Source organism: Modestobacter sp. VKM Ac-2978, from assembly GCF_026968025.1.
Classification (GTDB): Bacteria; Actinomycetota; Actinomycetes; order Mycobacteriales; family Geodermatophilaceae; genus Modestobacter.
The window spans coordinates 513392-570208 of the sequence record NZ_JAPVBP010000001.1 but is presented as its reverse complement, the minus strand read 5'-3'; the positions used below and the strand labels follow the sequence as shown (position 1 = coordinate 570208).

Sequence of the window (56817 nt, the reverse complement as noted above, 5' to 3'; positions counted from 1 at the left end):
CCGCACGCCGGTGCCGCAGGCGCTGGAGTTCCTGATCGACGACGTGGCCCGCCAGCACGGGCGGCTGCGGGTGGGCGCGATCGAGTGCTACGTCCGCTCCGACGACCACGGCCTGGTCTCCCAGGTGCTCAGCGACCGGCGGACCGCCGGCGCAGAGCTCCGCCGACTGGCCCCGGGGGTGCTGGTCAGCGGGCTGGGCGCCGACGAGGTGCTCACCGTGCTGCGGGCCGCCGGGTACGCGCCGGCCGGGGAGTCCTCCGGTGGCGCGGTGCTGACCCGGCCGAAGGCGCCCCCGCGGGCGGCCGGTCGTCGTCCTGGCACGGTGGCTGCAGTCGGCCCCCGCCCGCTCGCGCCGGACGACGTCGCTGCGACGGTGCGCGAGATCCGGGCCGGGGACGCCGCCCTCGCCGCCCGGCGCACCGAGCCGGTCCGCCAGGTGCCCGGGGTGACCACCGCGAGCACGCTGGAGCTGCTGAGCCGGGCCGTGCGCGAGGGCCTGGCCGTCTGGCTGGGCTACGTCGACGCGCAGGGCAGCGGCAGCCAGCGGGTCGTCCAGCCGGTCTCGCTGGCCGGCGGGTTCCTGCAGGGGTTCGACGAGGGGCGCGGGGAGAGCCGCACCTTCGCCGTCCACCGGATCACCTCGGTCGCCCTGGTCGGCGCGGAGGACGCGGCCACGCCGTCCTGATCTCTGTTCCCTTGATCGGGTGAGTCCGGGATGATCAACCACCCGCCCGGCGTTGCGCGGATCAGTTGGCATGTGCAACCAGACTGCCGGGCTGCAGGTCCCCGGAGGCCCGCTGGTTGCCGCCACGGCTGAGGAGCGTGGAGATGACGAGGCAGCGAACGGTCGCCGATCGGCTGGCAGCGGCACTGGGTGCGGTGCTGGGGACGGCGGAGCCACCCCTGCGACTGCGCGGCTGGGACGGTTCCCTGGCCGGTCCGCCCGGCGCACCGGTGCTGGCGATCCGCTCCCGGCGGGCGCTGAGGCGGCTGGTGTGGTCACCCGGCCAGCTCGGTCTGGCCCGGGCCTACGTCGCCGGGGACATCGACATCGAGGGTGACGTCTTCGCCACCTTCGCCGCACTGCGCTCCGCCGGCCGGCTGGGCGAGACCGGCCCGATGGCCCCGCCCACCTGGCGCGAGCGGCTCGGCCTGCTCGGCACAGCGGTGGCCCTGGGGGCCATCGGCCCCGAACCGGCACCCCCGGCCGAGGAGGTCGACCTGGGGCGGGCCGGACGACGGCACTCCCGGTCCCGCGATGCTGCAGCGGTCGCCCACCACTACGACGTCGGCAACGACTTCTACGAGCTGGTCCTCGGCCCCTCGATGGTCTACTCCTGCGCCGTCTGGGCCACCCCGGAGACCGGGCTGGACGCCGCCCAGGAGGCCAAGCTCGACCTGGTCTGCCGCAAGCTGGGCCTCACCGAGGGCGCGCGACTGCTGGACGTCGGCTGCGGCTGGGGCTCGATGGCCATCCACGCAGCCCAGCGGTACGGCGCCGAGGTCGTGGGGATCACGCTGTCGGAGGAGCAGGCCCGGATGGCCCGCAAGCGGGTCGCCGAGGCCGGGCTGACCGACCGGATCGACATCCGGGTGCAGGACTACCGGTCCGTCGACGACGAGCCCTTCGACGCGATCAGCTCGATCGGCATGGCCGAGCACGTCGGCCGGGCCCAGATGCCCGAGTACGTCGCCCAGCTGCGCGCCCTGCTGCGCCCCGGCGGCCGGCTGCTCAACCACGCGATCAACTGGAACGCCGGTACGACCACCCCCGACCCCGACACCTTCATCGCGCGCTACGTCTTCCCTGACGGGGAGCTGCTCGGGCTGGGCGAGACGGTCGGTCTGCTGGAGTCCGCCGACCTCGAGGTGCTCGACGTCGAGGCGCTGCGCCAGCACTACGCGCTCACCCTGCGCGCTTGGGTACGACTGCTGGAGCAGAACTGGTCCGCTGCCGTCGCCGCCTCCAGCGAGGGCCGCGCGCGGGTCTGGCGGCTGTACATGGCCGCCTGCGCGCTGGCCTTCGAGGCCGGGGACATGGGCGTCAACCAGGTGCTGCTGCAGAAGACCGGCGGCGGCCAGCCGCCGCTGCGCCGCACCGCCTGGGTCTGACCGGGGCGGATCGCACGCTCTCCGTGCGCTCTGCACGTGCTGCACCGCGTGCGAAGGACTCGGAGAGCGTGCAATGCGGCCCACATCCCGGCGCGGAAGGGGACCTCGTCCTCCGGCGTTACCGTGGACAGTCCGGCGCGCACGTCTGCGCCGGAGCCCCCGAACAGAGGATGCGCACGCGTGAGTGACGGCCCCCTGATCGTCCAGTCGGACAAGACGCTGCTGCTCGAGGTCGACCACCCGTCGTCCAAGGAGTGCCGGGCGGCGATCGCCCCGTTCGCCGAGCTGGAGCGCTCCCCCGAGCACGTGCACACCTACCGGGTCACCCCGCTGGCGCTGTGGAACGCCCGCGCCGCCGGCCACGACGCCGAGCAGGTTGTCGACGCGCTGGTCCGGTACTCGCGCTACCCGGTGCCGCACGCCCTGCTGGTCGACATCGCCGACACGATGGACCGCTACGGCCGGCTGACCCTGGCCAACCACCCGGTGCACGGGCTGACGCTGACCACCACCGACAAGGCCGTGCTGGAGGAGGTCGTCCGCAGCAAGCGGGTGGCCCCGATGCTGGGCGCGCGCATCGACGCCGACTCGGTCGTCGTCCACCCCTCCGAGCGGGGCCGGCTCAAGCAGGCGCTGCTGAAGATCGGCTGGCCGGCCGAGGACCTCGCCGGCTACGTCGACGGGCAGGCCCACCCGATCGAGCTCGACCAGTCCGACTGGCACCTGCGCGACTACCAGCAGCAGGCCGTCGACGGCTTCTGGGCCGGCGGCTCGGGCGTCGTCGTGCTGCCCTGTGGCGCCGGGAAGACCCTGGTCGGCGCCGCGGCGATGGCCGAGGCCAAGGCGACCACGCTGATCCTGGTCACCAACACCGTCTCCGGCCGGCAGTGGAAGCGCGAGCTCATCGCCCGCACCACGCTGACCGAGGAGGAGATCGGCGAGTACTCCGGGGAGCGCAAGGAGATCCGGCCGGTCACCATCGCCACCTACCAGGTGATCACCACCCGGCGGAAGGGCGAGTACCGGCACCTGGACCTCTTCGACGCCCAGGACTGGGGCCTGATCGTCTACGACGAGGTGCACCTGCTCCCCGCGCCGATCTTCCGGCTCACCGCCGACCTGCAGTCCCGCCGCCGGCTGGGCCTGACCGCGACGCTGGTGCGCGAGGACGGGCGCGAGGACGACGTCTTCTCCCTGATCGGGCCCAAGCGCTACGACGCCCCGTGGCGGGACATCGAGGCGCAGGGGCACATCGCGCCGGCCGAGTGCGTCGAGGTGCGGGTCAGCCTGGACGACGAGGAGCGGATGACCTACGCGGTCGCCGAGCCCGAGGAGCGCTACCGGATCGCGGCGACCGCGCAGTCGAAGCTGCCGGTGATCCGCCGGGTGCTGGAGCGCCACCCCGACGAGCCGTCGCTGGTGATCGGCGCCTACCTGGACCAGCTGGAGGAGCTGGGCGCTGCCCTCGACGCCCCGGTGATCCAGGGGTCGACGACGAACAAGGAGCGGGAGCGACTGTTCCAGGCCTTCCGCACCGGTGAGATCCGCACCCTCGTCGTCTCCAAGGTCGCGAACTTCTCCATCGACCTGCCCGAGGCCGCGGTCGCCGTGCAGGTGTCGGGCACGTTCGGCTCCCGGCAGGAGGAGGCCCAGCGGCTCGGCCGGGTGCTGCGCCCCAAGGCCGACGGCCGGCAGGCGCACTTCTACACCGTGGTCAGCCGGGACACGCTGGACAGCGAGTACGCCGCGCACCGGCAGCGGTTCCTGGCCGAGCAGGGCTACGCGTACACGATCGTGGACGCCGCCGACCTGGCCGGACCGGGCGAGGTCAACGGCCCCGACTGGGTCGACGAGCCCGCCGACTGAACGAGGACCCCCTCGCCCCCCAGCCCTCGCTCCGCTCGGGCCGGACCCCTGCGAGGGGGCCGCATCGAGGAACGCCCCGTTGCCGGGACCCCGTCAGGGGACCCAGCAACGGGGCGTTCCTCGTCGGCCGCGAGCCTCAGCAGCCGCGCAGGACGGTGCCCAGCCGGGTCATGCCCTCGGCGATCCGCTCCGGCGTGTGCGTGGTGAACGACAGCCGCAGCGTGGCTCGGTCCGGGACGCCGGCGTAGAACGCGGCCCCCGGCACGAACGCGACGTCGGCGGCGAGGGCCCGGGGCAGCAGCTCGGCGGTGTCCACGCCGCGGGGCAGCCGGACCCAGACGAACATGCCGCCGTCCGGCTCGGTCCAGGTGCTGCCCGCCGGCAGGGCCGCCGGCAGCGCGTCCACCATCGCGTCCCGGCGCCGCCGGTAGGCGCTCCGCAGCCGGGCGAGGTGGGTCTCCACGTCGGCCGTGCCGAACCAGGCCGCCGCGGCCGCCTGGTCGATGGTCGAGGTGTGCAGGTCGGCCGCCTGCTTGGCGACGGTCAGCGCCGGCAGCAGCCGGGACGGCGCCCGCAGCCAGCCCAGCCGCAGCCCGGGAGCGGCGATCTTGGAGAAGCTGCCCACGTGGACGACGTGGCCGTCGGCGCCCGGCTGCGCGGCGAGCGGTGCGACGTCGGAACCCCGGTAGCGCAGCTCGCCGTAGGGGTCGTCCTCGACCAGCCAGACCCCGTGCCGCGCGGTGAGTGCGACGACCTCCGCGCGACGCTCGACGGGCATGGTCCGGCCGGTCGGGTTGGCGAACGTCGGGACCAGGTAGACCAGCGCCGGCCGCTCCCGCCGGATCGCCTCCTCCAGCGCCTCCGGGTCCATGCCGTCCCCGTCGGTGGCCACCGGCACGACCCGGGCGCCGGCCAGCTGGAAGCACTGCAGCGCGGCCAGGTACGTCGGGTCCTCGACCAGCACGACCGCCCCCGGGTCGACCAGCGCGGTCGCCAGCAGGGTGAGGGCCTGCTGCGAGCCCGAGGTGACCAGCAGGTCGTCGACGGAGCTGAACATGCCGCGCGCGGTCATCCGGCCGGCCACCCGGGCCCGCAGGCCGCGGTCGCCCTCGGTCGGGGCGTACTGCAGGGCGCGACGGGCGTTCGGGCCCCAGAGCACGGCGTCGTAGGCGGCGCGGACGCCGTCCAGGTCGAACAGCTCGGGAGCGGGCAGGCCACCGGCGAAGGAGATGACCTGCGGCCGGTCGAGCAGGGCCAGCAGCTCGCGGACCGGGGAACTGGCGACCCCGGTCAGCCGCTGGGCGAGCGCGGGGACGGGCGGGGCGAGGACGGGCGGGGCGAGGACGGCAGCAGACACGAGGGCTCCAGGAGGCGCGGCGCAGCGAGGGGAAGGCGGCGCTGGGGGGCGGGGGGTGTCCCGCCCGGGTCCGCGCCGAGGGGCCTCCTGGTCAAGGGGCCGCCCCCACCTTACGACGCGCCGGGCGCCTCCGTCAGCGTCAGGAACATGAGCAGCTCGTCACGCCGGTCGTCCGGGATGACAGCCAGGGCGCCGGGCCAGCGGCCGGCCCGCACCTGGTCCGTCACCGCCTGCGGAGAGGTCGACCAGGACAGGGACGGGCCGGTCCGATCGGTCACCGCGGTGTCTCCCCAGGGCCGCCGGGTCACCTGGGGACGACGGGGCGGGCGGGGCGTGACGGGCCGGTCCGGCCCGATCATGACGAGCACCACAGTCAGCCGGGCGGACCGGCGAACGTGCAGCTCAGCGGCCCGGCGGCCGAGCCCCATACGCCCTGCCGGAGGGGGCGCGCCGGAGGCACCCGGTTGGGCGTGTTGTTCCCCCGCCGACCAGAATGGGCCGCGACATGGCGACTGCGACAGAGGCGGCGGCCCGGGCCCCGCAGACGAACAGCCGACCGCTCCGGGCCTGGCAGCAGGCGGCCCTCGGCAAGTACGAGGAGGAGTCCCCGAAGGACTTCCTGGTCACCGCGACCCCGGGTGCCGGGAAGACCACGTTCGCGCTGACCCTGGCCGCCCGACTGCTCGCCAAGCGCGAGGTCGCCCGGGTGATCGTGGTCTGCCCGACCGACCACCTGCGCATGCAGTGGGCCGACGCCGCCGATGCGATGGGCATCGCGCTCGACCCGAACCTGACCAACGCCGTCGGCCCGGTGCGCGCCGGCACGCAGGGCTACGTGACCACCTACGCCCAGGTGGCCGGCAAGCCGATGCTGCACTCGGCGCGGGCGACCACGGTCAAGACGCTGGTGATCCTGGACGAGGTGCACCACGCCGGCGACGGCCTGTCCTGGGGTGAGGCGGTCGAGGAGGCCTACGGCCGCGCGGCCCGCCGGCTCTGCCTGACCGGGACGCCGTTCCGCACCAAGGCCGACGAGCGCATCCCGTTCGTGAAGTACGTGGAGGACGGGTTCGAGGGCCAGGGCGGCCTCATGTCGACGGCCGACTTCACCTACGGCTACAAGGAGGCGCTGGCCGACAGCGTCGTCCGCCCCGTCGTCTTCGCCGCCTACACCGGCACCTCCCGGTGGCGGAACTCCGCCGGCGAGGTGGTCGCCGCGTCGCTGAGCGAGGCCGGCACCCGGTCGGTGGAGATGCAGGCGTGGCGTACCGCGCTGGACCCCAAGGGCCAGTGGGTGCCGCACGTGATCGCCGCGATGGACGACCGGATCACCCACCTCCGCGAGGAGGGCGGCATGCCCGACGCCGCCGGCCTGGTGCTGGCCAGCGACCAGGACGACGCCCGCGAGTACGCGAAGATCGTGCGTCGGGTGACCGGCAAGGCGCCGGAGCTGATCCTCTCCGACGACCCCAAGGCGTCGAAGAAGATCGAGAAGTTCAACAAGGGCGGCGCCCGGATCGCGGTCTGCGTGCGGATGGTCTCCGAGGGCGTCGACGTCCCGCGCGCCGCCGTCCTGGCCTGGATGACCTCGTACCGGACGCCGCTGTTCTTCGCCCAGGCCGTCGGCCGCGTCGTGCGTGCCCGCGCGCCGCACGAGTCGGCGACCGTCTTCCTGCCCGCGGTGCGCCCGCTGCTGTCGCTGGCCGCGTCCATGGAGGAGCAGCGCAACCACGTCATGCCGCCGCCAAAGAGCCAGCCCGACGAGGAGCTGGAGGCGCTCGACCTGCCGCCGCGGGAGCCGCGCGAGGGCGAGATGAAGCAGTGGGAGGCGCTGGAGGCCGACGCCCGGTTCGCGCACGTGCTGCACAGCGGGACGGCGCACACCGGCGAGGGCACCGGCGCCGTCACGCCGCTGGAGGCCGACGCGGAGGACTACCTGGGCATCCCTGGGCTGCTGACCCCGGCGCAGACCGCCGAGCTGCTGTCCAAGCGGGACGACGAACTGCGCATCCGGATCGCCGCCTCGCACGCCCGCGGGGACGACGACTTCATGGTCATCGAGGACCACCCCGAGGAAGAGGAGGCCGGCCGCTCCTGGCGCGACGCGGCCGAGCTGCGCAGGGAGATCAACCGGCTGGTCAACCGGGTCGCGGCGAAGACCTCGCAGCCGCAGGCCGTGGTGCACACCCAGCTCCGCCAGTCCGTGCCCGGGCCCCCGTCGGCCTCGGCGTCGGTCGACGTCCTCCGCGCCCGCCGCGAACGCCTCCGCACCATGCTCTGAGGTCGCGTCCTCCGCAGTCCGGGCTCCAGTCCCCGCTGCCGCCACCGAGTGACAGCTGAGCGGGGATCCCGGAGCCGGGAAGCCCGCTCAGCTGTCACTCGACGCTGCTCGGCGGAGCGACGGGGCGGATCGAGCAGCGGCAGACGGGAGGACGCCGGCACGGCCGGGTCGCCCCGCACCTCGCGACCCTGAGCTGCAGGACCAGGGGCGGATCCGGGGGTTCCCCGATGCCGGCGGGACGCCGCCGGGCGCAGGCTCGTGTCATGACCGAGTCGCTGCACACCGAGACCCCGCACACCGAGATCCCCCAGTCCGAGACCGCGCACGCCGGGACCCCGCAGGGCCAGTCCGTGCGCCCGCCGTTGCGACGGAGCCGCAGCGACCTCTGGCTCGGCGGCGTCAGTGGCGGGCTGGCCCGGCACACCGGGATCGACGTGCTGCTCTGGCGGGCCGGCTTCGCCGCGCTGGTGCTGGCCGGCGGGTCGGGGGTGGCCCTCTACCTGGTGCTCTGGCTGCTGATGCCGGCCGCGCCCGCCGGCCCCGCCGACCGAACGAACCTGCTCGACGAGTGGGTCGAGCGGCTCCGCGCCCGCTTCACCCGGCCGAACACGGACATCGCGCGTTGATCATCGGCGAATGGCTGGGTGACACGCCGCCGGGCGCAGCCGTTCGCCGATGATCAACTGTGGGAGGGAAGCAGGCCGCGGGCGGCGGCGAGGGCGACCGCCTCGGTGCGACTGGAGGCACCGAGCTTGGCCAGGATGTTGCTGACGTGCACGCTGGCGGTCTTCTCGCTGATGAAGAGCTCCGCACCGACCTGCCGGTTGGTGCGGCCTCGCGCGACCAGCGCCAGCACCTCCGTCTCGCGCGGGGTGAACACGGTGGTCGCCACGGTCAGCACGCCGGGGAGCTCCAGCCGCCCCCGGCGGGCCAGCGCCTCGATCGCCGTCCGCAACGGCACCGCCCCCAGCTGCAGGGCCACCTCGTGCGCGGCCGCCAGCTCAGCGGCGGCGCCGGGGCGGTCGTCGAGGGCGAGCAGCGCCTCGGCCAGCCGGAACCGGGAGCGCGCCTGCTCGTACACGTGCCCGTAGCCGAACTCCGCGACCGCCTGCCGCCAGAGCTCCACCGCGGTCTCGCCGCGCACCCGGGCCAGCTCGGCCGCCAGCCGCGTGCCCCAGGCGCGCGCTTCGATCCCGAACGGGTACTGCACCTCGGCCGCCGACCGGCCGATCTCGGCCAGCTCCGCGGCCTCCGCGACCCAGCGGGCCACGGCCGTCTCGTCCCCGGACCGGCGGGCGGAGGTGGCCGCGTCGGCGACCGCCGCCAGCGCGATGGCCACCAGCCGCACCGAGGCGAGCCGCTCCTCCCCCCACAGCTCCCGCAGCCGGCCATCGGCCCAGCGGGCCCGCTCCCCGGCCGTCGCCGCGTCCCCGGCCTGGCCGGCCAGCTCGATCTCTGCCGCCACCGTGGCCAGCATCAGCAGCACGTGGTTGTCCCAGCGGGCGGCCGGCCCCTGGGCCCAGCCCAGCCGCTCGGCGGCACGCGGGTCGCCCCGCCCGACCAGCACCAGGAGCCCGTCGGCGCGCACGTGCGCGGCCATGTCGGGCACCCGGGCCAACGCGTCGGCGGCGGCCAGGCTGCCGTCCCAGTCGCCGAGGACGTACCGGGTCAGCACCTCCAGGTGCCGGAGTTCGGCGCCGTAGAACGACCACTCGACGCCCAGCGCCCGGGCCCGGGCCAGCCCTGCCGTGGCGTGCTCCAGCGCCTCGGCCACCTCGCCGGCGTCGTGCGCGGTGACCGCCTGGCTGAACCACACCCGCATCTCGACGTCGGCGTCACCGGACCGCTGCGCCCGCGCCCGGGCCTCCGCAAAGCGCGCCCGGACGGCGACCCGGTCACCGGTGCCCGAGCCACGGACCAGCGAGACGGCGGTGTCGGCCCACGCGCTGTCCAGCCCCAGGGCGTCCGCGGCAGCCAGTGCCTCCTCCGCCGCTGCGTCCGCCTCGGCGACCAGCCCCATGCTGTAGCTGGTGCGGGCATGGGTCGCCGCCGCCCAGGTGCGCACCACCGAGGGCGGCTGGGCCGGGACCAGCTGCATCGCCGCGCTGCTCTCCCGATGGGCCTCGGCCGCCTCCTCGATCCGGCCCAGCACCTGCGCCGCCGTGTAGTGCACCCGCGCCCGCGCCTCCGGGTCACCGTCGGCGCCCAGCAGCTCCTGGGCCGAGCGGAGCAGCGCCACGGCCCGGTGCAGGTCACCGACCGCGCGGGCCGCCGCCGCGGTGTCCAGCAGCACCGCCCACTGCGAGCGGCCGGCCCGCTCGGGTGCATCGGGCACCGCCGTCCACAGCGCGAGCACCGCCTCCAGGTGCTGCAGCTGCTCGGCCGGTGCGCCCACCCGGCGGGCGGCGTCCGCGGCCTCGAGCGACGCGCTCAGCGCACCGGGCAGGTCGTTGCTCTCCCGCAGGTGGTGGGCCCGTTCGGCCGCCGTGCCCGCCTCCGGCCGGGTGGCCAGGTGCGCGGCGACGGCGGCGTGCAGCCGGACCCGCTCCCCGGGCAGCAGGTCGGCCAGCACGGCCTCCCGCAGCAGCGCGTGCCGGAACCGGTAGCGGCCGTCGTCGGAGACGACCAGCAGGTGGTGGTGCACCGCCTCGGCCAGCGCCTGCTCGGTCTCCTCCGGGCTCTTCCAGGAGACGGCGGCCACCAGCTCGTGCCGCACCTGGCGACCGGCGACGGCCGCCACCCGCAGCACCTGCTGAGCAGCCGGGCTCACCTGCTCGACCCGGGCCAGCAGGACGTCGGACAGCCCACCCGGGAGGACCTCACCCGCCCGCCCCGCGGCGACCAGCTCCTCGGCGTAGAAGGCGTTGCCCTCGGCTCGGGCGACGACGTCCTCGACGGACGCCCCACCTGCGTCGGCGGCCAGCCGGCGGACCAGCTCCTCCACCTCGGCGTCGGGCAACGGGTCGAGCTGCAGCCGCTCGACACCGGGCAGCCGGACCAGCTCGGCCAGCAGCGGGCGCAGCGGGTGCCGGCGGTGCAGGTCGTCGGCGCGGTAAGAGGCGACGACGGCGACCGGTTCGTCGACCTGCCGGTCGACCAGCCGGGCCAGCAGGTAGCGCAGCAGGTCCCGGCTGGACCGGTCGGCCCAGTGCAGGTCCTCCAGCACCACCACGAGCGGCTGCTGGGCGGCCAGGTCGCCCAGCAGGGCGGCCACCGACTCGAACAGCTGCAGGCGTCCGTCGTCGTCCGGCGGGCGCAGCGCCGATCGCGGCAGCGAGCGGCCGAGGTCGGCAGCAGCGCTGTCGGACACCTCGGCGCCGGGCCGACCGGTGAGCGGGCCGGCCAGCACCGGGTGGCGGGCGAGCACCGGCGCCAGCTCCGGGTCGGCGACCACCGGCCGCAGCAGGTCGACGAAGGGCAGGTACGGCAGCCCGACGTCGCCGAGGTCGACGCAGTGCCCGGTGAGCACCCGGGCACCGCGCGCGGTGGCCTGGCGGCCCAGCTCGTCGAGCAGCCGGGTCTTGCCGACCCCGGCGTCACCGGCGACCAGGACGGCGGACGGGCGCCCCTCGACCGCCCGGTCGACGTGCGTCATCAGCCGGGCCAGTTCGTCGGCCCGGCCGATGAGCGGGGGTTCCTCCCAGCGCGGCACGGCGCCGATCGTGGCAGAGACCACCGACAGCGACGCCGGGCCGTTCAGCGGGGCCGCCGCCGGGTGCCGAACCAGGAGCCGCGGCGGCTCCCGTCGCGCCGGGCCGCCGCCCGGACCAGCTCCTGCCGGTAGGCGAGCTCTGCTTCCAGTGCCGGGTTCGGGTAGTGCATCGCCATGACCGTCTCCTCGTGTCGTCCGGGTCGAACGAGGAGAACGGTCGTCCTGAGGGGTGGCCCGGCACATCGGTCGATCACGCAGTCCCGGGCCGCCCCGGGACCGGCCGGCGCCTGAGGGGCCTCAGGTGGACGGTCAGCCCACCGTGTACTCGGCGTCCTCCTCGACGACGTCGTCGACGTCGGCGATGTCGTCGTCGGTGGCGTCCACCGGTGCGGGCACCGGCTCGTCGACGTCGGGGTCGAACTCCCCATCGGCGTCGGTGTCCGCGTAGAGGGTGACGGTCAGGTCGGTGTCCGCGGTCAGCGCCGGGTCCAGGTCGACCTCGACGTCGGAGGTCGTGCCCACCTGCACCTGCGTGGAGCCGAGCACCTCGTCCCCGGCGCTGACGACGACGAACCCGCCGCCGGGTGCGTTGACCGTGCCGACGACCACGCGGTCACCGTCGCCGGTCTGGTCCTCGAACTCCAGGTCGGCCATGGTGCCGCTGCCGGACTCCCCGCCCGGCGCCATCGTCGTCTCCCCCGCAGTGGCCGGCGACGACGCCGGTGCGTCACCGGCCGGCGCACCCTCGCCGTCCCCGCAGGCAGACAGCAGGAGGGCGGCGACGGGGAGGGCCCAGCGGGCCCGGCGGGACATGGTCATGCCCGGCTGGTGCCCCGGGCCGCGCCGGGTCACACGCCGCGAGCGCCAGATCACGGCGCGGCGTCGCCGGTGGCCGTCGGGCTCGTCGTCTGCTCGGCTTCGGTGCTGCCCGGTGTCTCGGCGAAGGTCGTGGTGACCGCGGGGACGGGCTCGACCTCGTCGTCCTGGCCACAGCCGGTCAGCAACAGGGCGGTCGCACCCGCGGAACAAAGCAGCGCTGCGCGTGGTCTCATGCAGAGCAGATGCCCACGGCGCGGGTGCGCCTACACGCGCCGTGGGCACACGACCAGGACACCGTGCACCGGCGCACGGGCCGACGAGGACCGAGCGACCGCCCCGCGGAGCTCGGCCCGTGCCCGAGAGGAGCCCCGTGCCTGACACCGGGACGACGAACGACCTGACCCCGACCGTCTTCGTGCTCTACGGCGCGACCGGCGACCTGGCCCGCCGGATGGTGCTGCCGGCCTTCTTCGAGCTCGCCCAGCACGGGCTGCTGCCCGACGACTGGCGGCTCATCGGCAGCGGCCGCGGCGAGCGCACCGACGAGGAGTTCGTCGAGCACGTGCGCGGCGCCCTCGAGGAGTTCGGCCCGGACCCGGAGCAGGGCCCGTGGGAGGAGTTCCGCGGCCGGCTGCAGTTCGCCGGTGGCGGCTTCACCGCCGACGACCCCGGGCAGCTCGTCGACGCCGTGGCCGACGCCCGCAAGGAGCTCGGCGAGGACGCCCAGCTGGTGCACTACCTCTCCCTGCCGCCCAAGGCCTTCACCGACTACACCCACGCCCTGGGCGCGCACGGGCTGGCCGAGGGCTCCCGGGTCGTCTACGAGAAGCCCTTCGGCGATTCCCCGGAGGGCTTCCGCGAGCTCGACGGCGTCGTGCACTCGGTGTTCGACGAGGAGCAGGTCTTCCGGATCGACCACTTCCTGGGCAAGGAGGGCACCCAGGACCTGCACGTGGCGCGGTTCGCCAACGGGCTGTTCGAGCACATCTGGAGCCGCGAGCACGTCGCCCAGGTGCAGATCGACGTCCCCGAGGACCTCGACGTCGCCGACCGCGCCGACTTCTACGACGCCACCGGCGCGACGCTGGACATGCTGGTCACCCACCTGTTCCAGGTGGCCGCCGAGGTGGCCATGGAGCCGCCGGTCAGCTTCTCCGCCGACGACATCCTCTCCGCGCGTGAGTCGGTGCTGAAGCACTTCCGCCCGCTCGCGCCGGAGGACGTGGTCCTGGGGCAGTTCGAGGGCTACCGGGAGCTGGACGGCGTGCCCGATGACAGCCAGACCGACACCTTCGTGGCGGCCAAGCTGTTCATCGACTCCGGCCGGTGGCGCGGCGTGCCGTTCCTGCTGCGCACAGGCAAGCGGCTGGCGGACAAGCAGCAGCGGGTCAGCCTGGTGCTGCACCGCCCGAAGGGCCCGGTCCACGAGGTGCCGCCGAACGGGAACGTGATCTCGCTGTCCCTGGCCGGTGCCGGTCAGCTCGACGTGGACATCATGGCCAAGCGCCCCGGCCCGGACCTGGCGATGGCCCCGGCGCGGGTCTCCCTGGACCTGTCGAAGGTGCCCGGTGGCCGGCCGCTGGCGCCCTACGTCTCCCTCATCCACGACGTGCTGGTCGGCGACCGCTCGCTGTTCACCACCAGCGAGGGCCTGGCCCAGACCTGGCGGGCCCTGCAGCCGGTGCTGGACCACCGCCCCGAGGTGCACTCCTACGCCCCGGGTTCGTGGGGTCCGGTGGCGGCGAACGCGCTGGCCGGCGAGCACGGCTGGCTGCTGGGCGAGACCGAGTAGGAGAACGCAGAACGGCCCCTCTCCGTCGAAGGAGAGGGGCCGTTCTCGCGTGGTGGGTCCGGACCGGGCGCTGGTCGCCTCGCGGCGGTTTGCACATCCGCGGCTCCAGCCCCCGACCGGAGTCGGAGCGGTATTCCACGGCGGCAGTTATCTAGTGGAGCCCGGGGACACAGGTCGCCCGGCCCGGACGTCGTCCACCGTACCCGCGCCCTCCGGCCCGACACACGTGGCGAGGCCCTCAGTCCGGACGACTGGCCAGGCCGGCCCGACGGCGTGCCAGACTCCGGCGCATGAGCGGGGTGGACTTCGACGCGTGGACGGCGCTGGTCGACGACTCCCCCACCTCGCGCACCGAGTGGGCCGCCGTCATCGGCGCCTGGTCCGAGCCGCACCGCAGCTACCACGACCTCGCGCACCTGGCGGCGGTGCTCGGCATCGTCGACGAGCTGGCCGGGCACGCCGCCGACCCGGTCGCCGTCCGGCTGGCCGCCTGGTACCACGACATCGCCTACGACCCGCAGCGCAGCGACAACGAGGAGGTCAGCGCCGCGCGGGCGCGGATCGGGCTGCTCGGGCTGGTGGACGACGCCACGGTCGCCGAGGTCGAGCGGCTGGTGCTGCTGACCGCCGGGCACGACCCCGAGCCGGACGACGCCGACGGCGCGGTGCTCTGCGACGCCGACCTCGCCGTGCTGGCCAGCCCCCCGGCGGCCTACGCCGGCTACGCCTCCGCGGTGCGCGCCGAGTACGGCCACCTCTCCGACGACGAGTTCACCACCGGCCGGATCGCCGTGCTGGAGCAGCTGCTGGCCCTGCCGGAGCTCTTCCGGGTGCCCGTGGCGGCCGAGCGGTGGACCGAGCCCGCCCGGGCCAACCTGACCGCCGAGCTCACCCTGCTGCGCGCGCGCTCGGCCTGACCCGATCGGGTGACGAGGGAGTCGCGCGTACCCGTCCGGTGACCCAGAGTTGCCCGGCGACCCGTCATCGTCCCGATGACCCCCGCAGGGGACCGGTCGCCAGACAGAGGAGCTCCTCATGCGTCTCGGAACCGGCATCTTCCTGCTCGCCATCGGCGCCGTCCTCACCTTCGCGGTGAGTGCGCAGGTCAGCGGCATCGACCTCGACGTCGTCGGCTGGATCCTGATGGCCGCCGGTGCCCTGGCCATCGTCGTCGAGCTGGCCGTGTGGGCTCCGCGCCGTCGGCGCGTGGTGCGCACCGAGGGCCACGAGGGCGGGCCGGTCCGCCGGTCCACCACGGAGGAGACCTACTAGGACGAGGCGGCCCGGGTCTTCCTGACCCGCAGGCCGGCGGCGAGCAGCCGCTGCAGCAGCTCCCGGCAGTCCACCGGCTCCGCACCGGCGGCGACCGCCTGCGCGTAGAGCTCCTCCGGGACGTCGTAGTGGTCACCCTGGAACGCCCGGCGCGGGATCTCCAGGTGCTGCTGGACGAAGGCGTGCAGCTCGTCGTAGTCGGTGTCGCTCACCAGGTGCGACCACCGCCGCCCCCGCCACGGCCACACGGGGGTGTCGATCAGCAGTGCCACCCGGACAGTGTGCCCCGGCTACGGTCTGGGCGTGACTGAGGAGATCCGCTGGGGAGTCGTCGGGCCGGGCCGCATCGCCGAGCAGGTGGTGAAGGACTTCGCGCACGTCGACGGCGCGCGGGCGGTCGCCGTCGCCTCCCGCTCGCTGGACCGCGCGCAGGCCTTCGCCGGTCGGCACGGGATCGAGCGGTCGCACGGCTCCTACGCGGAGATCCTGGCCGACCCGGACGTCGACGTCCTGTACATCGCCACCCCGCACCCGCAGCACCACGCCGTCTCGCTCGGGGCGATCCGGGCCGGCAAGGCACTGCTGGTGGAGAAGTCGTTCACCGCGACCGTCGCCGGGGCCACGGAGGTGGTCGACGCAGCACGCGAGTCCGGCGTCTTCGCGATGGAGGCGATGTGGACGCGGTTCCAGCCGGCCGTCGTCCGGGCGCGGGAGCTGATCGCCGAGGGCGCCATCGGTGAGGTGCGCTCCGTGCAGGCCGACCTGGGCGTGTCCCGCGAGTTCGACCCCACCGACCGGCTGTTCGCCAAGGAGCTCGGCGGCGGCGCCCTCCTCGACCTCGGCGTCTACGTCGTCTCCTTCGCCCAGATGCTGCTCGGTGACCCGGACACCGTGACCGCCACCGGTTCGCTGTTCGAGACGGGCGTCGACGCCGAGGCCTCGCTGCTGCTCGGCTACGCCGACGGCCGCTCGGCCACCCTGATGACCTCGCTGCGCAACGCGCTGCCCGGGCAGGCCCGGGTGTTCGGGACGGCGGGCTGGATCGACGTCCTCCCCCGCTTCCACCACCCGCAGACGATCGTGCTGCACCGGGCCGGGGCGGACGCGGAGGAGATCACCCTCCCGCAGCTCGGTGGCGGCTACTCCCACGAGCTGATCGAGGTCACCGAGTGCCTGCGGGCCGGGCGGACCGAGAGCACCGTCATGCCGCTGGCGGACACCCTGGCCGTGCAGTCGGTGCTCGAGCAGGCCGCCGGTCAGCTGGGCGTGACCTTCGCCGAGGACCCGGCCGCGCTCTGACGGCTCGGCGTCCTCGGCGCCTTGGGCGGCGGCTTCGGCGGCCAGGCCGCGCCGCTGGCCTGGGCCGTCGTCGGCACCCGGGTGTGCGTGCCCCCGGTGGCCCGGACGGCGTCGGCGAAGGTGACCGCGTCGACGGTGGCCGCACCGCCGGGGTCGTTGTTGAAGTAGACGAGCACGTCGTCGTCGCCGTAGGTCTCCGCCAGCCGCTGCGCCCACAGCTGCAGCGTCTCCGGCCGGTAGCCCCAGCCGTCGGCTCCGGTGTGCAGCCGCAGGTAGCCCCACTCGGCGGTGCGCCACAGCGGCGCGATCGGCTGCTCGGCGCGGTCCGCCCAGCACAGCGCAGCCTGGTACCGCTCGAGCAGGCCGCGGACCTCGTCGGTCCACCAGCTCTCGTGCCGGGGCTCCACCGCGACCCGGGTGCCCGCCGGGAACTGGCCGAGGCACTCGCTGAGCAGTTCGACGTCGGCCTTCAGCGTGGGCGGCAGCTGCAGCAGGACGACGTCCAGCCGGTCGCCCAGGCCGGCCACACGGTCCATCAGCCGGGCCACCGGCTCGGCCGGCTCGCGCAGCCGCTTGAGGTGGGTGAGGAAGCGGGAGGCCTTCACCGCCCACCGGTAGTCCGGCGGGGTGCGGTCCCGCCACCGCTCGAACGTGGCCTTCTCGGGCAGCCGGTAGAAGGCGTTGTTGCTCTCGACGGTGGCGAAGTGCTCGGCGTGGTGCTCCAGCCAGAGTCGTTGCGGCAGCACCGGCGGGTAGAAGCGGCCGCGCCAGTCGCGGTACTGCCAGCCCGAGGTCCCGATCACCACCGTCACCGCAGCCGCCTACCCTCCTCGGCCATGAGCGACTCCCCCGCGCGTTTCAAGGACCTGTGCCTCGACGCCGTGGACCACCAGGCGCTGGCCGACTGGTGGTGCACGGCGATGGGCTACGTCCGCCGTGACGACGTCGAGCCCGACGAGGAGGGCTGGGTCCGGCCGACGGACTGGCCGGTGCCGATCGTCGACCGGTCCGGCGCTGGTCCGCTGATCTGGGTCGTGCCGGTGCCCGAGGGCAAGACGGTGAAGAACCGCATGCACCACGACGTCGTCGGCGACACCGCGGCGCTCCTGGCCCACGGGGCCACCCTGGTCCGCCACCGGGACGCCGGACCGGACGACGAGCCCGACGCCGGGACCATCGACTGGGACGTGCTGGCCGACCCGGAGGGCAACGAGTTCTGCTGCTTCGCCCCGAACCGGACGTGAGCGACCAGCTGCCCGACCTGGCCGCCACCCGGCTGGCGGCGCTGTGCCTGAACCGGCGCGGCCGTCCCCGGGGTCTCACGTTCGACGACCACGTGGTGCGCGGCGGGCTGATCCTCGACCTGGCGGTCTGCGGAGCCCTGACCCTGACCGACGACGCGGTGGAGATGGACCACGAGCGGGCGGCCGAGATCGGCCTGGCCGACGTCGCCGCGCAGGCCGACGAGGGCGACGGCTCGCTGCAGGACTGGCTGGACTGGGGTGCGCTGGGCTTCGACGAGTGGGTCGGCCGGCTGGTGCAGGCCGGGGTCTGGCGGCTGCTCCCGTGGTCGCCGCTACGGCCGTTCCGCAGCTACGACGACGGTGACCCGGCGCGCACGGAGGCCGACCGGGCCCGGGGCCGGGCCGGCGGGCCCGACGCGGATGCGAGTCAGCAGACGCTCGCCGTCCTGGCGGTGGGCAAGGTCAGCGCGCTGAGCGGGAAGCTCGGCCAGCCGCCGTCCTGGGTGCTGGCCGGCCTCGGTGAAGCGCAGTGGGCCGGCGAGCTGGTCGTGGAGCGGCTCACCGAGCTGCGGACCCGGATGCGCACCAACGGCCATGACCTCGACGGCCCCGCGATCGGCGACCCGGGCTAGCTGCGGGCGAGCACCCAGGACGGCGGCGGGTCGATCGGCCGAGCCGGCCCCACGACGACCACGGGCTGAGGGCTGCCTCCGCTGGCGGGAGGCAGCCCTCAGCCCGTGGTGATCACCGGCCGGCAGCCGTCGCCGGGCCGGGGAACGCCGACAGGGGCGGCCCGCCGAAGCGGACCGCCCCTGCCGGACAGTGCTGGTGGTGCAGTGCTCAGCGGGACGCCGAGCGGTGTGGACTCAGAAGTCCATGCCGCCCATGCCGCCGTCGCCGCCACCGGCCATGGCCGGGGCGTTCTTCTCCGGCTTGTCGGCGATGACGGCCTCGGTGGTGAGGAAGAGCGCCGCGATGGAGGCGGCGTTCTGCAGCGCCGAGCGGGTGACCTTGGCCGGGTCGATGATGCCGGCCGCGATCAGGTCCACGTACTCGCCGGTGGCGGCGTTGAGGCCCCAGCCGGTCTCGGAGTTGCGGACCTTCTCCGCCACGACGCCGCCCTCGAGGCCGGCGTTGATGGCGATCTGCTTCAGCGGGGCCTCGAGCGCGACGCGCACGATGTTGGCACCGGTCGCCTCGTCACCCTCGAGCTCGAGCTTGTCGAACGCGACGGCCGTGGCCTGCGCGAGAGCGACGCCACCACCGGCGACGATGCCCTCCTCGACGGCGGCCTTGGCGTTGCGCACCGCGTCCTCGATGCGGTGCTTGCGCTCCTTGAGCTCGACCTCGGTCGCGGCGCCGGCCTTGATGACGGCGACGCCACCGGCCAGCTTGGCCAGGCGCTCCTGCAGCTTCTCGCGGTCGTAGTCGGAGTCCGACTTCTCGATCTCGGCGCGGATCTGGTTGACGCGACCCTGGATCTGGTCGGCGTCACCCGAGCCCTCGATGATGGTCGTCTCGTCCTTGGTGGTGACGAACTTGCGCGCCCGGCCCAGCAGCGACAGGTCGGCGGTGTCCAGCTTGAGGCCGACCTCCTCGCTGATGACCTGACCACCGGTGAGGATCGCGATGTCGCCCAGCATGGCCTTGCGACGGTCGCCGAAGCCGGGGGCCTTGACGGCGACCGACTTGAAGGTGCCGCGGATCTTGTTGACCACCAGGGTCGCGAGGGCCTCGCCCTCGACGTCCTCGGCGATGATCGCCAGCGGCTTGCCGGACTGCATGACCTTCTCCAGCAGCGGGAGCAGGTCCTTGACCGTCGAGATCTTGCTGTTGACGACCAGGATGTACGGGTCGTCGAGCACGGTCTCCATGCGGTCGGTGTCGGTCACGAAGTAGGCCGACAGGTGACCCTTGTCGAAGCGCATGCCCTCGGTGAGCTCGAGCTCGAGGCCGAAGGTGTTGCTCTCCTCGACGGTGATGACACCTTCCTTGCCGACCTTGTCCATCGCCTCGGCGATGAGCTCGCCGATGGCGGGGTCAGCAGCGGAGATCGAGGCGGTGGCCGCGATCTGCTCCTTGGTCTCGACGTCCTTGGCGGTCGAGAGGAGGTACTCCGAGACCGAGGCGACGGCCTTCTCGATGCCCTTCTTCAGGGCCATCGGGTTGGCGCCGGCGGCGACGTTGCGCAGCCCCTCGCGGACGAGGGCCTGGGCGAGCACGGTGGCGGTGGTGGTGCCGTCACCTGCGACGTCGTCGGTCTTCTTGGCGACCTCCTTGACCAGCTCGGCCCCGATCTTCTCGTACGGGTCCTCGAGCTCGATCTCCTTGGCGATGCTCACACCATCGTTGGTGATGGTGGGGGCGCCCCACTTCTTCTCCAGGACGACGTTGCGGCCCTTGGGGCCAAGCGTCACCTTGACGGCGTCGGCGAGGGTGTTCATGCCCCGCTCGAGTCCGCGGCGCGCCTCTTCGTCGAACGCGATCATCTTGGCCATGTGGTGATGTCCTCCATGCGTGGATCGCTGGCTGGTCAGGTCCGGCGCCCGCGACGGACGACACCGGTTCTGCGAACGCTCCTGCGGTCCGCGTCCCGGTGCCTCACCGTTCCGACCTGGCTGGCACTCGGGTAGCCCGAGTGCCAGCCCAAAGTCTGGCACTCGACCCAGGCGAGTGCAAGAAGGGGGTCGGCGCCCCCCGGCCCAGGACGCAGCGAGGCCCGGCCCCCGACCGGGGACCGGGCCTCGTGGTGCTGACCGGTTCAGGCGCTCTGGACGGCGTCCGCCTGCGGGCCCTTGTCGCCCTGGACGACCTCGAAGCTGACCCGCTGGCCCTCTTCGAGGCTCTTGTACCCGTCCATCTGGATGGCCGAGTAGTGGACGAAGACGTCCTGGCCGCCGTCGACGGCGATGAAGCCGAAGCCCTTCTCGGCGTTGAACCACTTCACAGTGCCCTGTGCCACGTGTGCTCCCACGTTCAGTGCGGCGGACGACCCCTTGAGACTCGAGGGGCCGGGTCTCGCTCTTCCGCCCGCCGAACACGAACGTGGAACTCGAACCGCGCGGAACGGTACAGCAGGGGGTGTCCCAGGTCACGGTCCTGACCACGCCATACACCCGTCCGGGTGCTGCCGCGGCGGCGTCCCGTGCCCCGGCAGGGGCCCTCCCTCAGGCGATGAGGCCGGCCTCGCGCAGCGACTTCAGCGACGGCTGCACGTGGTGCGAGGGGCCGACCACCGGCAGCAGGGGGTCGAGGGTCTTCAGCCCCTCGCCGGTGTTGAGGACGACGACCTCCTGCGTGGGGTCGATCAGCCCCTTCTCCACCAGCTGCCGCAGCACCGCGGTGGTCACCCCGCCGGCGGTCTCGGCGAACACACCGGTCGTGCGGGCCAGGTCCCGGATGCCCTGCACGATCTCGTCGTCCCCGACCCGGCCGACCGAGCCGCCGGTGCGCCGGATGGCGTCCAGCGCGTACGGGCCGTCCGCCGGGTTGCCGATGTTCAGCGACTTGGCGATGCCGGTGGGCTTGACCGGCTTGACGACGTCCCAGCCGTTGTCGAACGCGGTGGCGATCGGGTCGCAGCCGGCGGACTGGGCGCCGAAGACCTTCCACTCGGTGTCGGCGACGATGCCGGCCGCGACCAGCTCCCGCCAGGCCTTGTCGACCTTGGTGAGCAGCGAGCCGGACGCCATCGGGATGACCACCTGGGCCGGGATCCGCCAGCCCAGCTGCTCGGCGATCTCGTAGCCCATCGTCTTGGAACCCTCGGCGTAGTACGGCCGGACGTTCTGGTTGACGAAGGCGGTGTCCTCGAACTCGTCGGTCTCGGCGAGCTCGCTGGTCAGCCGGTTGACGTCGTCGTAGGACCCCTCGACGGCCACCAGGGCCTGGCCGTACACCGCCGACTGGGTGATCTTGCCGGGCTCGAGGTCGCTGGGGACGAACACGAAGGAGGGCAGCCCCATCCGCGCGGCGTGCGCGGCGACGGAGTTGGCCAGGTTGCCGGTGGAGGCGCAGGCGATCTTCGTGTAGCCGAAGCTCTTGGCCGCGGTGGCGGCCAGGCTCACCACCCGGTCCTTGAAGGAGTGGGTCGGGTTGGCCGAGTCGTCCTTCACCCAGAGCCCACCGGTGAGACCGAGCTCGGCGGCCAGTCGGTCGGCGCGCACCAGCGGGGTCATGCCCGGGTCGAGGCTGACCCGGGAGGCCGGGTCGTGCCCCACCGGGAGCAGGGCGACGTACCGCCAGATGTTCTGCGGCCCGGCCTCGATCTCCTCGCGGGTCACCGCGCGCATGAGCTCGGGGTCGTAGTCGACCTCGAGCGGGCCGAAGCACTCCGCGCAGGCGTGCTCGGCGATGAGCCCGAAGGTGGCGCCGCAGTTGCGACAGACCAGGCCACGGGCCGGGTTGGGGGTGATCTGTCCACCGGCGGTGGAGTCTGCCTGGGCGGAACCGGGAGCGGTCAGGGTCATTCGACGACTACCTCCTCATCTTCCCCGCGCCGGGCCGTCGAGCCGCGCGGGACGGAATTGGCACCTCACGCTGCGCATACGCGCAGACCGCGGTTGCCGGGGCTTCAACGGGCCGTGTCCCTCTGCCCCTCTGGATGAGTGGAACGCACGTCACTCTACCCGGGGGCCGCCCGCCCGCGACGCACCGCCAGGATGGGCCGGTGGCCACCCGCATCGTCTACACCGACCTGGACGGCACCATGGTGGGGCCGCGCGGCTCCTTCTGGCACACCGCCGACCGCGAGCTGACCGCCTCCCCCGCCGCTGCGCTGCTCGAACTGCACCGGGCCGGTGTCGCGTTGGTGCTGGTCAGCGGCCGCACCCACGCCCAGCTGCTGGAGGCCGGGCGGATCTTCGCCGTCGACGGCGCGATCGCCGAGCTGGGCTCGCTGGTCAGCTGGCACGGCGGCCGGGAGACCCACCTGCTCACCGGCGACCTGCCCGAGCAGTTCGCCGGCCGGACGCCGATGGACGTGCTCGCCGAGCTCGGCATCGTCGACGCGCTGGTCGCCGCGCACCGCGGCCGGCTGGAGTGGCACGAGCCCTGGCACGCGACCCACTCCGCCGACGCCCTGCTGCGCGGCCGGGTGGACGCTGCGGCGGTCGACGTCTGGCTGGCCGAGCGCGGGTGGGGCTGGCTGACGCTGAACGACAACGGTGCGGTCCCGGCCACCGCCCGGATGACGCTGGACGCCGAGGCCCTGCCGCCGCACGTCTACCACCTGATGCCGCGCGGGATCTCCAAGGGCGCCGCGATCACCTGGGACCTCGCGCGCCGCGGCCTGACCGCCTCCGATGCCGTGGCCGTCGGCGACAGCGTGAGCGACCTGGAGATGGCCCCGGCCGTCGGCCGACTGTGGGTGACCGCGAACGGGGCGGCCGTGGACGGCATGGCGGCCCGGCTCGACGCCGTCCCCAACGCCGTCGTCACCGACGCCCCGATGGGCGAGGGCTGGGCCCAGGCGGTGCTGGCCTCTCTCGGCTAGCGCGCCGCGTCGCTCAGGAGGTGACGTCCTTGCGGGCGAAGTGCCGGAAGGCCAGCGCGGTGAAGACGGCCGAGTAGACCAGCCCCTGGACCACGCCGCGGAACAGGTCGCCGGAGTCGACCGGGGTCTGCAGCAGGTCGGTCCAGGCGTAGTTGAACGCGGTCGGGAACCAGTCGCGGATCCCGCCCAGCTGCTCGACCTGCTCCAGCACGGCGAACACGACCGTGCTGAACACCGCCCCGCCGACCGCGGCCAGCGGCGCGTCGGTGACCGTGGAGAGCCAGAACGCCAGCGTGCCCACCACGAGCAGGTGCACGGCGAGGTACCCGACCATCCCGGCCAGCCGGAGCAGCGCCGTCCCCTGGTCCAGCGCGACCCCGATCGGGGTCTGCACGTCGCCGAAGCCGAAGGCGATCCCGCCGGCGACCACCGCGACCACCACGAGCAGCACCATCGCGCCGACCGACAGGACGAGGGCGGCCAGCCACTTCTGCCGCAGCAGCCGGGCCCGCGGCACGGGTGTGGCGAGGGCGTAGCGGAGCGATCCCCAGGAGGCCTCGCTGGCCACGGTGTCGCCGAAGAACAGCGCGAAGACGACGACCAGGAAGAAGCCGGTGGTGGCGAAGAGGGTGAACAGGGTGAGGTTCAGCCCGCTCGCCGAGGCGACGTCCACCAGGTTGATCCGGCTGTTCTCCTCCGCTTCCTCGGTGCCGCCCAGCTGCAGGGCCCCGATGAGGATCAGCGGCAGCGCGGCCATCAGCGCGAAGACGCCGAGAGTGCGGCGGCGCTTGAACTGACGGCGCAGCTCGACGCCCAGCCGCAGCGTCCGCTCCGGCCGGTACCCGGCCGCCGCCCCCGTGGCCTGAGGGGCGGGCGCGGTGGCCCCGACCCTGGTCGTGTCCGTGCTCATGACTCCCCCACCAGTGACAGGAACGCGTCCTCCAGCCGGCGGCGCGGGGTGAGCTGGTCGACCCCGATGCCGGCCTCGACCAGCGCGGTCAGCGCGGTCGCGCGGGTCGTCGGGCCGAGGTCGACGACCAGGCCCTCCGAGCTCCGCTCCACCTCGCCGACCCCGGGCAGCCCGGCCAGGACGGCGACCGCCCGGTCGGTGTCGGCCGGGTCGGCGAGCCCGACCAGCACCGCTCCCCCGGTGCCGACGATCTCCTCGACCGTGCCCTGGACGATCTTCTGTCCCTTGGCCATGACCACGACGTGGCTGCAGGTCTGCTCGATCTCCGACAGCAGGTGGCTGGAGATGATCACGGTGCGACCGGTCTCCGCGTAGGACCGGAGCACGTCGCGCATCGCGTGGATCTGCGGCGGGTCCAGCCCGTTGGTGGGCTCGTCGAGCACCAGCAGGTCGGGGAGGCCGAGCATCGCCTGGGCGATCGCCACCCGCTGCCGCATGCCCTGGCTGTAGCTGCGCACCCGCTTGTCCAGGGCCGTGCCCAGCCCGGCGATCTCGATCGCCTCCTCCATGTGCGCGTCGGCCGGCGGACGGCCGGTGGCGGCCCAGTAGAGGGTGAGGTTGTCCCGCCCGCTCAGGTGCGGCTGCAGGCCGGTGCCCTCCACGAACGACCCCAGCCGGGAGAGCACGGGTGCGCCCGGCCCGGCGGCGTGGCCGAACACCTCGATCCGGCCCTCGGTCGGGCGGATCAGGCCCATGAGCATCCGCAGCGACGTCGTCTTCCCCGCCCCGTTGGGGCCGAGCAGGCCGAGCACCTGGCCGCGGCGCACCTCGAAGGAGAGGTCGCGGACGGCGACGAACCCGTCCCCGTAGGCCTTGGTCACCCCTTCGAAGCGCAGCGGCACGTCCTCCCCGTCGGGTGCGGAGACCGACACCCGCCGGCGCCGGCGGCGGCCGAGCAGGACGGCGGCCAGCCAGCCCAGCAGCCCGAGGACGGCGAGGACGGCGAGGAGCACCCACCAGCGGGCCGAGCCGGCGGTGGCCTGCACCTCGCCGGGCACCACCGGCGCGGCCAAGGCCGCCCCCTCGGCCAGCCCGACCGTCGACACCTCCGAGGACGCGGGCAGCGCGTACGCCTGGTCGGTGGAGGAGACGACCACGCGCATGGTGTGGCCGGCCTCGAACCGGTGGACGATCGCCGGCAGCGTCACCGGCACCTCGGTCGGGGCGGCCGGGTCCGTGGAGATCCCGGTGAGCTCCAAGGGCGCGACCAGTCCGCTGGGCAGGGTCGTCGTGCCGTCGGGCGCGACGTCGTAGAGCTTGGCGAACATCGTCGCCGTCCCGTCCGGCGCCGACACGGCGAGGGTGGTGGTCGGCGCCCCGACCACCTCGAGAGCCTCGGTGAGCTCCGGGCTCGCGAAGGCGGCGAACTGCCCCGGGATCTCCAGCGTGGTCCCGGCGAGCGCGGCGCCGACAGAGCCGAGGCCGGGGATGGTGGTGAGCGCGGCCGGGCTGCCGCCGGCCGGCGTGACCACCGGCTGGGTGGGGCCGGCCAGCTCGACCGCCCGGCTCTCGACGGGCTCGCCGTCGGCCAGGCCCGGGTACTCGTCGACGGAGACCGTCTGCGAGCCGCCCTGGACCCGCCCGACCCCGCTGCCGAGGCCGGTGGGGGCCGGGTAGCGGAAACCGCCGGTGTCGCCGTCGGCGCCGGTGAGGTGGACCTCGAACCAGTCGGCGACCTCGTCCCGCAGCTCCGCGGTGACCCGGCTGGAGGGCGAGGCGTCGTGGCCGCCGGCGAACCAGACCATCCGCACGTCGGTGCCGTTGGCGGTGATCCCCCGGGCGTTGGCGTCGGCCTCGCCCAGCCCGAACAGCGAGTCCTGGGTGCCCTGCAGGAGCAGCGTGGGCGCGGTGATCCGGTCGAGCACGCCCGCCGGGCTGCTCCGCTCCAGGACGGCGGCGACCTCGGGGGTGAGCTCGCCGGTCGAGGCGGCCGTCTCGTAGGCCGCGCAGATGTCGGCCCGGAAGCGCCCGCAGGTCAGCGCCTGCACGGCGGCCGGGTCGAGGTCGTCGGCCAGGGACGCGGCACCGTCGCCGCCGGCCCCGGGGCGGCCGTCACCGGTGGGCAGCGATCCGCTGCCGAAGAACAACCCGGCCCAGGTCCGCTTGAACACCCCGGCGTCGTCGGTGCGCGGCACGGCGGCGGGGGTGCCGGCGGCGGCGACGGCGGCCTGGTCGGGGAAGAACGCCGTGGTCAGCGAGTTCCAGGTGATCTGCGGCGCGATCGCGTCGATGCGCGGGTCGTAGGCGGCCGCCAGCAGGGAGACCGCGCCACCGTAAGAGGCGCCGGCGACGCCCACCCGCGGGTCACCGGGGCCGTCGAGGACGACGTCGTCCCGCGTCGCGAGCAGGTCGATCAGGGTGCTGACGTCGGCCACCTCGTAGCGCGGGTCGTTGAGGCCGATCTGCCCGCTGCTGGCGCCGAAGCCCCGCGCGGACCAGGTGAGCACCACGAACCCGCGGCGGGCCAGCACGCGCGCGTCGGCCGCGACCGACTGCTTGCTGCCGCCGAAGCCGTGGGCCAGGAGCACGGCCGGCGCGGGGCCGGCGGTGTCGGGCAGGTACAGCGTGGTGTCCAGCTCCACGGCGTCGGCGCCCGCACCGGAGGGGACGCGCGCCTCCTCGGTGGTCACGGCCTCGGCGGCCCGGGCAGGCTGGTCGGTGCCGGCGAGGACGACGGTGAGGACGGGCAGGGCGAGCAGGGCGAGCAGGAGGACGATCAGGGCGGCGAGCACCGGCTGGGCGCCGAGGCGCGAGCCGATCCGCGCCGGCCCGGGAGCGGTGCGCACGTGGGCGGCAACGGACGGCGCCGTCTCCTGGTTCCGCGAGCCGGCCAGGGACCGGCGGGTCAGGGCCGCCAGTTGCCGGTGGCGACCACGACGAGGCCGGGCTCGGCCACGCCGGGCACCTCGAAGTAGCGCGCGACGGGGCCGCTGACGTCGGGGAACTGCTCGACCAGCTGGGCCGCGGCCTGCTGCTGCACCGTGTCGCCCTCGCTGTAGTACACGGTGGTGGTCGCCACGTCGCTGACCGGTGAGCCCGCGGTGCCGATCACCTCCCAGCCGTTCGCGCTGAACTGCTCGCCCACGTCGGCCGCCAGCCCGGTGATGGTGGTGCTGTTCAGCACCGTGACCGGTGCGAACACCGGCCCCACCGGCGTCTCGGCCGCCACCTCCGCCGGCGGCGCGCTCTCCTGCACCGGGGCGACGGCGGGCGCCGGCTCGCTGGCGGTGGGCAGCGGGGTCTGTGCGGAGGTCTCCGCGGTACCGGGTCCGGTGAACGACCAGACGCCCAGCACGACGAGCGCGAGGACGACGACGGCGAGCAGGCCCTGCACGCCCCGGCGCGGTCCCCGCGGGACCTCGTCGGGGTGCACCTCCACCCGGCCGGGACCGGACCGGGCTGGCGCGGCCTCCGGACCGGCCGGCGGAGCACTGCGCCGGCCGTCCTTCTTCCGCGCCGCCTCGGCCGCCTGCCGCTCCAGCCGGGCCGCGGCCCGACCACCCACGGGGACGTCGACGGCCCGCCGCGACGGGACGGACGCCGGCCCCGGGCCCGTCTCGGGCTCCGCTCGAGGGGTGCGGACGTCGGCGCGCCGGGGCACGGCCGGGGTGGGCGTGGGTGCCCGCCCGGCGGCGCTGCTCCCCCGCGCGGGCAGCAGGGGCTCACGCAGCGGAGCCACGGGCGCTGCCGGGGTGGCCACGGAGGCGCCCCAGGCCGACTCGGCCGGCACCGAGCCGGAGACGCGCTGGGTGAGGTCCGGCAGTGGTGCGCTGGGCTCGGCCGCCCAGCTCGGCATGCCCGTCGTCATCGGGGCCACGGTCGAGCCGGTGGGCTCCGCACGCCGGCCACCCGACGGCGGAGGCGCGGGGCGGGCGGCCGGCGGCGCGGTGCGGGGCTCCAAGGCGGGCGCGCCCGGCGAGGAGCTGAGCGGGACGGGCGCGGCCGGCGTGGCGGCGGTCAACGGGCCGGAGACCGGCGGCATCGGCCGCGGTGCGGGGGTCCGGGGGCCGGCGACCGCAGGGCGCTCCCCGGCGGTGGCCGGAGGGGCCTGGTCCGTGCGTCGCCGGCCACCGACGGGGGGCGGCGCGCTGGGCCGGCCGGCCGGCCGGCGGAGCAACGGGTCCTCGCCCGCCGGCAGCAGGCCCTCGCGCCGGCGCTCGGCCCGGCTCTGCCGGGGCAGCGTCATCGCCGCGTCGCTGTCGGGCGCGGGCCGCTGGGGCGCGCGTGGGGTCACCGAGCGGGGAGCCGCCTCGGACGGACGCGCGGACTCGACGGGCGGGTCGGTGCGTCGACGCCCCGGGCTCGGGGTCGCCTCGGACGGACTTCCCTCACCGAACGGCGCCACATGCCTCCCCACAGTGAGACAGGCTAGTCGCGACGGAGGTCCGTGCCCAGGACCCTGCCGGAGCGCTGACGCTGCCGCCCGGCGCGCATCCGGCGCAGCCGACGCACCAGCAGCGGGTCGACGACGAGGGCCTCCGGACGGTCGATCAGGGCGTTGAGCACCTGGTAGTAGCGGGTGGACGTCATTCCGAAGCGCTCCCGGATGGCGGCTTCCTTGGCGCCCGGGAAGCGCCACCACTGACGTTCGAAGGCCAGGATCTCCCGTTCCCGAGCGGGCAGACCCGCAACCGTGTCGTCCCCAGGCGTCCCGTCCGTCACAGCAGCCCCGTCCGCTGCGGTCGCCTGCGCCGTCCCGGGCTCGGTCCCGACCACCGCCGTGCGCTCGTCCGCCGTCGGCCCGACGGGCTGCACGGGGTCGTCGCTCATGGTCGTGCCTCCGAGGGAAGGGCGTCGGCCAGGCGCACCTGGCCCCGGGTTCCGGACCCCGTCGACGGTAGCCGCGTGGCAGCCGCTCCGGAGCGGCTGCGACCCGGGCGCGTCGGCATCCCGTGGAGAGCGGTCAGACGCCGGCCGGCAGGGGCGCGGCGGCCCGCCGGTTGCTGTGCGCGTTGCGCAGCATGTCGGCGGTGAAGACGGCCAGCGCGAGCCAGACGACGGCGAAGCCCACGAGCCGGGCCGGCGGCATCGGCTCGTGGTAGACGAAGACGCCGATGGCCAGCTGGATCAGCGGCGTGACGTACTGCAGCAGGCCGACCGTCGACAGCGGCACCCGGCGGGTGGCGGCGGCGAACAGCAGCAGCGGGACGGCGGTGGCCAGGCCCGAGCTGGCCAGCAGCAGCCCGTTCCCCACGCCCGCCGTCCCGAAGGCGGCCTCGCCCTGGGCGCCCAGCACGCCGATGACGGCCAGCGCGGGGAGGAACACGACCGCCGTCTCCACGAACAGGCCGGGCGCGGCATCGACCCGGACCAGCTTCTTCATCAGGCCGTAGAGGCCGAAGCTCACGGCCAGGGCGAGGGAGATCCACGGCGGGTGGCCGTAGTCGACGGTCAGCACGAGGACCGCCACCACGGCGATGGCGACGGCGAGCCACTGCAGCCGGCGCAGCCGCTCCCGGAAGAACACCACCCCGAACAGGACGCTGACCAGTGGGTTGATGAAGTACCCCAGCGACGCCTCGACCACGTGCCCGGAGTTGACCGCGTAGACGTAGACCAGCCAGTTCACCGCGATCAGCACGGCGGCGACCGCCAGCACCAGCAGCGCCCGCCGGTCGGTGACGACGGAGCGCACCTGGCTCCAGCCCCGCCGGACGGTGAGCAGGAGCCCCACGAACAGCAGCGACCAGACCACCCGGTGCGCGACGATCTCCAGCCCGCCGGCCGGCTCGAGCAGGGGGAAGTAGAGCGGGAAGACCCCCCACAGGGCGTAGGCGCCGAGGCCGGCCCCCACCCCCACACGCCGTTCGTCCACCGGCGCACCGTACGCCCGCCCACCACCGCCTCCGCAGCGGTGGGACCCACCCGGACCACCGCCCTCCTCCGTCCGCCGCAGGCCTACCGTGGGCGACGTGCACGCGGGACGCCCCAACCCGGCCCAGTGGCTCTGGTACGCCTACGGCGGCGGGCTGCCGCCCTCGCTGTCGGACTGGGTCCTCGACGACACGACCCGGCGCAGCTGGGTGTGGCGGCACCTGGCCCGCGCCCTGGTGCAGCTCGCCCCGGTCCTCCTGCTGTGCCTGCTGGTCCCGCCCGTGCCCTTCGACATCCGGCTCACCGCGACCCTGGGCGGGGTGGTCATCGGGCTGCTGTTCTCGGTGGCCTACATGACCGAGACGACCGAGCACCGCGCGGTCAAGGCCGGCTGGCCGCCGGGGACGACGGCCGCGCGCCGCGCCGAACGGGCCGAGCGGGAGCGGATCGAGCGCCAGGCCCGGTACCGCTCCGGCGGCGCGGGCAGCTACGACTGACGAAGGACCCCGTCCTCCTCACCCCTCGCGAGCTCGGGGACGGGGCCGGGTCGCGCGGTGCAGGGCGAGGACGTCGCCCTGACCTGAGCCGCTAGTCCTCGACGCGGAACCCGATCTTCATCGTCACCTGGAAGTAGGCGACGTCGCCGTCGACGACCTGGCCGCGGATCTCCTGGGTCTGGAACCACTCGATGTGGCGGACCGTCTCCGAGGCCTTGCGCACCGCCGTGCGGATGGCGTCGTCGACGCTGGTGGTGGAGCTGCCGACGATCTCGCTCAGCCGGTACACGTGGTCGCTCACGACGGGACTCCTCGACGCCGACTGCCCGGACGGCAGCGCTCGGCCTCGACCCTGACACGCCCGGGCGCGGCCCGCGAGCGGATGGAGCCCCATGTCCGGATTGAACGGACGACCTTCCGCTTACAAGGCGGGTGCTCTACCACTGAGCTAATGGGGCGACGCGCTGACGGGCGCCGCAGAGCAGGCTACCGGGGGCGGGTCGGGGCCAGCGGTGACCGTTCCACCCGGTCGGTCGTTCAGGCGGCGTCGTAGCCTGCCGCGGGGTCCCCGGAGACGTACTCCGCCGGGTCGCTGTCGACGGTCGCCCCGGTGGTGAGCCACCGGGCGAACCCCTCGGGGTCGCGGCGCTCCAGCTCGTCCAGCGCCTCCTGCCGGCGGCGCACCAGCTCCTGCCGGGCCACCGGCTCGCGGGTCTCGGCCAGCGCCGCCGAGGTGCGCACCCACTCCCGGCCCAGCGCCGGCACCGACAGCGCCCGCACCCACCCGTCGTCGGCGGCCAGCGGCAGCACGACGGCCGGGGCGGCCCGCCGGTCCTCCCGCACCCGCCGCACCGCCCACCGGACCAGCAGCACCAGCACCCCGGTGGCCGCCAGCAACACCGTCATCGCGCCGCCGGCCAGCACGGCGCAGCCGCTGAGCACGAGCAGCACGGCCACGGTGACGACGGCACTGCGCCAGGCGGCGTCGACGGCCGCCTGCCGCGGGTCCCGGACCGCCGCGTCCCGGGCGATGCCCGCACCGAGGCAGGCGGCGACGCCCGCGGCCAGCGCCACGGCGACCAGACCGGGCAGCCCGAGCGACACACCGCCGACCGCCGCCAGCGCGCCGCCGACCAGCACGAACAGGCCCAGGGCGGCGCGGGTGAGCAGGACGGGGAGGGGCACGGGTGACCTCCGGGCAGCGAGCAGGTGAGGGGTGTCGGCGGTCCCGTTCCCCGCACCGTCCTTGATCACCCCTGCCGACGGTGCGGCGCAGCCCCGGCCGCCGTCCCCCTGGCGAGCGACGTCCAGCTGATTCACAGCTCACCACCAGCCTCGGGCCAGTCCGAGGGAGCACAGTGGTGTCTTCGCGGCGGGGAGGTCCTGCCGTGAGGAGGGACTTCCGTGAGTGAGCAGAACCGTCCGGCCGACGAGACGGGCATCGGCACCGACCGCAGTGCCGGTTCCGGCTGGGCGCCACAGCAGAGCCGCCCGGCGTCCGCCCACCAGACCCCCGGCTCCGGGCAGCCCGTGAGCGCACCGACCGAGCAGTTCCCGACCGCCGGTGCCACCGAGCAGCCGTCGGCCACCGCACCGTTCGCGGCCGGCCCCGCCACGGCGCACCAGCCGTGGCCGCCGGCCGGCTACGGCACCGCCGGGTACCAGCGCACCCTGGGGGCGAGCGCACCGGCCGGTGCCGCACCCCCCGCCTTCCAGACCCAGACCTTCCAGACCCAGGCTCTCCCGCAGCCGGTCTACGGCCCGCAGCCGTTCCCGGCTGCGTCGTACGAGCCGGCGCGGCGGACCGGGCGCTGGCGGCTGGGCGTCGCCGGTCTGGTCGCCGGTGCGCTGATCGGCGGTGGCGCCGGCGCCGGCGTGGTCGCGCTGAGCGACGTGGACGCCGTGGTCAGCGCCAGCGGGACGAGCGCGCAGCCCGTCGTCATCAAGGACGCCGAGAAGGCCACGAGCACGACGGCCGCTGCGGCCGCGGCGGCCCCCAGCGTGGTCACCCTGTACGTGAGCGCCGCCGCGGGCGCGGGATCGGGCTCCGGCGTCGTCCTGTCCGAGGACGGCTACGTGCTCACCAACAACCACGTGGTGAGCCTGGACAGCAGCACCGACGACGTGACCGTGCAGGTGCGCACCTCCGACGGGACGGTCTACGACGCCACCGTCGTCGGCACGGACCCCAGCAACGACCTCGCCGTGGTCAAGCTCTCCGACGCCGCCGGGCTCACCGCGGCGGTCTTCGCCGACTCCGAGGCCGTCCAGGTCGGCGACCTCGCGGTCGCCATCGGTGCGCCCCTCGGCCTGACCAACACGGTCACCGACGGGATCATCAGCGCCACCAACCGGGCCGTGCAGGCCGGGTCGACCCAGGACGAGAACACGGTGATCGACGCCCTGCAGACCGACGCGGCCATCAACCCGGGCAACTCCGGCGGTGCGCTGGTGAACGCCGACGGCGAGGTCATCGGCATCAACACCGCGATCGCGTCGGTCGCCAGCACCGGCCTGCCGGGCCAGGAGGCGACCAGCGGGAACATCGGCGTCGGGTTCGCCATCCCGTCGAACACCGCGCAGCGGATCGCCGAGCAGATCATCGACACCGGTTCGGCGACGCACGCCCTGCTCGGGGTCAGCGCCCGCACCGCGGCCGACGCCGGCTCCGCCGTGGGGCAGGGCGCCCAGGTGGCCACGGTCTCCGACGGCTCCGCCGCCGCCGACGCCGGTCTGCGGGCCGGTGACGTGATCACCGCGGTCGGCGACCGGCCGATCACGACCTCCACCGAGCTGACCGCCGCGATCCGTAGTGCCCAGCCCGGCGACGACGTCACGCTGACCGTGCGCCGCGGCGGGGACAGCAGCGAGGTCGAGGTCACCCTCGACGAGACCTCGGACTGAGGAAGGGCCCCTCTGCCCCCACGCAGAGGAGCCACCTCCTGTGACCGACGACCCCGGTGCCGCCCCGCGGCCCCGGGGCCGTCGCACGTCCGGCGTGGGGTGATGTGTGCCGACGCCTAGGCTCGGCCGGGTGCCCGGACCCCAGCTGACCACCCCGCTGGCCGAGTCGCTCGACGACCCCCAGCGCGCCCGCGACCTGGCCAAGATGAAACGGCTGGCCACCGGGCTGTTCGGGCTCGCCGCCCTGGTCTTCCTCGGCTGCGTGCTGCTGGGCGAGGAGGCGGGCAGCTGGGTCGGGTACGTCCGGGCCACCGCGGAGGCGTCCATGGTCGGCGCCCTGGCCGACTGGTTCGCCGTCACCGCACTGTTCCGGCACCCGCTGCGGCTGCCGATCCCGCACACCGCGATCATCCCGCGCAAGAAGGACCAGATCGGCACCAGCCTGGGCACCTTCGTCCGGGAGAACTTCCTGACCCGGGCGGTCGTCGACGAGCGGCTGGCCACCGTCGACGTCCCCGGCCGGCTGGGCGAGTTCCTGGCCGCCCCCGGTCGGGCCGAGCGGCTGGCCGGCGACGCCGGCGCCGCCCTCGGCGGGCTGACCGACCTGCTGAAGGACGACGAGCTGCAGCCCGCCGTCGCCGCCTTCGTCGACCGCAAGCTCCGGGAGACCCCCGCCGCACCGGCCGTGGCCCGCGGCATCGAGCTCGTCGTCGACGGCGACCGGCACCAGGAGGTGCTCTCCGCGGGGCTCACCGGACTGGCGAACTTCCTGGCCGACAACCGGCTGGTCTTCCGCACCCGGCTCGGCGACGCCTCCCCCGCCTGGGTGCCCGACTGGGTCGACGACCGGGTGTTCGACCGGGTGTTCGACCTGCTCCAGGGCTTCCTCGCCGAGGTGGGCGCGGACTCCCGGCACGAGCTGCGCCGCAGCTACGACAAGCGGCTGCGGGCCTACGTGCACACGCTGCGCACCGATCCGGAGGCTGCGGCCCGGGTCGAGCGGTTCAAGGAGGAGCTGCTGGACCACCCGGCGGTGCGCACCTGGTCGGGCTCGCTGTGGAGCACGGCGAAGAACGCCGTCGTCACCGCCGCCGCCGACCCGGACTCCGAGCTGCGGGCGCGGGTGGTCGGGCTGATCCGCTCCGGCGCGCAGCTGCTGCAGACCGACCCGACGGTGCGCGAACTGGTGCAGCGGCAGTCCCAGCGGGCCGCCGGGTACGCCGTCGAGCGGTTCTCCGGCGACGTCGCCGACCTGGTGGGCACCACCGTGGCCCGTTGGGACACCGAGGAGACCAGCCGGCGGATCGAGCTCCAGGTCGGCCGTGACCTGCAGTGGATCCGGGTGAACGGCACCGTCGTGGGCGGCCTGGCCGGCCTGGTCATCTACACCGTCGCCCAGCTGCTGGGCTGAGCCGGCCGCTCAGCCCAGCTGGAAGCCACTCCACCGGAAGCCCGGGGAGACCACGCAGCTGACCAGCACCTCGGTGCTCGCCGGCAGGGTGCGCTGCCACCGCCCGGCAGGCACCAGCACCTGGACCAGCTCCGGCCCCAGGGTCACCGCCGCCGCGACGTCGACGTCCGGGGTGTCGGCGAGCTGCAGCGCGAGCTCGCCCGGCCCGTGCCACAGCCAGAGCTCGTCGGCGTCGACCCGGTGCCAGGCGGAGTGCTCCCCCTCGGTCAGCAGGAAGACGATCGCCGTCGCCGCCGGCCGGTCGCCGGCGACGGCAGGGGACGTCCAGGTGCGCCGGTACCAGCCGCCCTCCGGGTGCGGCTCGAGCCCGAGCCGCACCGCCGTCCCCGGCCGGCCCTGCGCAGCAGGTCCGGCCGGTCCGGTCACCGGCGGGCGGAGGCCGCGGCGTAGAGCGCGATCCCGGCCGCGACGCTGACGTTCAGCGACTCGGTGTCCTTGGTGATCGGGATGGACAGGACGACGTCGCAGCGCTCCCGGACCAGCCGGGACAGCCCGGTGCCCTCGGCCCCGACGACCAGAGCGATCGGGTCGGCGAAGCCGTCGTACTCGTGGATGCCCATGTCACCGTCGGCAGCCAGGCCGACGGTCTGCAGGCCCGCCTCCTGGTAGGAGGCCAGGCTGCGGCCCAGGTTGACGGCTCGGGCCACCCGCAGCCGGGCTGCCGCGCCGGCGCTGGTGCGCCAGGCCGAGCCGGTCATGCCCACCGCACGGCGCTCGGGCACGACGAGACCGTGGGCGTCGAAGGCCGCGGCCGAGCGGATGACCGCGCCCAGGTTGCGCGGGTCGGTGACGCCGTCCAGCGCCACGACCAGCGGCGGGCGGCCGGAGTCGCGGGCGATGTCGAGCAGGTCGTCCGGGTGCGCATAGTCGTACGGCGGCACCATCAGGCCGATGCCCTGGTGCAGTGCGTGGTCGCTCATCCGGTCGAACTCGGCCTTGCCCACCTCGAGCAGCGGCAGCCCGCGGTCGGCGGCCAGCTGCACCGACTCGGCGATCCGCTCGTCGGTCCCGCCGCGGCTCGTGTCACCGGTGACGACGTAGAGCGCCGTCGCCGGGATGCTGGCCCGCAGCGCCTCCAGCACCGGGTTGCGGCCCAGCAGCAGCTCGGGTGCCTCGGCGTTGCGCCGCTGCACCCGCTGCCGGTTGTCCTGGCGGGCCGCAGCGGCCTTCGCCGCCTTGTACGCAGGGTGGTGCGGCCGGTCCGTGGCCTTCGGGGTGGCGCCCCGCCCGGCCAGCGACCGGCGGTTCTTGCCGCCGGTGCCGGTCGTCGCGGTCTTCTTGCCGGCGCCGGCCGAGCGGCCGCGCCGTTGACTGTTGCCGGCCATCAGGTCAGCTCCCATCGTGTGCCCTGGGGGGTGTCCTCGACCTGCACGCCCAGGGCGCCGAGCTGGTTCCGGATCGCGTCAGCTGACGCGTAGTCCTTGCGGGCCCGGGCCGCGGTGCGCTGCTCCAGCGCGAGCGCGACCAGGCCGTCGGTGGCCTCGGCCAGGCGGCGGTCGCCGCCGGCGTCGGCCCACTGCGGGTCGAGCGGGTCGAGGCCGAGCACGCCGAGCATCTCCCGGACCGCGCCCAGCGCGGCGGCGAGCGCCTCGTGGTCGTCGGCGGCGAGCGCGCTGTTGCCCTGGGTGACGACCTCGTGGACCACCGCGACGGCGGCGGGGGTGCTCAGGTCGTCGTCCAGGGCGGCGGTGAACTCGGTGGGCAGCACCGGCTTGCCGGCGTCGGCGCCCACCACCTCGGCCGCGCGCCGGACGAAGGACTCCAGCCGCCGGTAGGCGACCCCCGCCTCCTCCAGCGCCGGCTCGGTGAACTCGATCGTGCTGCGGTAGTGCGGGGCCACGAGGTAGTAGCGGAGCTCCACCGGGCGCACGCGCTGGACGACCTCGTCGACCAGCGCGGTGTTGCCCAGCGACTTGCTCATCTTCTCGCCGCCCATGGTGACCCAGCCGTTGTGCAGCCAGTAGCGGGCGAAGCCGTCACCGGCGGCCTGCGACTGGGCCCGCTCGTTCTCGTGGTGCGGGAAGCGCAGGTCCAGCCCGCCACCGTGGACGTCGAACTCCGCGCCGAGGTACTTCTCGGCCATCGCCGAGCACTCCAGGTGCCAGCCCGGGCGCCCGCGGCCCCAGGGGGTGGGCCAGGAGGCCGTGGCGGGGTCGCCGTCCTTGGCCGACTTCCACAGCGCGAAGTCGCGGGGGTCGCGCTTGCGCTCGTCGGTCTCGGTGTCCGCGGCCGGCTGCAGGTCGCCCAGCTTCTGGCCGGTCAGCTCGCCGTAGCCGGGGAAGGAGCGGACGTCGAAGTAGACGTCGCCGTCGACGTCGTAGGCGTGCCCACCGGCGATGAGCCGCTCGATCAGCTCGACCATCTCCGGCACGTGCCCGGTGGCCCGCGGCTCGTAGGTGGGCGGCAGCGTGCCCAGCACGTCGTACGCGCGGGTGGCGGCGCGCTCGTTCTCGTACGCCCAGGCCCACCACGGGACGCCGGCCGCCGCGGCCTTGGTGAGGATCTTGTCGTCGACGTCGGTGACGTTGCGGACGTAGGTGACCTCGTTGCCCTGGTGCAGCAGCCAGCGGCGCAGCACGTCGAAGGCGATCGCGAACCGGACGTGGCCGATGTGCGGCGGCCCCTGCACGGTCAGCCCACAGACGTACATGGAGACCCGTCCTGCACGCAGGGGCGTGAAGTCACGCACGGCACGCGCGGCCGTGTCGTGCAGGCGGAGGCTCACCGGATGGATTCTACGGGCGACCAGGCAGTGCTCCGGACCACGAGCGCCGTGGCCACCGCGGCCCGGCCCTCGCCGCGGCCGGTGAGCCCCAGCCCATCGGTCGTCGTCGCGGTGACGCTGACCGGTGCGCCGAGCACTGCGGTCAGCACACCCTCGGCCTCGGCCCGCCGCGGCCCCAACTTCGGGCTGTTCCCGATCAGCTGCACGGCGACGTTCCCGATCGTCCAGCCGGCGGCCGCCAGCGTCTCCCGGACATGCCCGAGCACCACGGCCCCGCGGGCCCCGGCCCAGCGCGGGTCGGCGGTGCCGAGCAGCCCGCCGATGTCGCCCAGGCCGGCGGCGGACAGCAGGGCGTCGGTGACCGCGTGGGCCACGACGTCGCCGTCGGAGTGCCCCGCGCAGCCGTCGACACCGGGCCACTCCAGCCCGGCCAGCCAGCAGGGGCGGCCGGCCTCGATCGGGTGGACGTCGCTACCGATGCCCACCCGCGGCAGCGGAGAGGTCACCGGGTCACCTGCAACTCGGCCAGCGCAAGGTCGTGCGCGACGGTGATCTTGGCGGCGCGCTCGTCGCCGGCCACGGTGTGCACCGGGATCCCGGCGGCCCGGACCACCGAGGCGTCGTCGGTGAACTCGGCCGCGGTGCCGTGCGCGTGGGCGTAGGCGGCCACCAGGGTGGCCCGGTCGAAGCCCTGCGGGGTCTGCACCCGGCGCAGCGGGGCGCGGGGCACGTCGGCAGTCACCACGCCGTCGTCGTCCACGACCACGGTCGTGTCCACGACGGGCAGCACCGGGACGACGGCGCGGGCGCCCCCGGCCAGGGCGGCCAGCACCCGGGCGACGACGTCGGGCGGGGTCAGCGGCCGCGCCGCGTCGTGGACCAGCACCGTGTCGGCGTGCTCACGGGCGGCGCCGAGGGCGGCCCGGACCGACGCCGTGCGGGTGTCCCCGCCGACGACGACGTGCACGTCGTCGGGGAGGACGGCGGTGAAGGCCGCCTGCTGCGGCGCCGGGACGGCGACCACCACCTGCCCGACCCCGCCGGCACGCAACGACTCGACCGCCCAGCAGACCAGCGGCCGGCCCGCGAGGGGCACCAGGGCCTTGGGCAGCTCTGCCCCCAGACGCAGACCACTCCCGGCCGCTGCGACGATGCCGACAGCGTGCACGGGAGTGGTCTGGGTGTCTCTGGGGTGTAGCTGGGTGATCAGGAAGCCAGGACCTCGTCGAGGAGGACCTCGGCCTTGTCCTCGTTGGTGCCCTCGGCGAGCGCGAGCTCGCTGACCAGGATCTGCCGGGCCTTGGAGAGCATGCGCTTCTCCCCGGCGGACAGGCCACGGTCCTTGTCACGACGCCAGAGGTCACGCACGACCTCGGCGACCTTGTTCACGTCACCGGAGGCCAGCTTCTCGAGGTTGGCCTTGTAGCGCCGCGACCAGTTGGTCGGCTCCTCGGTGTGCGGCGCCCGCAACACCTCGAAGACCTTGTTCAGGCCCTCCTGGCCCACGACGTCCCGGACACCGACGATCTCCGCGTTGTCGGCCGGCACGCGGACGGTCAGGTCGCCCTGAGCGACCTTCAGCACGAGGTACGACTTCTCGACGCCCTTGATGGTGCGCTGCTCGATCGCCTCGATGAGCGCCGCGCCGTGGTGCGGGTAGACAACGGTCTCGCCAACAGTGAAGCCCATGTGTATGTGACCCCTTTCGCTCACACCAGGTTAGCACGAGAGGATGCGGTCCGGCTCGGCAGAGTGCTACAAAAGTGCTGGTCAGCGGCGTGATCGAGGTCGACACGGGGTTGACAGGGAGGTGGTCGGTGTGCAGTCGGAGGGTGCCGTGCGCCGCCCCGGCCGGTTCGCGATCGCCGCGGCGATGGCCCGCGCGACCCACGTCGAACCGACGCTGGCGGTCACCACGGTCGCCGTCCTGCTCGCCGTCGCCGCCGGCGTCCCCGCCGGCCGGACCGTGCTGGTCGGGGTCGCCGTGCTGGCCGGGCAGGCCGCCATCGGCTGGTGCAACGACTGGCTGGACGCCGACCGGGACCTCGCCGTCGGCCGGACCGACAAGCCCGTCGTCCAGGGGCTGGTGACCCCGACGCTGCTGCGCCGGGCCACGGCCGTCGCCGTCGCCGTCGCCGTCGTCACGTCCCTGGCGCTGGGCGTCGTGCCCGGCCTCCTCCTCCTGGTGCTGGTCGCCAGCGGGCTGGCCTACGACGCCGGCCTCAAACGCACCGCACTGTCCCCGCTCCCCTACCTGACCGGCTTCGGCGCGCTGCCCGCCGGCGTGGTCGCCGCGGCGCCGGGCAGCCCCGGAGCACCGTGGTGGCTGATCGCGGCCGGGGCGGCGCTCGGCGGCGCGGCGCACGTCGCCAACGTGGCGCCCGACGTCGACGACGACCTGGCCACCGGCGTCCGCGGCCTGCCGCACCGGGTCGGGGCGGCGCCCTCCGCGATCGCCGGCGCCGTGCTGCTCGGTGGCGCCACCCTGCTGCTGGTGCTGGGGCCACCCGGCCCGCCGGGCACGCTCGGCTGGCTGGCCTGCGCCCTCGCCGCGCCGGCCGTGGTCGTCGCCGCCCTCGCCGGCAGTCCCCGCGCGCGCCGGCTCGCCTTCCCGGCGGTGCTGCTGCTGACCGTGCTCGACGTCGCCCTGCTGCTGGCCGGTGGGGCGGCGATCACCTGAGGGAGGCCCCTCCTTCCCCCGCCCCGCAGGAGGGCCGCGGTCAGCGCGGGTCGGTGCCCCGGTCCCGCTCCTGCTCCACGACGGCGTCCAGGTCCTTGAGCCGCCCCAGACCGGACAACGGCTGACGCATCCGCCGGTTCTCGGCCAGCCGCTCCCGGTTCCGCTCCAGGAACGCCCAGTACCCGGCGGTGAACGGGCAGGCGTCCTCACCGAGCCGCTTCTTCGGGTCGTACCGGCAGCCGCCGCAGTAGTCACTCATCCGGTTGATGTACGCACCGCCCGCGGCGTAGGGCTTGGTCGCCAGCACGCCGCCGTCGGCGTGCTGGCTCATCCCGACGACGTTGGCGACCATCACCCAGTCGTAGCCGTCGACGAAGACCCGGTGGAACCAGTCGGTCATCGCCAGCGGCTCGATCCCACGCTGCAGCGCGTAGTTGCCCAGCACCATCAGCCGCGGGATGTGGTGCACCCAGCCGCGCTCGCGCACGTCCCGGACCACGGAGGACAGGCAGTTGGCCCCCACGGCCTCGGCCTCCAGGTCACCCAGCCAGGGCGGCACCTCCTCGTGGGCGGCCAGCGCGTTGCCGTGCCGGTAGTCGCGCCCGAGCTGCCAGTAGAGGTGCCAGATCCAGTCCCGCCAGCCCATCACCTGCCGGACGAACCCCTCGACCGAGTTCAGCGGCAACGGGTCGCCGGCGGCCACCGAGTCGCGGTACGCCTGCTCGGCCCGGGCGACGACGTCCGCCGGGTCGACGAGCCCGAGGTTCAGCGACGCGGAGAGCATCGAGTGCGCCAGCCACGGGTCACCGGCCAGCATCGCGTCCTCGTGCGGGCCGAACGCGCGCAGCCGGTGGGTGAGGAAGTCGGCGAGCCGCTCCTCCGTCTCGGCGTGCGTGACCGGGAACAGCCGCGGCCCGTCGTCCCCGACGAAGGCGACGTCGCCGTCGGCCGCCCAGCGGTCCAGGTCGGCGCGCACCTGCTCGTCGATCTCGTCCTCGACGGGCAGCCACGGCGGCGGGACGTCCACCCGCCCGTCGGCCGGCGCCGGCTCCCGGTTCTCGTGGTCGAGGTTCCAGGTGCCACCGGCCGGCTCCGCCCCGTCCATCAGGACGTCGTGCACCCGCCGGGCCACCCGGTAGAAGTCGTCCATCAGCAGGCGCTGCCGGGAACGGCCCTCCGCCCAGCGGCGGAAGTCGGCCTGTCGGGTCACGAAGCCCCGGGCCTCCAGCACCGTGACGCCGGGACGGCGGAGCACGAAGTCGCGCGCCGGCCAGGTGGTCGGCGCGCACACCGACAGGGGCTCCCGGACCCGGTCCAGCGCCTCGGCGTAGCTGTCGGTCTGCAGGGAGATCGCCTGGTCGCCGAGCTCGGCCGCACGGTGCCGGAGGGCCGACAGCAGCAGGTGCGCCTTCTGCCGGTGGAAGCGGCGGCGGCGGAAGACGCCCCGCGACTCGACGAGCAGCACGGGTTGGTCCGGCGCGTCGAGGAAGTGCGGCCCGAGCTGGTCGGCGAAGCACCAGCGGCGGGTGTCCGGGGCCTGAGCTGGGAAGTCGGCGAGCGCGGGGTCACCGGACCCCGGGAGGTCGCCCCCGCCACCTGTCGCCATGTCCCTCACCTCCCAGCGGACATCCTGGGGTGCCGGTTACGCTCAGCGCGACTCGTGCCACCGGCGTCCTCGGTGGCCGACACGTCTCTGGAGGTCGACGCTGTGAACCGCGCACCGCGCGCTGCCGTGATGGGCGCCCTGCTGCTCACCCCGATCGCGCTCACCGCCTGCAGCGCCGGTCAGGTCACGCAGACCTCGACCCAGGAGCCGAACGTCGGCAACCAGGCCGAACTGGAGGACGTGACGTTGCGGGCACTGTCGCTGCCCTACCCGACCGGCGGGCAGTACAGCAGCGGGAGCGACGCCCGACTGGTCGGTGCGATCGCCAGCACGGGCCGCGAGGACGACACCCTCGTGTCGATCGAGAGCGAGGCCTTCGACAGCGTCGAGGTGATCGACCCGGACGCTGCCGAACCGGCCGCCGAGACCAGCGGCTCCGCCGACCTGGACCTGACCATCCCGCCGAACGGCATCCTGTACCTGAGCAGCGGCGACGGGCCCACGGTCGCGCTCGTGGGCCTCACCGAGGCCATCGGGCCGGGCCAGTCCATCGACGTGACCTTCACCTTCGAGGAGTCCGGCGAGATCACCGTCCCGGTCCCCGTCGGGGTGCCCACCCGCGACCTCCCGCGCGGCGAGGAGTTCGACTTCCACGGCGAGGAAGAGGTCGCCGGCGAGGAGGGCTCCGTCGAGGAGAGCTCCGGCCAGGAGGCCCGCGAGCAGGAGTCGGCCGACGAAGAGGGCTGACCCACGCCCCTCTCGGGACTGTCGTACCCCGCCGTCACCATGACGGCGTGCCAGCATCCGGTGTGAAGTCCTCCCGTCCCGCCCATCGCTGTTCCGAGTGCGGCTACGCCTCGGCGAAGTGGGTCGGTCGCTGCCCGGAGTGCCAGGCCTGGGGCAGCGTGCAGGAGGTCGGCACCGTCGGCTCCCCGCTGCGCGCCGTCTCCGCCGGCCCGGTCAGCGCCAAGGCGCGCCCGATCGGCCAGGTGGAGCTCGCCGGTGCCCGGGCCGTGCCCACCGGGATCACCGAGTTCGACCGTGTCCTCGGTGGCGGCCTGGTGCCCGGCGCGGTGCTGCTGGTGGCCGGCGAGCCCGGCGTCGGCAAGTCCACGCTGCTGCTGGAGGTCGCCCACCGGGTGGCCGCGGCCAACGGCCCGACGCTGGTCGTCTCCGGCGAGGAGTCCGCGGCGCAGGTCCGGCTCCGGGCCGAGCGGATCGGCGCCCTGCACGACCAGCTCTACCTGGCTGCGGAGACCGAGCTGTCCGCGGTGCTCGCCCACGTGGAGGACGTGAGCCCCACCCTGCTCGTGCTCGACAGCGTGCAGACCGTCCGGTCCCCCGCCGTCGACGGCACCGACGGTGGGGCCACCCAGGTGCGCGCGGTGGCCAGCGCCCTCAGCGCGGTGGCCAGGGCCCGCAACATGACCACCATCCTGGTCGGCCACGTCACCAAGGACGGCGCGATCGCCGGGCCGCGGGCACTCGAGCACCTGGTCGACGTGGTGGTCTCCTTCGACGGCGAGCGCCACTCGACGCTGCGCCTGGTGCGAGCCACCAAGAACCGGTTCGGCCCGGCCGACGAGATCGGCTGCTTCGAGATCGGCGACGGTGGTGTCGTCGGCGTCCCCGACCCGTCGCACCTGTTCGTCTCCCGGCGGTCCGCACCGGTGCCCGGCAGCTGCGTGACGGTGACGATGGAGGGCAGCCGGCCGTTGCTCGCCGAGGTGCAGGCCCTGGTGGCGACCGCCGGCGGTGGCGGTTCGCCACGCCGCGCGGTCAGCGGGCTGGACTCCCAGCGGATCGCCATGATCAACGCCGTGGTCGAGCGCCGCGGCGGGGTCCGGCTGGCCGACGCCGACGTCTTCGCCGCCTCCGTCGGCGGCGTCCGGATCGCCGAGCCGGCTGCCGACCTGGCGCTGGCCCTGGCGATCGCCTCGGCCGCCAAGGACCGCCCGCTGCCCGCCGGCCTGGTCGCGATCGGCGAGGTCGGGCTGTCCGGGGAGATCCGGCGGGTGGGGGGCACCGGCCGGCGGCTGGCCGAGGCAGCGCGACAGGGGTACACCGCCGCGCTGGTGCCGGTGGACTCCGGCCCCGCGCCCCAGGGGATGCGGCTGATCGAGGTGCCCGACCTGGGAGCGGCCTTCACCCGGCTGTGGTGACACAGCGCGACCGCCACCGGGCGAAAGCCCTGACGGGGGACCCGTGGTGACCGAGCTCGCCCCTCCGCCCCGTAGGATCAGCCGCCGTACCGCCCGACCGTCAGGAGCGTTCGTGTCCCCCGCTGTGGACCCCGAGGCCGCGTTGCGGGAACTGCTCGGCCGCATCGCCCCCGGTACCGCCCTCCGGGACGGTCTGGAGCGGATCCTGGCCGGTCGTACCGGAGCACTGATCGTCCTGGGCTACGACCGCGTCGTCGAGTCCCTCTGCACCGGCGGCTTCGCCCTGGACGTCGCACTGTCGGCCACCCGGCTCCGGGAGCTGGCCAAGATGGACGGCGCGGTGATCGTCTCCTACGACGGCACCCGGATCGTCCGGGCCGGTGTCCACCTGATGCCCGACCCGACGATCCCCACCGAGGAGTCCGGCACGCGGCACCGCACAGCCGAGCGCGTGGCACTGCAGACCGGGTTCCCGGTCATCTCCGTGAGCCAGTCGATGCACATCATCTCGGTGTACGTGGCCGGCCGGCGGTACACCCTCGAGCACCCCACGACCATCCTGGCGCGCGCCAACCAGGCCCTCGCCGCCCTCGAGCGCTACAAGCTCCGGCTGGACGAGGTCGCGAGCACGCTGTCCGCGCTGGAGATCGAGGACCTCGTCACGGTCCGTGACGCGATGAGCGTCAGCCAGCGCCTGGAGATGGTGCGGCGGATCGCCGACGAGATCGAGGGCTTCGTCGTGGAGCTGGGCACCGACGGCCGGCTGCTCGCCCTGCAGCTGGACGAGATGCTCGCCGGCGTCGAGGAGGACCGCGGCCTGCTGGTCCGCGACTACCTCCCCAGCGTCCGCCGGAACCGCACCGGCGAGGAGGTGCTCGCCGACCTGCGCGCCCTGACAGCCACCGAGCTGCTCGACCTCTCCGCCGTCGCCCGCTGCTACGGCCTGCCGACCTCCCCCGACGCCCTGGACTCCCCGGTCAGCCCGCGCGGCTACCGGCTGCTGGCCCGGGTCCCCCGGCTGCCGGCGGGCATCATCGACCGGCTGGTCGCGCACTTCGGCGGGCTGCAGAAGCTGCTCGCCGCCACCATCGAGGACCTCCTGGCCGTGGAGGGCGTCGGCGAAGCGCGAGCGCGCGGCATCCGCGAGGGGCTGTCCCGGCTCGCCGAGACCTCCATCCTCGACCGCTACAGCTGACGAAGGACCCCGAGGGCAGGGGCCTTCCTCAGGTCAGGGTGAAGGTGGCGTCGGGGCTGGTCGCCGTGTCCAACCGGCCGCGCAGCCGGTAGTCCCCCGGTGCGGGCTGCACGCGCTCCGCGGTGCACCCCGGCGTGCTGCTCAGCCCACCCCACAACACCGGGAACACCACGGACTCCCCCGGCTGCAGCGTCCGCGGGTCCGTCGTCGCCTCCGGGAAGCAGTCGTTGCTCCCCCACACCCGGGTGCCCGACGCGTCGACCATGACGATCTCCTGCAGCCCCTTGTCCAGCGCACGGACGCAGGAGACCGGCGAGACGTTGGTGACCACCAGGTCGAACGTCGGCTTGCTGCCGACCGGGCTGCTGGCCGGGGTGGGCCGCACCTCGACGCCGATCATGTCGTTGCTGCAGGGCCCGCCGTCCACGGGCAGCGCCTCGGCCGGCGGCTCCTCGCCCCCCGGCTCCTCGTCCTGCCGCTCCGCGTCCTGCGGTTCCTCGGCAGGCTCGGCCGTCGGGAGCTGCACCGCCGCCAGCGACGGCACGACCTGCTCCAGGGCCGGCGCGGGCACCGACTCATCGCCCGCAGCGGTGACCACGGTGTCCTCGTCCGGCGACCCGGTGGCCACCGCGACCCCCAGCCAGCCCCCGCCACCGAGTACGCCCACCGCACAGCCGAGGACCAGCAGGCGCCGTCGCCAGTAGACGACATCGGGCAACGGGCCGACCGGGTGCAGCACGTCGGCGACGCTAACCGGCGGGCCGGTCGCCGGCAGCGCGCCACGCCCTGACCGGAGGGGGCCCGTCGCCCCGGCGCAGTCCTGGGTCCCGACCCACCCGGCGGGTGGTCACGGAGTGTGCTGGCCCGGTTCGTCTGCCACGCCGACGGCAGGGTCTGCGGAGGCCCAGGCAGACTGGGTCCCCGTGAGCACCACCTCGCCCGGCGCCGCACGCCACGAGCCCGCCCCCGCCGGAGAGCCCGTCGGCGAGGTCCTGGTGGACTGGTACGCCGGCGCCGCCCGGGACCTGCCGTGGCGCGCCCCCGGCGCCGACCCGTGGGCGGTGCTGGTCAGCGAGGTCATGCTCCAGCAGACGCCCGTGCGCCGAGTGGAGCCGGTCTGGCGCGAGTGGCTGGCCCGCTGGCCCGCTGCCGCGGACCTGGCGGCAGCCAGCCCGGCCGACGTGATCCGGGCCTGGGGCAAGCTCGGCTACCCGCGGCGGGCCCTGCGCCTGCGGGAGGCCGCCGTCGCCATCACCGAACGCCACGGTGGCGCGGTGCCCGCCGACGTCGCCGAGCTCGAGGCGCTGCCGGGCATCGGCACGTACACCGCCCGGGCGGTCGCCTGCTTCGGCCACGGCAGCCGCCAGCCGGTGGTCGACACCAACGTCCGACGGGTCGTCGCGCGGCTGGTGCACGGACGCGCCCAGGCGGCGCCCGCCCGGGCGACGGACCTGACCGACATCGCCGCGCTGGCGCCGGCCGACGACGCCCGCGCGGTGCGGTTCTCCGTGGCCGTCATGGAGCTCGGTGCGCTGGTCTGCGTCGCCGGCGCCCCCCGCTGTGGCGCCTGCCCCGTGTCCGACCGGTGCGCGTGGCGGCTGGCCGGTTCGCCGGCGTACGACGGCCCCCCGCGGCGGGTGCAGGCGTTCACCGGCACCGACCGTCAGGTGCGAGGTCGGCTGCTCGACGTGCTGCGGGCCGCACCGGAGCCGGTCGAGGCCGATGCACTGACGCCGGCGTGGGACGACGCCGTCCAGCGCTCGCGCTGCCTGGACTCCCTGCTGGTGGACGGGCTGGTCGAGCAGACGCCGGACGGCCGCTTCTCCCTCCCCGGCTGAGGCGTCCCCCGGAGAGCCGACCGTCAGCGGGGTCGCCCGGACCGGACAGACGACGAGGGGCCGCCCTCCGCGGATGCGGAGGACGGCCCCTGTCAGGACCCCGTCAGTGGACGGGGTCGTCGATCACTCGGCCTGCGCGGCCGCCGCCGGACCCTCGTCCTCGCCGTCGGCGCCCGTGAGGGCCACCGGCGGGGTGTCGGGCATGTCGATCGGCTTGGCCTCACCGCGGAAGGTGAAGCGCGAGGCCGTCGGGTCGGCGTCCTCCTCGACGTCCACCACGATGATCTGCCCGGAGGCGATCTCGCCGTAGAGGATCTTCTCCGACAGCGTGTCCTCGATCTCGCGCTGGATCGTGCGGCGCAGCGGCCGAGCACCCAGCACCGGGTCGAAGCCACGGGCCGCGAGCAGCTTCTTCGCCGCCGGCGTGACCTCCAGCGACATGTCCTTGTTCGACAGCTGCGTCTCCAGCCGGGCGAGCATGAGGTCCACGATGTGGACGATCTCGTCCTCGGTGAGCTGGTGGAACACGACGATGTCGTCGATGCGGTTGAGGAACTCCGGCCGGAAGTGCTGCTTGAGCTCCTCGTTGACCTTGAGCTTCATCCGCTCGTAGTTGCTGGTGCTGTCGTTCCCGGCCTGGAAGCCGAGGCCGACGGCCTTGGAGATGTCCCGCGTCCCGAGGTTCGTGGTCAGGATCAGGATCGTGTTCTTGAAGTCCACGATCCGGCCCTGGCCGTCGGTCAGCCGGCCGTCCTCCAGCACCTGCAGCAGCGTGTTGAAGACATCGGCGTGCGCCTTCTCGATCTCGTCGAAGAGGACCACCGAGAACGGCTTGCGCCGCACCTTCTCGGTCAGCTGGCCACCCTCGTCGTAACCGACGTAGCCGGGAGGGGCACCGACGAGCCGCGACACGGTGAACTTGTCGTGGAACTCCCCCATGTCGATCTGGATGAGGGCGTCGTCCTCGCCGAAGAGGAACTGCGCGAGCGCCTTGGCCAGCTCGGTCTTACCGACACCCGAGGGGCCGGCGAAGATGAACGAGCCACCGGGACGACGGGGGTCCTTGAGGCCCGCCCGCGTGCGCCGGATCGCCTGGCTGACGCTCTTGATGGCCTCTTCCTGGCCGATGATCCGCTTGTGGAGCTCGTCCTCCATGCGGAGCAGCCGGGTGGTCTCCTCCTCGGTCAGCTTGAAGACCGGGATGCCCGTCCAGTTGGCGAGGACCTCGGCGATCTGCTCGTCGTCGACCTCGGCGACGACGTCCATGTCACCGGCCTTCCACTGCTTCTCGCGCTCGGCCTTCTCGCCCAGCAGCTGCTTCTCCTTGTCGCGGAGAGAGGCGGCCTTCTCGAAGTCCTGCCCGTCGATGGCCGACTCCTTCTCGCGGCGGATGGCCGCGATCCGGTCGTCGAACTCGCGCAGGTCCGGCGGGGCGGTCATCCGCTTGATCCGCATCCGGGCGCCGGCCTCGTCGATCAGGTCGATCGCCTTGTCCGGGAGGAAGCGGTCGGAGATGTACCGGTCGGCCAGCGTCGCGGCGGCGACCAGTGCGCCGTCGGTGATGCTGATCCGGTGGTGCGCCTCGTAGCGGTCCCGCAGGCCCTTGAGGATCTCGATGGTGTGGGCGAGGGTCGGCTCGCTGACCTGGATGGGCTGGAAGCGGCGCTCGAGAGCGGCGTCCTTCTCCAGGTGCTTGCGGTACTCGTCCAGCGTGGTGGCACCGATGGTCTGCAGCTCACCACGCGCCAGCATCGGCTTGAGGATGCTGGCTGCGTCGATCGCGCCCTCGGCAGCGCCCGCCCCGACGAGGGTGTGGATCTCGTCGATGAACAGGATGATGTCGCCGCGGGTGCGGATCTCCTTGAGGACCTTCTTCAGCCGCTCCTCGAAGTCACCGCGGTAGCGGGAACCGGCGACCAGCGCGCCGAGGTCGAGGGTGTAGAGCTGCTTGTCCTTCAGCGTCTCGGGCACCTCGCCCTTGACGATGGCCTGCGCCAGGCCCTCGACGGCCGCCGTCTTGCCGACGCCGGGCTCGCCGATCAGGACCGGGTTGTTCTTGGTGCGGCGGGACAGCACCTGCATGACCCGCTCGATCTCCTTGGCCCGGCCGATGACCGGGTCCAGCTTGCCGTCGCGGGCGGCCTGGGTCAGGTTGCGGCCGAACTGGTCGAGGACCAGCGAGGTCGACGGGGTGCCCTCGGCGGGCCCGCCGGCGGCGGCCGGCTCCTTGCCCTGGTAGCCGCTCAGCAGCTGGATGACCTGCTGGCGCACGCGGTTGAGGTCGGCGCCCAGCTTCACCAGGACCTGGGCGGCGACGCCCTCGCCCTCGCGGATCAGGCCGAGCAGGATGTGCTCGGTGCCGATGTAGTTGTGGCCGAGCTGCAGCGCCTCGCGCAGCGACAGCTCCAGGACCTTCTTGGCGCGCGGGGTGAAGGGGATGTGGCCGGACGGGGCCTGCTGGCCCTGCCCGATGATCTCCTCGACCTGCTGACGGACGCCCTCCAGCGAGATGCCGAGGGACTCCAGCGCCTTGGCGGCGACACCCTCGCCCTCGTGGATCAGACCCAGGAGGATGTGCTCGGTGCCGATGTAGTTGTGGTTGAGCATCCGGGCCTCTTCTTGGGCCAGGACGACCACCCGACGGGCTCGGTCGGTGAACCGTTCGAACATCTGCTGTATCTCCCTCTGACCGGCTGGACCTGCTGTGCTCGTGTCCCCGGCAGGGGACGGTGGACACCCGACGTACGTCGGCGCGCTGGGGCACCGGTCGTTCCACTGTAGTTCGCACCACCCGATCGGCGTCGAGACCAGGCCGTCGGACCGTTCGGGGGGCTCGATGGAGACAACTGTCGTCCCAGGAGTGGTGTTCCGCCGCGGTTACGCCATGAGCGGACGCACGACGGCCCGGCACCTCGATGAGGTGCCGGGCCGAAGTGGCGGCCGTCCTGCAGGCGCCCACCGCGAGCCTGCGAGCGGTGGGGGCAGGAGGGTCCTTCGATCAGTGGGCGGCTTCGAATGCCTCGACGACGCTGGCCGGGATGCGGCCGCGGTCGCTGACCTGGTGGCCGTTGTTGCGGGCCCAGTCGCGGATCGCGCCGGCCTGCTCGCGGTCCATCCGGCCGCCACCACCGGTGGCCCGCGACCGACCTGCGCCCGAGGCCCGGGTGCCGCGGCTGCTCACCTTGCGGGCGGCCGTGACGTACTTGCCGAGCACGTCGCGCATCTCCGCGGCGTTCTTGTCCGACAGGTCGATCTCGTACGTCGTCCCGTCGAGGGCGAACGTGACCGTCTCGTCAGCAGAGATGCTGTCGTCGAGGTCGTCGCTCAGGATCACCTGGACCTTACGTGCCATTGTCTGTTCTCTCCTGTTGCTGCGGGGTCGTGGACTGTCGTCACTGCTCCCCCGTGATCGACGAGTCCATTGCACCACATACAGTGGCATTCCCGCCAATTCCGAGACATTTCCCTGGTAAATGCCCCCGGACAGGTGAGTCATTGATGGAGTGGGCGCACCAAGGGGAACAGGATCGTCTCCCTGATCCCCAATCCGGTGAGCGTCATCATCAGCCGGTCCATGCCGAGACCGAGGCCTCCGGTGGGCGGCATCCCGTACTCGAGCGCCTCGAGGAAGTCCTCGTCCAGGGCCATCGCCTCCGGGTCCCCGGCGGCGGCCAACAGTGCCTGGGCGGTGAACCGCTCCCGCTGGACGACCGGGTCCACCAGCTCCGAGTAGGCGGTGCCCTGTTCGATCCCGCCGATGTAGAGGTCCCACTTCTCCGCCTTGCCCGGCTCGGACCGGTGGGCGCGGGTGAGCGGTGAGGTGTCCAGCGGGTAGTCGATGACGAACGTCGGCGACTGCAGCCGGTCCTGGACGAGGGCCTCGAAGACCTCCTCGACCACCTTGCCGGGCAGCCAGGCAGGGTCGACGCCGATGTCGTGCCGTTCGGCGATCGCGCGCAACTGCTGCACCGGCGTCTCCGGGGTGATCTCCTCACCGACCGCGTCGGAGACCGCGGTGTAGAGCGACAGTTGCGGCCACTCACCGGAGAGGTCGAGTTCGGTGCCGTCGTGGTGCCGGGCGACGTGGTCGCCGAAGAGCGCCGTGCTGCACTCCTGAACCAGTTCCTGGGTCATCCGGGCCATTTCCTGGTAATCCCAGTACGCGGCGTAGGCCTCGAGCATCGCGAACTCCGGGGAGTGCGAGGAGTCAGCGCCCTCGTTCCGGAAGTTGCGGTTGATCTCGAAGACCCGGTCCAGCCCGCCGACGATGCAGCGCTTGAGGAACAACTCGGGGGCGATGCGCAGGTAGAGGTCCAGGTCGAAGGCGTTCATGTGCGTGCGGAACGGCCGGGCAGCGGCGCCGCCGTGCACGGTCTGCAGCATCGGCGTCTCGACCTCGAGGAACCGACGGGTCGTCAGGCCGGAGCGCAACGTGCTCATCACGGTGGACCGCTGGTGCACCGTGCGACGCGCCTCGTCGCGGACGATCAGGTCCACGTAGCGGCGACGGACGCGCAGCTCCTCGCTCATCGGCTTGTGCGCCACCGGCAGTGGCCGCAGCGCCTTCGCGGCCAGCTGCCAGGAGTCCGCGAAGACCGACAGCTCCCCGCGCCGCGAGGTCCCGACCTCGCCGGTGACCAGCACGTGGTCCCCGAGGTCGACGTCGGACTTCCACGCGGCGAGGGGCTCCTCGCCGACCCGGTCACGGGAGAGCATGACCTGCAGCTCGGTGTCGCCCTCGCGCAGCGTCGCGAAACAGAGCTTGCCGGTGTTGCGGGAGAAGATGACCCGCCCGGTGACGCCGACCTGCTCGCCGGTCATCGTGTCCGGCTCCAGGTCGGGGTGCGCAGCGCGCACCTCGGCGAGGGTGGTGGTGCGGGCGACGGTGACCGGGTAGGGGTCCACGCCGGCCTCACGCAGCCGGTCGAGCTTGGCCCGCCGGACCCGCAGCTGCTCGGGCAGTTCGTCCTCGGGCGGGCCGGGGGGTTCCTCACTCACGGGCACAGAGCCTACGGGCGGCCGGACGACGTCCCGCCACCGCTGGCCCCGCTGGACGACTGGTGCCGTTCGAAGGCCAGCCGCAGGCCGTGCACGGTGAGATCGGGCTCACGCTCCCCGATGGAGCGGCAGCTGTCGACGAGCAGCCGGTGCAGTCCGCCGGTGGCCACCACCACCGGGGCGGCACCGAACTGTGCGACCAGTTCGGCGGCGATCCGGGCGACCAGTCCGTCGACCAGCCCGGCGAAGCCGAGGACCATCCCGGACTGCAGGGCGGCGACGGTGTTCTTCCCGATCGCCTGGGTCGGGACGGTGAGCTCCACCGAGCGCAGCTGCGCGGCGCGCGAGGCCAGCGCGTCCAGGCTCACCTCGACGCCGGGGGCCAGCGCGCCGCCGAGGAACTGCCCGTCCGGGCCCACGGCGTCGACGGTGGTGGAGGTGCCGAAGTCGACCACCACGACCGGCCGGCCGGTGCCGTCGGGACGGCGGCCGTACAGCTCGTGGGCGGCCAGTGCGGTGACCACCCGATCGGCCCCCACCTCCCGCGGGTTGTCCACGTGCAGCGGCACCCCGGTGCGCACGCCCGGCCCGATCAGGGTGACCGGGACGGCGAGCCGGTCGAGCAGCTGCCGCAGCGCCGGCAGCTGCGCGGGCACGGTGGAGCAGGCCGCCACCCCGGTGACCACGGTGTCGCGCAGCAGCCCGCGCCACAGCATGTGCAGTTCGTCGGCGGTCGCCCGCGGCTGCGTCGTCACCCGCCAGCAGTCGAGCCGCCGGGCGCCGTCGAAGGTGGCCAGCACCGTCTGGCTGTTGCCGACGTCGACGGTGAGCAGCACGTCAGCCCGCCCGCAGGTCGAGGGCGAGGTCCAGGATCGGCGAGGAGTGGGTGAGCGCGCCGACGGAGAGGTAGTCGATGCCCGTGTCGGCCACCTCCCGCGCGACGTCGAGGGTGAGCCCGCCGGTGGCCTCCAGCTCGACGTCCAGGTCGCCCACCAGCGCCACGGCCTGCCGCAGCTGGTCGGGGGTCATGTTGTCCAGCAGCAGGAAGTCGGCGCCGGCGTCCACCGCCTCGCCGACCTGCTCCAGGGTGTCGCACTCGACCTGCACGGTGATCCGGGGCGCACGCTCCCGGACCAGCGAGACGGCGGCGGCCACCGACCCGGCCGCGGCGACGTGGTTGTCCTTCACCATCGCCACGTCGTAGAGGCCCATCCGCTTGTTCGACCCGCCGCCGCAGCGCACCGCGTACTTCTCCAGCGGCCGCAGCCCCGGGGTGGTCTTGCGGGTGTCCAGCACGACCGCGCCGGTGCCGGCGACGGCGTCGACCCAGGCGCGGGTGGCGGTGGCGATGCCGCTGGCCCGGCTGGCGATGTTCAGCGCGCTGCGCTCGGCGGCCAGCAGCGCCCGCACCGGGCCGCGCACGGTGAGCAGCACGTCGCCGCGGCGCACCCGGTCCCCGTCGGCCGCACCGGCGGTGAGCGTCGCCCCGGGCGCCAGCCGGGTGAACACGCGGGCCGCCAGCGGCAGGCCGGCGACCACGCCGTCGGCCCGGGCGACGAGGTCGGCCGTCCCGAACTGGGTGCCGGGGACGGTGGCGGCGCTGGTCACGTCGTAACCGACCGCGACGTCGGGAGCGCTGGGCAGCGGGGCACCACCGGTCAGGTCCTCGGTCAGGGTGCGCTCGACGAGCTCGGCGACCCAGGCCGCGTTCAGACCGGAGGCGGTCAGATCGGTGGGGTCGGCGGGCAGGGTGCGGGCAGCCGGGGTGGTCACCGCGCCATGCTCGCTCACCAGTCCACCGCCACCGGCGTGCCCACCGGGCGGCGGGTCAGCCGGACCCGCCCGTCGTCGTCCAGTCGCACGTCCAGGTGCGCCTGCCAGTCCGTCACGGCCTCGGGGTGGTCCTCCCGCCAGTGGCAGCCGCGGGTCTCCTCGCGCGCGGCGGCCGCGGCGGTGATCGCGGTGGCGACGGTGAGCAGGTCGGTGGTCTCCCAGCCGGGCACCCCGGGGACGGCGGTGGTCCACTCCCCCAGCGCCGCCAGCTGTCCGGCGGCCTCGGCCAGCCCCGGACCGCTGCGCAGCGCACCGACCCGGGCCGACATCGCCGCGGTCAGCGGCGCGCGGGCGGCCACGTCGACCAGCCCGGCCGGCCGCGGGTCGGCCGGACCCGCGGCAGCGGGCACCGGAAGCTCGCGGGCCAGCGCCTCGCCGATCCGCGCGGCGAAGACCAGCCCCTCCAGCAGGGAGTTCGACGCCAGCCGGTTGGCCCCGTGCACGCCGGTGCAGGCGACCTCGCCGCAGGCGTAGAGACCGGGCACGGTGGTGCGCCCGGACAGGTCGGTGGCCAGCCCCCCGGAGGCGTAGTGCGCGGCCGGGGTGACCGGCACCAGGTCGGTCTCCGGGTCGATGCCGGCCTCCCGGCAGCGGGCCACGATGGTCGGGAAGCGCTCGGCGAGTCCGGGGAGGCCGCGGGCGTCGAGCCAGACGTGGTCGACGCCGTCCCGCAGCTGCACCCGGGTGATCGCCTTGGCCACGACGTCGCGGGGGGCCAGCTCGGCAAGCGGGTGCACGCCGGGCATGAACCGCTCCCCGGCGCCATCGCGCAGCACCGCACCCTCCCCGCGCAGCGCCTCGGAGACCAGCGGCTGCTGTCCCCGGGCGTCCGGGCCCAGGTAGAGGGCGGTGGGGTGGAACTGGACGAACTCCAGGTCGGTCGCGACCGCCCCGGCCCGCAGGCCCAGGGCGACGCCGTCGCCGGTGGAGACGCCCGGGTTGGTGGTGGCGGCGTACACCTGGCCCATCCCACCGGTGGCGAGCACCACGGCCCGGGCCCGCACCGCGCCCACGCCGTCGGCGCTGCCCTCGCCGAGCACGTGCAGGGTGACCCCGGCGGCGCGGCCGTCGGCGTCCCGCAGCAGGTCCAGCACCATCGCGTGCTCGACCAGCGTCACGCCGGGGTCGGCGGCCACCGCGTCGCGCAGCGCCCGCTGGACCTCCGCACCGGTGGCGTCGCCGCCGGCGTGCACGATCCGGTCGGTGGAGTGGCCGCCCTCCCGGGTGAGCAGCAGCCGGCCGGTCGGGCCCCGGTCGAACGCGGCCCCCCAGCTGATCAGCTGGTGCAGCCGCTCGGGCCCCTCGGTGACCAGCGCCTGGACGGCGTCCGGGTCGCAGAGCCCCACCCCGGCCACCTCGGTGTCCCGGGCGTGCGCGGCCGGGGTGTCGGCCGGGTCCAGGACGGCGGCGATCCCGCCCTGCGCCCAGCGGGTCGAGCCGTCGTCCACCTCGACCTTGGTGACGACGGCGACCGACAGCCCCGCCGCGCGGGCGTGCAGCGCCACGCACAGCCCGGCGACCCCGGAGCCCACCACGCAGACGTCGGCGGTCAGCTCCCACCCCGGGGCGGGCGCCCGCAGCCGCAGCGGCAGCCCCGGCACCACGTCGGCAGAAACGGCCATCCCTGCGGAGGCGATCAGCGGACCGGGACGCCGAGGTCGCTGCGCTGCTGGTCCGTGGCCCCCGGTACCGGGGCCGAGGGGTCGGCGCCCAGCTCGACGACGCGGTTGTCGGCGTCGACGTGCACGACCGCCGGCAGGTAGGACTTGGCCTCGGACTCGTCCATCAGGCCGTAGCTGATCAGGATCACCAGGTCGCCGGGGTGCACCAGGTGCGCCGCGGCGCCGTTGATGCCCAGCACGCCCGTGCCGCGCTCGCCGGGGATGACGTAGGTCTCCAGCCGGGCACCGTTGGTGACGTCGACGATCGCCACCTGCTCACCGGCCAGCAGGTCGGCGGCGTCCATCAGGTCCTCGTCGACGGTGACCGACCCGACGTAGTGCAGGTCGGCCTGGGTCACCGTGGCCCGGTGGATCTTGCTCTTGAGCATGGTGCGCATCATCAGCGGTTCCCCAGTTCCACAGCGGTGTTGTCGATGAGTCGGGTGCTGCCGGCGCGGGCGGCGACCAGCAGTCGGGCGGGTCCGGCGGCGGGTGCCGGTCCGAGATCTGGATCGGTCAGTTCCAGGTAGTCCTGGAGCAGGTCGGGCGCCTCGGCCAGGACCGCGCGGGCCGCGGCCAGGACCGCGTCGGCGCCCTGCGGCCCCGCCTGGGCACCCGCACGCAGTGCTGCGGACAACGCCGCAGCCGCCTGGCGCTGTTCCGGGGACAGGAAGCGGTTGCGGGAGGACAGCGCCATGCCGTCGTCCTCGCGGACCGTCGGCACGCCGACCACCTGCACCCCCAGCGCCAGCTCACGGGCCATCGCCCGGATCAGCGTCAGCTGCTGGTAGTCCTTCTCCCCGAAGACGGCGACGTCCGGCCGGACCAGGCCGAACAGCTTCGCCACCACGGTCAGGACGCCGGCGAAGTGCCCGGGGCGGACGGCGCCCTCCAGCACCTCCCCCAGCGGCCCGGGCTGCACGGTGACCCCCAGCGCGCCGGGTGGGTACACCTCGTCGACCGGCGGGTGGAACACCAGGTCGGCGCCCTCCTCGGCGAGCGCGGCCAGGTCGGCGTCCCAGGTGCGGGGGTAGCGGTCAAAGTCCTCGCCGGGGCCGAACTGGGTCGGGTTGACGAACACCGAGACGACGACGCTGCCGCCGAGCTCCCGGGCGGCGCGGACCAGCGCGCGGTGCCCCTCGTGCAGGGCGCCCATCGTGGGCACCAGCACGACCGGCCCGGACAGCTCGGCCCGCAGCCGGCGCAGGTCGGCGGTCGTCTCCGCGACCACCGGCGACCGGACGGACAGGCTCATCGCGCCGTCTCCTCGGCCGA

The 56817-nt window shown here is 74.3% G+C and carries 55 protein-coding genes, 1 tRNA gene and 1 riboswitch (2 of these 57 only partly in view); of the genes, 20 read left to right on the top strand and 36 right to left on the bottom strand.

All coding sequences use genetic code 11. The features are described from left to right. The 3 genes from O2W53_RS02675 to O2W53_RS02665 form a co-directional block, all read left to right on the top strand. On the top strand, positions 1-685 hold the end of the coding sequence (locus O2W53_RS02675; protein ID WP_269161492.1) for a helicase C-terminal domain-containing protein. 1574 nt of this gene lie to the left of the window's left edge; the window shows 685 of its 2259 coding nt (coding positions 1575-2259); the start codon falls outside the window, past its left edge; its stop codon occupies positions 683-685. 143 nt (positions 686-828) lie between these two features. After that, complete coding sequence (locus O2W53_RS02670) at positions 829-2112, top strand: SAM-dependent methyltransferase (RefSeq protein ID WP_269161491.1); 1284 nt, start codon at positions 829-831, stop codon at positions 2110-2112. A 180-nt stretch (positions 2113-2292) separates the two neighbouring features. Next, positions 2293-3978, top strand: a complete 1686-nt coding sequence (locus O2W53_RS02665) for a DNA repair helicase XPB (RefSeq protein ID WP_269161490.1) — start codon at positions 2293-2295, stop codon at positions 3976-3978. A gap of 136 nt (positions 3979-4114) precedes the next feature. Here O2W53_RS02665 and O2W53_RS02660 read toward each other — a convergent pair whose 3' ends face one another. Together O2W53_RS02660 and O2W53_RS02655 are read right to left on the bottom strand one after the other, a co-directional pair. Further along, positions 4115-5335 (bottom strand): aminotransferase-like domain-containing protein, encoded by a 1221-nt coding sequence (locus O2W53_RS02660; protein WP_269161489.1) that lies wholly within the window; start codon positions 5333-5335, stop codon positions 4115-4117. A gap of 110 nt (positions 5336-5445) precedes the next feature. Continuing rightward, positions 5446-5613, bottom strand: a complete 168-nt coding sequence (locus tag O2W53_RS02655; RefSeq protein ID WP_269161488.1) for a hypothetical protein — start codon at positions 5611-5613, stop codon at positions 5446-5448. Positions 5614-5840: 227 nt separating this feature from the next. Between O2W53_RS02655 and O2W53_RS02650 the strand changes: the two genes are divergently transcribed. Together O2W53_RS02650 and O2W53_RS02645 are read left to right on the top strand one after the other, a co-directional pair. Then, positions 5841-7616: a DEAD/DEAH box helicase gene (locus tag O2W53_RS02650; RefSeq protein ID WP_269161487.1), complete on the top strand. Its 1776-nt coding sequence runs from the start codon at positions 5841-5843 to the stop codon at positions 7614-7616. A gap of 263 nt (positions 7617-7879) precedes the next feature. After that, positions 7880-8242: a PspC domain-containing protein gene (locus tag O2W53_RS02645; protein WP_269161486.1), complete on the top strand. Its 363-nt coding sequence runs from the start codon at positions 7880-7882 to the stop codon at positions 8240-8242. A gap of 53 nt (positions 8243-8295) precedes the next feature. Here the strand turns inward: O2W53_RS02645 and O2W53_RS02640 are convergent, their stop codons facing one another. The 4 genes from O2W53_RS02640 to O2W53_RS02625 form a co-directional block, all read right to left on the bottom strand. Beyond that, positions 8296-11268, bottom strand: coding sequence for a helix-turn-helix transcriptional regulator (locus O2W53_RS02640; protein WP_269161485.1), 2973 nt, complete (start codon positions 11266-11268; stop codon positions 8296-8298). Positions 11269-11312: 44 nt separating this feature from the next. Continuing rightward, entirely contained in the window at positions 11313-11444 is a 132-nt protein-coding gene (locus O2W53_RS02635; RefSeq protein ID WP_269161484.1) for a hypothetical protein, read from the bottom strand. 133 nt (positions 11445-11577) lie between these two features. Next, the gene (locus O2W53_RS02630) at positions 11578-12087 is read right to left on the bottom strand and encodes a DUF7282 domain-containing protein (protein ID WP_269161483.1); all 510 of its coding nucleotides are present in this window, start codon (positions 12085-12087) and stop codon (positions 11578-11580) included. Positions 12088-12137: 50 nt separating this feature from the next. After that, positions 12138-12320 carry a hypothetical protein gene (locus O2W53_RS02625; protein WP_269161482.1) on the bottom strand — a complete coding sequence of 61 codons (183 nt, stop codon included), beginning with the start codon at positions 12318-12320 and terminating at the stop codon, positions 12138-12140. A 137-nt stretch (positions 12321-12457) separates the two neighbouring features. Here O2W53_RS02625 and O2W53_RS02620 point away from each other — a divergent pair, with 137 nt between their 5' ends. From O2W53_RS02620 to O2W53_RS02610, 3 genes are all read left to right on the top strand, one after another. Further along, positions 12458-13879, top strand: coding sequence for a glucose-6-phosphate dehydrogenase (locus tag O2W53_RS02620; RefSeq protein WP_269161481.1), 1422 nt, complete (start codon positions 12458-12460; stop codon positions 13877-13879). 290 nt (positions 13880-14169) lie between these two features. Then, the gene (locus O2W53_RS02615) at positions 14170-14796 is read left to right on the top strand and encodes an HD domain-containing protein (protein WP_269161480.1); all 627 of its coding nucleotides are present in this window, start codon (positions 14170-14172) and stop codon (positions 14794-14796) included. Between the two features lie 118 nt (positions 14797-14914). Continuing rightward, positions 14915-15151: a DUF6458 family protein gene (locus O2W53_RS02610; protein ID WP_269161479.1), complete on the top strand. Its 237-nt coding sequence runs from the start codon at positions 14915-14917 to the stop codon at positions 15149-15151. On the opposite strand, the gene O2W53_RS02605 is transcribed toward O2W53_RS02610, so the two are convergent. After that, positions 15148-15423, bottom strand: a complete 276-nt coding sequence (locus O2W53_RS02605) for a DUF4031 domain-containing protein (protein WP_269161478.1) — start codon at positions 15421-15423, stop codon at positions 15148-15150. The two genes, O2W53_RS02610 and O2W53_RS02605, sit on opposite strands and share 4 nt — an antisense overlap. Before the next feature lie 31 nt (positions 15424-15454). Here O2W53_RS02605 and O2W53_RS02600 point away from each other — a divergent pair, with 31 nt between their 5' ends. Next, positions 15455-16450: a Gfo/Idh/MocA family protein gene (locus O2W53_RS02600; protein WP_269161477.1), complete on the top strand. Its 996-nt coding sequence runs from the start codon at positions 15455-15457 to the stop codon at positions 16448-16450. On the opposite strand, the gene O2W53_RS02595 is transcribed toward O2W53_RS02600, so the two are convergent. Then, positions 16408-17262 carry a DUF72 domain-containing protein gene (locus O2W53_RS02595; protein WP_269161476.1) on the bottom strand — a complete coding sequence of 285 codons (855 nt, stop codon included), beginning with the start codon at positions 17260-17262 and terminating at the stop codon, positions 16408-16410. The genes O2W53_RS02600 and O2W53_RS02595 overlap by 43 nt on opposite strands. Before the next feature lie 24 nt (positions 17263-17286). Here O2W53_RS02595 and O2W53_RS02590 point away from each other — a divergent pair, with 24 nt between their 5' ends. Together O2W53_RS02590 and O2W53_RS02585 are read left to right on the top strand one after the other, a co-directional pair. Next, positions 17287-17694, top strand: coding sequence for a VOC family protein (locus tag O2W53_RS02590; RefSeq protein ID WP_269161475.1), 408 nt, complete (start codon positions 17287-17289; stop codon positions 17692-17694). Continuing rightward, a complete protein-coding gene (locus O2W53_RS02585; RefSeq protein WP_269161474.1) occupies positions 17691-18326 on the top strand; it encodes a hypothetical protein in 636 nt (211 codons plus the stop codon). The genes O2W53_RS02590 and O2W53_RS02585 overlap by 4 nt, the downstream gene beginning before the upstream one ends. A gap of 234 nt (positions 18327-18560) precedes the next feature. Here O2W53_RS02585 and groL read toward each other — a convergent pair whose 3' ends face one another. From groL to thrC, 3 genes are all read right to left on the bottom strand, one after another. Further along, entirely contained in the window at positions 18561-20192 is a 1632-nt protein-coding gene (gene groL / locus O2W53_RS02580) for a chaperonin GroEL (RefSeq protein WP_036334655.1), read from the bottom strand. A gap of 263 nt (positions 20193-20455) precedes the next feature. After that, entirely contained in the window at positions 20456-20656 is a 201-nt protein-coding gene (locus O2W53_RS02575) for a cold-shock protein (protein WP_036334654.1), read from the bottom strand. A 205-nt stretch (positions 20657-20861) separates the two neighbouring features. Next, entirely contained in the window at positions 20862-22163 is a 1302-nt protein-coding gene (thrC, locus tag O2W53_RS02570; RefSeq protein WP_269161473.1) for a threonine synthase, read from the bottom strand. A 12-nt stretch (positions 22164-22175) separates the two neighbouring features. After that, positions 22176-22304: riboswitch (SAM riboswitch) on the bottom strand. A 59-nt stretch (positions 22305-22363) separates the two neighbouring features. On the opposite strand from thrC, the gene O2W53_RS02565 reads away from it, so the two are divergent. Further along, positions 22364-23188 carry an HAD family hydrolase gene (locus O2W53_RS02565; RefSeq protein WP_269161472.1) on the top strand — a complete coding sequence of 275 codons (825 nt, stop codon included), beginning with the start codon at positions 22364-22366 and terminating at the stop codon, positions 23186-23188. A 13-nt stretch (positions 23189-23201) separates the two neighbouring features. Here O2W53_RS02565 and O2W53_RS02560 read toward each other — a convergent pair whose 3' ends face one another. From O2W53_RS02560 to rarD, 5 genes are all read right to left on the bottom strand, one after another. After that, positions 23202-24098 carry an ABC transporter permease gene (locus O2W53_RS02560; RefSeq protein ID WP_269161471.1) on the bottom strand — a complete coding sequence of 299 codons (897 nt, stop codon included), beginning with the start codon at positions 24096-24098 and terminating at the stop codon, positions 23202-23204. Beyond that, positions 24095-26944, bottom strand: a complete 2850-nt coding sequence (locus O2W53_RS02555; protein WP_269161470.1) for an alpha/beta fold hydrolase — start codon at positions 26942-26944, stop codon at positions 24095-24097. Before O2W53_RS02555 ends, O2W53_RS02560 begins: the two co-directional genes overlap by 4 nt. Positions 26945-27003: 59 nt before the next feature. After that, positions 27004-28344 carry a LytR C-terminal domain-containing protein gene (locus O2W53_RS02550; protein WP_269161469.1) on the bottom strand — a complete coding sequence of 447 codons (1341 nt, stop codon included), beginning with the start codon at positions 28342-28344 and terminating at the stop codon, positions 27004-27006. A gap of 182 nt (positions 28345-28526) precedes the next feature. Further along, positions 28527-28928: a DUF3263 domain-containing protein gene (locus tag O2W53_RS02545; protein WP_269161468.1), complete on the bottom strand. Its 402-nt coding sequence runs from the start codon at positions 28926-28928 to the stop codon at positions 28527-28529. Positions 28929-29061: 133 nt separating this feature from the next. Further along, positions 29062-29973, bottom strand: a complete 912-nt coding sequence (rarD, locus tag O2W53_RS02540) for an EamA family transporter RarD (RefSeq protein WP_269161467.1) — start codon at positions 29971-29973, stop codon at positions 29062-29064. A gap of 97 nt (positions 29974-30070) precedes the next feature. On the opposite strand from rarD, the gene O2W53_RS02535 reads away from it, so the two are divergent. Continuing rightward, complete coding sequence (locus O2W53_RS02535) at positions 30071-30469, top strand: DUF5313 family protein (protein WP_052090981.1); 399 nt, start codon at positions 30071-30073, stop codon at positions 30467-30469. Between the two features lie 91 nt (positions 30470-30560). Here O2W53_RS02535 and O2W53_RS02530 read toward each other — a convergent pair whose 3' ends face one another. From O2W53_RS02530 to O2W53_RS02520, 3 genes are all read right to left on the bottom strand, one after another. Beyond that, positions 30561-30770 carry a dodecin gene (locus tag O2W53_RS02530; RefSeq protein WP_036334618.1) on the bottom strand — a complete coding sequence of 70 codons (210 nt, stop codon included), beginning with the start codon at positions 30768-30770 and terminating at the stop codon, positions 30561-30563. 82 nt (positions 30771-30852) lie between these two features. Then, positions 30853-30927, bottom strand: a tRNA-Thr gene (locus O2W53_RS02525). A gap of 79 nt (positions 30928-31006) precedes the next feature. Beyond that, entirely contained in the window at positions 31007-31654 is a 648-nt protein-coding gene (locus O2W53_RS02520) for a hypothetical protein (RefSeq protein ID WP_269161466.1), read from the bottom strand. 219 nt (positions 31655-31873) lie between these two features. On the opposite strand from O2W53_RS02520, the gene O2W53_RS02515 reads away from it, so the two are divergent. Both O2W53_RS02515 and O2W53_RS02510 read left to right on the top strand, forming a co-directional pair. After that, the gene (locus tag O2W53_RS02515; protein ID WP_269161465.1) at positions 31874-33373 is read left to right on the top strand and encodes a S1C family serine protease; all 1500 of its coding nucleotides are present in this window, start codon (positions 31874-31876) and stop codon (positions 33371-33373) included. 130 nt (positions 33374-33503) lie between these two features. Further along, positions 33504-34784, top strand: coding sequence for a DUF445 domain-containing protein (locus O2W53_RS02510; RefSeq protein ID WP_269161464.1), 1281 nt, complete (start codon positions 33504-33506; stop codon positions 34782-34784). A gap of 9 nt (positions 34785-34793) precedes the next feature. Here the strand turns inward: O2W53_RS02510 and O2W53_RS02505 are convergent, their stop codons facing one another. Genes O2W53_RS02505 through O2W53_RS02480 form a run of 6 tightly spaced genes read right to left on the bottom strand, consistent with a single transcriptional unit; the run spans position 34794 to position 39258 of the window. Beyond that, positions 34794-35210, bottom strand: a complete 417-nt coding sequence (locus O2W53_RS02505) for a cupin domain-containing protein (RefSeq protein WP_269161463.1) — start codon at positions 35208-35210, stop codon at positions 34794-34796. Further along, a complete protein-coding gene (gene rlmB, locus O2W53_RS02500) occupies positions 35207-36169 on the bottom strand; it encodes a 23S rRNA (guanosine(2251)-2'-O)-methyltransferase RlmB (RefSeq protein WP_269161462.1) in 963 nt (320 codons plus the stop codon). Before rlmB ends, O2W53_RS02505 begins: the two co-directional genes overlap by 4 nt. Next, on the bottom strand, positions 36169-37569 hold the full coding sequence (gene cysS / locus O2W53_RS02495) for a cysteine--tRNA ligase (protein WP_269161461.1): 1401 nt from the start codon (positions 37567-37569) through the stop codon (positions 36169-36171). The genes rlmB and cysS overlap by 1 nt, the downstream gene beginning before the upstream one ends. After that, positions 37566-38075 (bottom strand): 2-C-methyl-D-erythritol 2,4-cyclodiphosphate synthase, encoded by a 510-nt coding sequence (gene ispF / locus O2W53_RS02490; RefSeq protein ID WP_269161460.1) that lies wholly within the window; start codon positions 38073-38075, stop codon positions 37566-37568. Before ispF ends, cysS begins: the two co-directional genes overlap by 4 nt. Then, entirely contained in the window at positions 38072-38737 is a 666-nt protein-coding gene (gene ispD / locus O2W53_RS02485; protein WP_269161459.1) for a 2-C-methyl-D-erythritol 4-phosphate cytidylyltransferase, read from the bottom strand. Before ispD ends, ispF begins: the two co-directional genes overlap by 4 nt. A gap of 38 nt (positions 38738-38775) precedes the next feature. Continuing rightward, a complete protein-coding gene (locus O2W53_RS02480; protein WP_036334607.1) occupies positions 38776-39258 on the bottom strand; it encodes a CarD family transcriptional regulator in 483 nt (160 codons plus the stop codon). A 130-nt stretch (positions 39259-39388) separates the two neighbouring features. Between O2W53_RS02480 and O2W53_RS02475 the strand changes: the two genes are divergently transcribed. After that, positions 39389-40249 (top strand): UbiA family prenyltransferase, encoded by an 861-nt coding sequence (locus O2W53_RS02475; RefSeq protein WP_269161458.1) that lies wholly within the window; start codon positions 39389-39391, stop codon positions 40247-40249. Positions 40250-40289: 40 nt separating this feature from the next. Here O2W53_RS02475 and O2W53_RS02470 read toward each other — a convergent pair whose 3' ends face one another. Then, on the bottom strand, positions 40290-41855 hold the full coding sequence (locus O2W53_RS02470) for a cryptochrome/photolyase family protein (protein ID WP_269161457.1): 1566 nt from the start codon (positions 41853-41855) through the stop codon (positions 40290-40292). A gap of 102 nt (positions 41856-41957) precedes the next feature. Here O2W53_RS02470 and O2W53_RS02465 point away from each other — a divergent pair, with 102 nt between their 5' ends. The 3 genes from O2W53_RS02465 to disA all read left to right on the top strand — a co-directional run bounded on the left by O2W53_RS02465 (position 41958) and on the right by disA (position 45212). Further along, a complete protein-coding gene (locus O2W53_RS02465; RefSeq protein WP_269161456.1) occupies positions 41958-42602 on the top strand; it encodes a copper chaperone PCu(A)C in 645 nt (214 codons plus the stop codon). A 47-nt stretch (positions 42603-42649) separates the two neighbouring features. Next, the gene (gene radA, locus O2W53_RS02460) at positions 42650-44017 is read left to right on the top strand and encodes a DNA repair protein RadA (protein ID WP_269161455.1); all 1368 of its coding nucleotides are present in this window, start codon (positions 42650-42652) and stop codon (positions 44015-44017) included. 112 nt (positions 44018-44129) lie between these two features. Further along, on the top strand, positions 44130-45212 hold the full coding sequence (gene disA / locus O2W53_RS02455; protein ID WP_036334601.1) for a DNA integrity scanning diadenylate cyclase DisA: 1083 nt from the start codon (positions 44130-44132) through the stop codon (positions 45210-45212). A 28-nt stretch (positions 45213-45240) separates the two neighbouring features. Here the strand turns inward: disA and O2W53_RS02450 are convergent, their stop codons facing one another. Further along, entirely contained in the window at positions 45241-45951 is a 711-nt protein-coding gene (locus O2W53_RS02450) for a MucR family transcriptional regulator (RefSeq protein WP_269161454.1), read from the bottom strand. A gap of 184 nt (positions 45952-46135) precedes the next feature. Here O2W53_RS02450 and O2W53_RS02445 point away from each other — a divergent pair, with 184 nt between their 5' ends. After that, the gene (locus O2W53_RS02445; protein WP_269161453.1) at positions 46136-47050 is read left to right on the top strand and encodes an A/G-specific adenine glycosylase; all 915 of its coding nucleotides are present in this window, start codon (positions 46136-46138) and stop codon (positions 47048-47050) included. 123 nt (positions 47051-47173) lie between these two features. On the opposite strand, the gene O2W53_RS02440 is transcribed toward O2W53_RS02445, so the two are convergent. The 9 genes from O2W53_RS02440 to O2W53_RS02400 all read right to left on the bottom strand — a co-directional run. Beyond that, a complete protein-coding gene (locus O2W53_RS02440; protein WP_269161452.1) occupies positions 47174-49720 on the bottom strand; it encodes an ATP-dependent Clp protease ATP-binding subunit in 2547 nt (848 codons plus the stop codon). A gap of 328 nt (positions 49721-50048) precedes the next feature. Continuing rightward, positions 50049-50402, bottom strand: coding sequence for a histone-like nucleoid-structuring protein Lsr2 (locus O2W53_RS02435; protein ID WP_269161451.1), 354 nt, complete (start codon positions 50400-50402; stop codon positions 50049-50051). Positions 50403-50542: 140 nt separating this feature from the next. Continuing rightward, complete coding sequence (gene lysS / locus O2W53_RS02430) at positions 50543-52048, bottom strand: lysine--tRNA ligase (protein ID WP_269161450.1); 1506 nt, start codon at positions 52046-52048, stop codon at positions 50543-50545. 11 nt (positions 52049-52059) lie between these two features. Further along, entirely contained in the window at positions 52060-52884 is an 825-nt protein-coding gene (locus O2W53_RS02425) for a type III pantothenate kinase (RefSeq protein WP_269161449.1), read from the bottom strand. A gap of 1 nt (position 52885) precedes the next feature. Continuing rightward, positions 52886-53839, bottom strand: a complete 954-nt coding sequence (gene nadC, locus O2W53_RS02420) for a carboxylating nicotinate-nucleotide diphosphorylase (RefSeq protein WP_269161448.1) — start codon at positions 53837-53839, stop codon at positions 52886-52888. Next, complete coding sequence (locus tag O2W53_RS02415) at positions 53836-55503, bottom strand: L-aspartate oxidase (RefSeq protein ID WP_269161447.1); 1668 nt, start codon at positions 55501-55503, stop codon at positions 53836-53838. Before O2W53_RS02415 ends, nadC begins: the two co-directional genes overlap by 4 nt. Positions 55504-55517: 14 nt before the next feature. Beyond that, positions 55518-55931, bottom strand: a complete 414-nt coding sequence (gene panD / locus O2W53_RS02410; protein ID WP_269161446.1) for an aspartate 1-decarboxylase — start codon at positions 55929-55931, stop codon at positions 55518-55520. A gap of 11 nt (positions 55932-55942) precedes the next feature. Then, positions 55943-56797 carry a pantoate--beta-alanine ligase gene (gene panC, locus O2W53_RS02405; protein ID WP_269161445.1) on the bottom strand — a complete coding sequence of 285 codons (855 nt, stop codon included), beginning with the start codon at positions 56795-56797 and terminating at the stop codon, positions 55943-55945. Then, positions 56794-56817: the 3' portion of a Rossmann-like and DUF2520 domain-containing protein gene (locus O2W53_RS02400; RefSeq protein WP_269161444.1), read on the bottom strand. 933 nt of this gene lie beyond the right edge of the window; 24 of the gene's 957 nt are visible here — the last part of the coding sequence; its start codon lies off the right edge, out of view; the stop codon is at positions 56794-56796. Before O2W53_RS02400 ends, panC begins: the two co-directional genes overlap by 4 nt.

Bases quoted from the DNA above. Each gene is read 5' to 3' on its own strand.
- O2W53_RS02670 (WP_269161491.1), top strand. From the start codon at position 829: ATGACGAGGCAGCGAACGGTCGCCGATCGGCTGGCAGCGGCACTGGGT.
- O2W53_RS02650 (WP_269161487.1), top strand. From the start codon at position 5,841: ATGGCGACTGCGACAGAGGCGGCGGCCCGGGCCCCGCAGACGAACAGC.
- O2W53_RS02645 (WP_269161486.1), top strand. From the start codon at position 7,880: ATGACCGAGTCGCTGCACACCGAGACCCCGCACACCGAGATCCCCCAG.
- O2W53_RS02635 (WP_269161484.1), bottom strand. From the start codon at position 11,444: ATGGCGATGCACTACCCGAACCCGGCACTGGAAGCAGAGCTCGCCTAC.
- O2W53_RS02630 (WP_269161483.1), bottom strand. From the start codon at position 12,087: ATGACCATGTCCCGCCGGGCCCGCTGGGCCCTCCCCGTCGCCGCCCTC.
- O2W53_RS02625 (WP_269161482.1), bottom strand. From the start codon at position 12,320: ATGAGACCACGCGCAGCGCTGCTTTGTTCCGCGGGTGCGACCGCCCTG.
- O2W53_RS02615 (WP_269161480.1), top strand. From the start codon at position 14,170: ATGAGCGGGGTGGACTTCGACGCGTGGACGGCGCTGGTCGACGACTCC.
- O2W53_RS02610 (WP_269161479.1), top strand. From the start codon at position 14,915: ATGCGTCTCGGAACCGGCATCTTCCTGCTCGCCATCGGCGCCGTCCTC.
- O2W53_RS02590 (WP_269161475.1), top strand. From the start codon at position 17,287: ATGAGCGACTCCCCCGCGCGTTTCAAGGACCTGTGCCTCGACGCCGTG.
- groL (WP_036334655.1), bottom strand. From the start codon at position 20,192: ATGGCCAAGATGATCGCGTTCGACGAAGAGGCGCGCCGCGGACTCGAG.
- thrC (WP_269161473.1), bottom strand. From the start codon at position 22,163: ATGACCCTGACCGCTCCCGGTTCCGCCCAGGCAGACTCCACCGCCGGT.
- O2W53_RS02560 (WP_269161471.1), bottom strand. From the start codon at position 24,098: ATGAGCACGGACACGACCAGGGTCGGGGCCACCGCGCCCGCCCCTCAG.
- O2W53_RS02550 (WP_269161469.1), bottom strand. From the start codon at position 28,344: ATGACGCTGCCCCGGCAGAGCCGGGCCGAGCGCCGGCGCGAGGGCCTG.
- O2W53_RS02545 (WP_269161468.1), bottom strand. From the start codon at position 28,928: ATGAGCGACGACCCCGTGCAGCCCGTCGGGCCGACGGCGGACGAGCGC.
- rlmB (WP_269161462.1), bottom strand. From the start codon at position 36,169: ATGGCCGGCAACAGTCAACGGCGCGGCCGCTCGGCCGGCGCCGGCAAG.
- O2W53_RS02480 (WP_036334607.1), bottom strand. From the start codon at position 39,258: ATGGGCTTCACTGTTGGCGAGACCGTTGTCTACCCGCACCACGGCGCG.
- O2W53_RS02470 (WP_269161457.1), bottom strand. From the start codon at position 41,855: ATGGCGACAGGTGGCGGGGGCGACCTCCCGGGGTCCGGTGACCCCGCG.
- O2W53_RS02440 (WP_269161452.1), bottom strand. From the start codon at position 49,720: ATGTTCGAACGGTTCACCGACCGAGCCCGTCGGGTGGTCGTCCTGGCC.
- O2W53_RS02435 (WP_269161451.1), bottom strand. From the start codon at position 50,402: ATGGCACGTAAGGTCCAGGTGATCCTGAGCGACGACCTCGACGACAGC.
- O2W53_RS02415 (WP_269161447.1), bottom strand. From the start codon at position 55,503: ATGGCCGTTTCTGCCGACGTGGTGCCGGGGCTGCCGCTGCGGCTGCGG.
- panD (WP_269161446.1), bottom strand. From the start codon at position 55,931: ATGCTCAAGAGCAAGATCCACCGGGCCACGGTGACCCAGGCCGACCTG.
- panC (WP_269161445.1), bottom strand. From the start codon at position 56,797: ATGAGCCTGTCCGTCCGGTCGCCGGTGGTCGCGGAGACGACCGCCGAC.